Annotated in this window: 53 protein-coding genes and 1 pseudogene (2 of these 54 only partly in view); 26 read left to right on the top strand and 28 right to left on the bottom strand. The window is 69.2% G+C overall.

The window, feature by feature from the left end; all coding sequences use genetic code 11:
* The 3 genes in view from GSE44_RS05285 to GSE44_RS05275 are tightly spaced (each overlapping or abutting the next) and all read left to right on the top strand, a layout consistent with a single transcriptional unit that may run on beyond the window.
* A protein-coding gene (locus GSE44_RS05285) for a flavin-containing monooxygenase (protein WP_235924568.1) crosses the window boundary here: on the top strand, positions 1–1,350 show its 3' portion. Its footprint begins 72 nt before the window's first position; 1,350 of the gene's 1,422 nt are visible here — the last part of the coding sequence; the start codon falls outside the window, past its left edge; the stop codon is at positions 1,348–1,350.
* A complete protein-coding gene (locus tag GSE44_RS05280) occupies positions 1,347–1,847 on the top strand; it encodes a CMD domain-containing protein (protein WP_159347742.1) in 501 nt (166 codons plus the stop codon). The genes GSE44_RS05285 and GSE44_RS05280 overlap by 4 nt, the downstream gene beginning before the upstream one ends.
* Positions 1,844–2,413 carry a peroxidase-related enzyme gene (locus GSE44_RS05275; RefSeq protein WP_159347741.1) on the top strand — a complete coding sequence of 190 codons (570 nt, stop codon included), beginning with the start codon at positions 1,844–1,846 and terminating at the stop codon, positions 2,411–2,413. Before GSE44_RS05280 ends, GSE44_RS05275 begins: the two co-directional genes overlap by 4 nt.
* Positions 2,414–2,464: 51 nt before the next feature.
* Here the strand turns inward: GSE44_RS05275 and GSE44_RS05270 are convergent, their stop codons facing one another.
* The gene (locus tag GSE44_RS05270) at positions 2,465–3,466 is read right to left on the bottom strand and encodes a Bug family tripartite tricarboxylate transporter substrate binding protein (RefSeq protein ID WP_159347740.1); all 1,002 of its coding nucleotides are present in this window, start codon (positions 3,464–3,466) and stop codon (positions 2,465–2,467) included.
* 128 nt (positions 3,467–3,594) lie between these two features.
* Between GSE44_RS05270 and GSE44_RS05265 the strand changes: the two genes are divergently transcribed.
* On the top strand, positions 3,595–4,662 hold the full coding sequence (locus GSE44_RS05265) for an NAD/NADP octopine/nopaline dehydrogenase family protein (RefSeq protein ID WP_159347739.1): 1,068 nt from the start codon (positions 3,595–3,597) through the stop codon (positions 4,660–4,662).
* 107 nt (positions 4,663–4,769) lie between these two features.
* Complete coding sequence (locus GSE44_RS05260; protein ID WP_159347738.1) at positions 4,770–5,075, top strand: hypothetical protein; 306 nt, start codon at positions 4,770–4,772, stop codon at positions 5,073–5,075.
* Positions 5,076–5,099: 24 nt separating this feature from the next.
* Here GSE44_RS05260 and GSE44_RS05255 read toward each other — a convergent pair whose 3' ends face one another.
* Complete coding sequence (locus GSE44_RS05255; protein ID WP_159347737.1) at positions 5,100–6,062, bottom strand: Bug family tripartite tricarboxylate transporter substrate binding protein; 963 nt, start codon at positions 6,060–6,062, stop codon at positions 5,100–5,102.
* A gap of 610 nt (positions 6,063–6,672) precedes the next feature.
* On the opposite strand from GSE44_RS05255, the pseudogene GSE44_RS26375 reads away from it, so the two are divergent.
* Positions 6,673–6,879, top strand: a pseudogene (locus GSE44_RS26375) (CatB-related O-acetyltransferase); the annotation flags it as partial.
* 143 nt (positions 6,880–7,022) lie between these two features.
* Here the strand turns inward: GSE44_RS26375 and GSE44_RS05245 are convergent.
* The 5 genes from GSE44_RS05245 to GSE44_RS05225 are packed head-to-tail and all read right to left on the bottom strand — an operon-like array spanning position 7,023 to position 11,350.
* A complete protein-coding gene (locus GSE44_RS05245; RefSeq protein WP_159347735.1) occupies positions 7,023–8,384 on the bottom strand; it encodes a formimidoylglutamate deiminase in 1,362 nt (453 codons plus the stop codon).
* On the bottom strand, positions 8,381–9,211 hold the full coding sequence (locus GSE44_RS05240) for an amino acid ABC transporter ATP-binding protein (RefSeq protein ID WP_159347734.1): 831 nt from the start codon (positions 9,209–9,211) through the stop codon (positions 8,381–8,383). Before GSE44_RS05240 ends, GSE44_RS05245 begins: the two co-directional genes overlap by 4 nt.
* 10 nt (positions 9,212–9,221) lie before the next feature.
* Positions 9,222–9,878, bottom strand: coding sequence for an amino acid ABC transporter permease (locus tag GSE44_RS05235; RefSeq protein ID WP_159347733.1), 657 nt, complete (start codon positions 9,876–9,878; stop codon positions 9,222–9,224).
* Positions 9,875–10,510: an amino acid ABC transporter permease gene (locus tag GSE44_RS05230; RefSeq protein ID WP_159347732.1), complete on the bottom strand. Its 636-nt coding sequence runs from the start codon at positions 10,508–10,510 to the stop codon at positions 9,875–9,877. Before GSE44_RS05230 ends, GSE44_RS05235 begins: the two co-directional genes overlap by 4 nt.
* Positions 10,511–10,516: 6 nt before the next feature.
* A complete protein-coding gene (locus GSE44_RS05225; RefSeq protein WP_159347731.1) occupies positions 10,517–11,350 on the bottom strand; it encodes a transporter substrate-binding domain-containing protein in 834 nt (277 codons plus the stop codon).
* 189 nt (positions 11,351–11,539) lie between these two features.
* Here GSE44_RS05225 and GSE44_RS05220 point away from each other — a divergent pair, with 189 nt between their 5' ends.
* From GSE44_RS05220 to GSE44_RS05160, 13 genes are all read left to right on the top strand, one after another.
* Complete coding sequence (locus GSE44_RS05220) at positions 11,540–12,514, top strand: isopenicillin N synthase family dioxygenase (RefSeq protein WP_159347730.1); 975 nt, start codon at positions 11,540–11,542, stop codon at positions 12,512–12,514.
* A gap of 5 nt (positions 12,515–12,519) precedes the next feature.
* Positions 12,520–13,290 (top strand): UTRA domain-containing protein, encoded by a 771-nt coding sequence (locus tag GSE44_RS05215; protein ID WP_159347729.1) that lies wholly within the window; start codon positions 12,520–12,522, stop codon positions 13,288–13,290.
* A gap of 7 nt (positions 13,291–13,297) precedes the next feature.
* A complete protein-coding gene (gene hutU / locus GSE44_RS05210; RefSeq protein WP_159347728.1) occupies positions 13,298–14,974 on the top strand; it encodes a urocanate hydratase in 1,677 nt (558 codons plus the stop codon).
* Positions 14,971–16,467, top strand: coding sequence for a histidine ammonia-lyase (hutH, locus tag GSE44_RS05205; RefSeq protein WP_268893624.1), 1,497 nt, complete (start codon positions 14,971–14,973; stop codon positions 16,465–16,467). Before hutU ends, hutH begins: the two co-directional genes overlap by 4 nt.
* Positions 16,460–17,671, top strand: coding sequence for an imidazolonepropionase (gene hutI / locus GSE44_RS05200; protein ID WP_159347727.1), 1,212 nt, complete (start codon positions 16,460–16,462; stop codon positions 17,669–17,671). The genes hutH and hutI overlap by 8 nt, the downstream gene beginning before the upstream one ends.
* 43 nt (positions 17,672–17,714) lie before the next feature.
* On the top strand, positions 17,715–19,292 hold the full coding sequence (locus GSE44_RS05195; protein ID WP_159347726.1) for an ABC transporter substrate-binding protein: 1,578 nt from the start codon (positions 17,715–17,717) through the stop codon (positions 19,290–19,292).
* Between the two features lie 64 nt (positions 19,293–19,356).
* Positions 19,357–20,253 carry a LysR family transcriptional regulator gene (locus tag GSE44_RS05190; RefSeq protein WP_159347725.1) on the top strand — a complete coding sequence of 299 codons (897 nt, stop codon included), beginning with the start codon at positions 19,357–19,359 and terminating at the stop codon, positions 20,251–20,253.
* A gap of 101 nt (positions 20,254–20,354) precedes the next feature.
* On the top strand, positions 20,355–20,858 hold the full coding sequence (locus GSE44_RS05185; RefSeq protein ID WP_159347724.1) for a formate dehydrogenase subunit gamma: 504 nt from the start codon (positions 20,355–20,357) through the stop codon (positions 20,856–20,858).
* The gene (locus GSE44_RS05180) at positions 20,855–22,402 is read left to right on the top strand and encodes a formate dehydrogenase beta subunit (protein ID WP_159347723.1); all 1,548 of its coding nucleotides are present in this window, start codon (positions 20,855–20,857) and stop codon (positions 22,400–22,402) included. The genes GSE44_RS05185 and GSE44_RS05180 overlap by 4 nt, the downstream gene beginning before the upstream one ends.
* A gap of 13 nt (positions 22,403–22,415) precedes the next feature.
* Positions 22,416–25,265, top strand: coding sequence for a formate dehydrogenase subunit alpha (fdhF, locus tag GSE44_RS05175; protein ID WP_159347722.1), 2,850 nt, complete (start codon positions 22,416–22,418; stop codon positions 25,263–25,265).
* Positions 25,246–26,064 (top strand): formate dehydrogenase accessory sulfurtransferase FdhD, encoded by an 819-nt coding sequence (fdhD, locus tag GSE44_RS05170; RefSeq protein WP_159347721.1) that lies wholly within the window; start codon positions 25,246–25,248, stop codon positions 26,062–26,064. The genes fdhF and fdhD overlap by 20 nt, the downstream gene beginning before the upstream one ends.
* Positions 26,061–26,342: a formate dehydrogenase subunit delta gene (locus GSE44_RS05165; RefSeq protein ID WP_159347720.1), complete on the top strand. Its 282-nt coding sequence runs from the start codon at positions 26,061–26,063 to the stop codon at positions 26,340–26,342. Before fdhD ends, GSE44_RS05165 begins: the two co-directional genes overlap by 4 nt.
* Positions 26,343–26,431: 89 nt before the next feature.
* Positions 26,432–27,142 carry a metal-dependent hydrolase gene (locus GSE44_RS05160; protein WP_159347719.1) on the top strand — a complete coding sequence of 237 codons (711 nt, stop codon included), beginning with the start codon at positions 26,432–26,434 and terminating at the stop codon, positions 27,140–27,142.
* Between the two features lie 30 nt (positions 27,143–27,172).
* On the opposite strand, the gene GSE44_RS05155 is transcribed toward GSE44_RS05160, so the two are convergent.
* The 19 genes from GSE44_RS05155 to GSE44_RS05065 all read right to left on the bottom strand — a co-directional run bounded on the left by GSE44_RS05155 (position 27,173) and on the right by GSE44_RS05065 (position 47,107).
* Positions 27,173–28,240 carry an ABC transporter ATP-binding protein gene (locus tag GSE44_RS05155; protein WP_159347718.1) on the bottom strand — a complete coding sequence of 356 codons (1,068 nt, stop codon included), beginning with the start codon at positions 28,238–28,240 and terminating at the stop codon, positions 27,173–27,175.
* Positions 28,237–29,025 (bottom strand): ABC transporter permease, encoded by a 789-nt coding sequence (locus tag GSE44_RS05150; RefSeq protein WP_159347717.1) that lies wholly within the window; start codon positions 29,023–29,025, stop codon positions 28,237–28,239. Before GSE44_RS05150 ends, GSE44_RS05155 begins: the two co-directional genes overlap by 4 nt.
* Positions 29,026–29,029: 4 nt before the next feature.
* Positions 29,030–29,887: an ABC transporter permease gene (locus GSE44_RS05145; protein WP_201305936.1), complete on the bottom strand. Its 858-nt coding sequence runs from the start codon at positions 29,885–29,887 to the stop codon at positions 29,030–29,032.
* Positions 29,884–30,936 (bottom strand): ABC transporter substrate-binding protein, encoded by a 1,053-nt coding sequence (locus tag GSE44_RS05140; RefSeq protein ID WP_159347716.1) that lies wholly within the window; start codon positions 30,934–30,936, stop codon positions 29,884–29,886. The genes GSE44_RS05145 and GSE44_RS05140 overlap by 4 nt, the downstream gene beginning before the upstream one ends.
* 10 nt (positions 30,937–30,946) lie before the next feature.
* Positions 30,947–31,969 (bottom strand): dipeptidase, encoded by a 1,023-nt coding sequence (locus GSE44_RS05135; RefSeq protein WP_235924567.1) that lies wholly within the window; start codon positions 31,967–31,969, stop codon positions 30,947–30,949.
* Complete coding sequence (locus GSE44_RS05130) at positions 31,959–32,720, bottom strand: hypothetical protein (RefSeq protein WP_159347715.1); 762 nt, start codon at positions 32,718–32,720, stop codon at positions 31,959–31,961. Before GSE44_RS05130 ends, GSE44_RS05135 begins: the two co-directional genes overlap by 11 nt.
* On the bottom strand, positions 32,717–34,420 hold the full coding sequence (locus GSE44_RS05125; protein WP_201305935.1) for a hypothetical protein: 1,704 nt from the start codon (positions 34,418–34,420) through the stop codon (positions 32,717–32,719). The genes GSE44_RS05130 and GSE44_RS05125 overlap by 4 nt, the downstream gene beginning before the upstream one ends.
* Entirely contained in the window at positions 34,417–35,172 is a 756-nt protein-coding gene (locus GSE44_RS05120) for an IclR family transcriptional regulator (protein WP_159347714.1), read from the bottom strand. The genes GSE44_RS05125 and GSE44_RS05120 overlap by 4 nt, the downstream gene beginning before the upstream one ends.
* A gap of 194 nt (positions 35,173–35,366) precedes the next feature.
* Positions 35,367–36,248 (bottom strand): ABC transporter permease, encoded by an 882-nt coding sequence (locus GSE44_RS05115; protein ID WP_159347713.1) that lies wholly within the window; start codon positions 36,246–36,248, stop codon positions 35,367–35,369.
* The gene (locus GSE44_RS05110; protein ID WP_159347712.1) at positions 36,245–37,192 is read right to left on the bottom strand and encodes an ABC transporter permease; all 948 of its coding nucleotides are present in this window, start codon (positions 37,190–37,192) and stop codon (positions 36,245–36,247) included. The genes GSE44_RS05115 and GSE44_RS05110 overlap by 4 nt, the downstream gene beginning before the upstream one ends.
* Before the next feature lie 4 nt (positions 37,193–37,196).
* Positions 37,197–38,726, bottom strand: coding sequence for an ABC transporter substrate-binding protein (locus GSE44_RS05105; protein WP_159347711.1), 1,530 nt, complete (start codon positions 38,724–38,726; stop codon positions 37,197–37,199).
* On the bottom strand, positions 38,723–39,793 hold the full coding sequence (locus GSE44_RS05100) for an ABC transporter ATP-binding protein (RefSeq protein ID WP_159347710.1): 1,071 nt from the start codon (positions 39,791–39,793) through the stop codon (positions 38,723–38,725). The genes GSE44_RS05105 and GSE44_RS05100 overlap by 4 nt, the downstream gene beginning before the upstream one ends.
* On the bottom strand, positions 39,790–40,776 hold the full coding sequence (locus tag GSE44_RS05095; RefSeq protein WP_235924566.1) for an ABC transporter ATP-binding protein: 987 nt from the start codon (positions 40,774–40,776) through the stop codon (positions 39,790–39,792). Before GSE44_RS05095 ends, GSE44_RS05100 begins: the two co-directional genes overlap by 4 nt.
* 112 nt (positions 40,777–40,888) lie before the next feature.
* Positions 40,889–42,436, bottom strand: a complete 1,548-nt coding sequence (locus GSE44_RS05090) for an ABC transporter substrate-binding protein (protein WP_159347708.1) — start codon at positions 42,434–42,436, stop codon at positions 40,889–40,891.
* 84 nt (positions 42,437–42,520) lie between these two features.
* Positions 42,521–43,210: a GntR family transcriptional regulator gene (locus GSE44_RS05085; RefSeq protein WP_159347707.1), complete on the bottom strand. Its 690-nt coding sequence runs from the start codon at positions 43,208–43,210 to the stop codon at positions 42,521–42,523.
* A 1-nt stretch (position 43,211) separates the two neighbouring features.
* Entirely contained in the window at positions 43,212–44,066 is an 855-nt protein-coding gene (locus GSE44_RS05080) for an ABC transporter permease (protein ID WP_159347706.1), read from the bottom strand.
* Positions 44,063–45,115, bottom strand: coding sequence for an ABC transporter substrate-binding protein (locus GSE44_RS05075; RefSeq protein WP_159347705.1), 1,053 nt, complete (start codon positions 45,113–45,115; stop codon positions 44,063–44,065). The genes GSE44_RS05080 and GSE44_RS05075 overlap by 4 nt, the downstream gene beginning before the upstream one ends.
* Positions 45,116–45,134: 19 nt before the next feature.
* Positions 45,135–46,235, bottom strand: a complete 1,101-nt coding sequence (locus GSE44_RS05070) for an ABC transporter ATP-binding protein (RefSeq protein WP_159347704.1) — start codon at positions 46,233–46,235, stop codon at positions 45,135–45,137.
* Positions 46,235–47,107 carry an ABC transporter permease gene (locus GSE44_RS05065; RefSeq protein ID WP_235924565.1) on the bottom strand — a complete coding sequence of 291 codons (873 nt, stop codon included), beginning with the start codon at positions 47,105–47,107 and terminating at the stop codon, positions 46,235–46,237. The genes GSE44_RS05070 and GSE44_RS05065 overlap by 1 nt, the downstream gene beginning before the upstream one ends.
* A 121-nt stretch (positions 47,108–47,228) precedes the next feature.
* Here GSE44_RS05065 and GSE44_RS05060 point away from each other — a divergent pair, with 121 nt between their 5' ends.
* Genes GSE44_RS05060 through GSE44_RS05045 form a run of 4 tightly spaced genes read left to right on the top strand, consistent with a single transcriptional unit; the run spans position 47,229 to position 52,621 of the window.
* Positions 47,229–48,254, top strand: coding sequence for a 4-hydroxyproline epimerase (locus tag GSE44_RS05060; RefSeq protein ID WP_159347703.1), 1,026 nt, complete (start codon positions 47,229–47,231; stop codon positions 48,252–48,254).
* 11 nt (positions 48,255–48,265) lie between these two features.
* Positions 48,266–49,522 (top strand): NAD(P)/FAD-dependent oxidoreductase, encoded by a 1,257-nt coding sequence (locus GSE44_RS05055; protein ID WP_159347702.1) that lies wholly within the window; start codon positions 48,266–48,268, stop codon positions 49,520–49,522.
* Positions 49,523–49,535: 13 nt separating this feature from the next.
* Positions 49,536–51,374 carry a gamma-glutamyltransferase family protein gene (locus tag GSE44_RS05050; RefSeq protein ID WP_159347701.1) on the top strand — a complete coding sequence of 613 codons (1,839 nt, stop codon included), beginning with the start codon at positions 49,536–49,538 and terminating at the stop codon, positions 51,372–51,374.
* A gap of 14 nt (positions 51,375–51,388) precedes the next feature.
* On the top strand, positions 51,389–52,621 hold the full coding sequence (locus tag GSE44_RS05045; protein WP_159347700.1) for a metal-dependent hydrolase family protein: 1,233 nt from the start codon (positions 51,389–51,391) through the stop codon (positions 52,619–52,621).
* A gap of 112 nt (positions 52,622–52,733) precedes the next feature.
* Here the strand turns inward: GSE44_RS05045 and GSE44_RS05040 are convergent, their stop codons facing one another.
* Positions 52,734–53,063, bottom strand: a complete 330-nt coding sequence (locus tag GSE44_RS05040; RefSeq protein ID WP_159347699.1) for a YnfA family protein — start codon at positions 53,061–53,063, stop codon at positions 52,734–52,736.
* 46 nt (positions 53,064–53,109) lie between these two features.
* Here GSE44_RS05040 and GSE44_RS05035 point away from each other — a divergent pair, with 46 nt between their 5' ends.
* Positions 53,110–53,811, top strand: coding sequence for an ATP12 family chaperone protein (locus tag GSE44_RS05035; protein ID WP_159347698.1), 702 nt, complete (start codon positions 53,110–53,112; stop codon positions 53,809–53,811).
* The gene (locus GSE44_RS05030) at positions 53,808–54,083 is read left to right on the top strand and encodes an acylphosphatase (protein WP_159347697.1); all 276 of its coding nucleotides are present in this window, start codon (positions 53,808–53,810) and stop codon (positions 54,081–54,083) included. The genes GSE44_RS05035 and GSE44_RS05030 overlap by 4 nt, the downstream gene beginning before the upstream one ends.
* Here GSE44_RS05030 and mtgA read toward each other — a convergent pair.
* Positions 54,080–54,760 (bottom strand): monofunctional biosynthetic peptidoglycan transglycosylase, encoded by a 681-nt coding sequence (gene mtgA, locus GSE44_RS05025; protein WP_235924564.1) that lies wholly within the window; start codon positions 54,758–54,760, stop codon positions 54,080–54,082. The two genes, GSE44_RS05030 and mtgA, sit on opposite strands and share 4 nt — an antisense overlap.
* Positions 54,761–55,054: 294 nt before the next feature.
* Between mtgA and GSE44_RS05020 the strand changes: the two genes are divergently transcribed.
* Positions 55,055–55,881, top strand: the 5' portion of a protein-coding gene (locus GSE44_RS05020; protein ID WP_201305934.1) for a DEAD/DEAH box helicase. 538 nt of this gene lie beyond the right edge of the window; 827 of the gene's 1,365 nt are visible here — the first part of the coding sequence; its start codon is at positions 55,055–55,057; its stop codon lies beyond the right edge, outside the window.

The raw sequence follows: 55,881 nt of genomic DNA, 5'->3' as shown, positions 1-55,881 counted from the left end.
TGGGTGCCGGAACGTGCCGCGCCTGACGGGCGGCCGGTGGCGGATGTGGCGATCGTGGGCGCGGGGATGGCCGGGCTGGCGGCCGCGGCGGCGCTGCGGCTCGACGGGGTGGACCGGCTGCGCGTGCTGGACCGCGCGGCGGAGGGGCAGGAAGGCCCCTGGGTGAGCTATGCGCGGATGGAGACGCTGCGCTCGCCGAAGGGGCTGGCGGGGCCTGCGCTGGGGCTGCCCGCCCTCACCTTCCGCGCCTTCTTCGAGGCGCAGCATGGCGCCGCGGCCTGGGAGGCGCTGGGCAAAATTCCGCGCGGCATGTGGATGGACTACCTCAACTGGTATCGCCGCGTGATGGCGGTGCCGGTGGAGAATGGCGCCGATGTCGCGCTGATCCGCCCGCGCGAGGGTGGGTTGATCGTGCTGGAGATGTGCACGGGGCCTGAGGTGCTGTGCCGCCGGCTGGTGCTGGCGAGCGGGCGCGATGGATTGGGCGGGCATTTCGTGCCGGAAATGGCGCGGCGGGTGGACCGCCGCTTCTGGGCGCATTCCCGGGAGGAGATCGACTTCGCGGCGCTGCGCGGGAAGCGCGTCGGTGTGGTGGGCGCGGGCGCTTCCGCCATGGACAATGCGGCCACGGCGCTGGAGGCGGGGGCGGCTTCGCTCGACCTGTTCGTGCGGCGCGCGGAGCTTCCGCGGATCAACAAGTTCACCGGCATCGGCAGCCAGGGCGTGGTGCATGGCTTCGCCGGGCTGCCCGATGAGTGGAAGTGGCGCTTCCTGCATTACGCGGGCTCGGCGCAGACGCCGCCGCCGCGCGACAGCACGATGCGCGTCTCGCGGCATCCGCATGCGCGGCTGCATCTCTCCTCCCCGGTGACAGGGGTGCGGGAGGTGGATGGCGCGTTGCGCGTGGAGACGCCGCGCGGGGCCTTCACGGTGGACTTCCTCATCTTCGCCACGGGGTTCAAGGTGGCGCTCGACGAGCGGCCGGAGCTCGCGCTGATCGCGCCGCATATCCGGCTTTGGCGGGACCGCTTCACGCCCGCGGCCGGGCAGGAAAGCGAGGAGCTGGCCTTCTCGCCGGATTTGGCGCCGGATTTCTCCTTCCAGGAGAAGGTGCCGGGGGAATGCCCGGCGCTGGCCCGTATCCATGCCTTCAACTATCCGGCCACGCTGAGCCATGGGAAGCTGACGGGCGATATTCCGGCGATCTCCGCGGGGGCGAAGCGGTTGTCGCGCGGCATCGCGCGTTCCCTCTTCGTCGAGGACCGGGAAACGCATTTCGAACGTCTGGTGGCCTTCGATACGCCCGAGCTGCTGGGCGACGAATGGCCTGCGAGGGGAGTGAGCGCATGAGTGGCGACGACCTCATCGAGGATATCCTGGGCATCGCGCCCGGCTCGCCTCTGGCGGAGCTGCGGCGCCGCCGGCCGGAGGCGCTGCGCCACGCGCAGGGGGCCTATCGCGAGCTGCTGATGCCGGAGGATCCCGGCAACGTCTCGCATGTGGATCGCGCGGCGCTGGCGCTGCGAGCCGCGTTGCGGGAGGGGGACGAGGCATTGGCGGCGCGGTTCCGCGCATTGCTTGAGGCCGCTTCCGCGCAGGAGGCGATCATGCTGGCGGAGGATCTGTCGGACGCACCGATGGAGGGGCGGCTGGCTGCCTTGCTGCGCTATGCCGATGTGGTGGCGGCGCGGCCGGAGGATGTGACGCAGGACACGATTGACGCGCTGACGGCCATGGGGTTGACGCCGCGCGACATCGTGGCGGTGACGCAGCTGGTTTCCTTCGTGCCCTATCAGGTGCGGGTGATCGCAGGCTTGCGCGCGATGCAGGAGGAGGCCGCATCATGAGCCGCTTCACGATGGAAGAGGTGGGCTGGACGCCGCGCATTCCGCCGGTGGAGGCCGAGACCGCCACGCCCGCGCAGCTGGCCGCGCTGGAGGCCTGCCCGCCGGCACAGCGGCGCTCGACCTATTTCCTGACGCTGGCACAGGACCCGGCCTCGCTAGGCGAGCGCGGGGCGTTGTTCAATACGGTGATGTATGCGCCGCGCGGGTTGCCGCGGGCGGACCGGGAGTTCTCCACCGCCATCGTCTCCATGACGAATGGCTGCGTGTACTGCACCTCCGTCCACGCGCGGCGCTTCGCCGATCTGTCGAAGCAGCCGGAGGCGATGCAGCGTGTGCTCGATGAAGGCCATGCGGTGGAGAGCGATCCCCGCCGCCGTGCGATCGCGGATTTCTCAGAGAAGTTGACGCGGACGCCGGACGCCGTGACGGCCGCCGACCTGGCGCCGCTGCGGGCCGTGGGAATGGACGATCTGCAGGTGCTGGACCTGATCCATTCCATCGCGATGTTCGCCAATGCGAACCGCCTGATGCAGTCGCTCGGCGAATCCACCCCGCCCGCCGCTTAGCCCGAAGAAAAAAAGACGGGGGTCCGGGGGAATTCCTTCCCCCGGCCTCCCCTATTCGTTCCGCGCCCCCGAAGCCCGCACGAGCGCCGCATGGCGCCCGATCTCCTCATGCAGGAAGGTCGCGAGGCGCTGCGGCGGGCCGCCCAGCGTCGCCATGCCGGATTGCTCGAACCGCGCCTTCGCCTCGGGATCGTTGAGGATCTCGTTGGCGAGGGTGTTCAGGCGCTGCACGAAGGCGGGGTCGGAGCCCTTCGGCAGGAAAAGGCCGAACCATGTGCCGAAGACGAGGCCGGGCATGCCGAGCTCCGCCGTGGTGGGCACGTCGGGCAATTGCGGTGAGCGGCGGTCGTCCAGTACCGCGATGGGCGTCACCGCCCCGGCCTTCACCTGCCCGACGACGCCGGTGATGAGGTTGAACATCGCCTGGATGCGGCCGGAGAGCAGGTCCGTCACGCCCGCGGCCGGCGCGGTGTAGGGCACATGCGTCATCTGCGTGCCGGTGAGCGACTTGTAGAGCTCCCCGGCCAGATGCATCGACGAGCCGTTGCCGGTGGAACCGAAATTGATGGCGCCAGGATTGGCGCGGGCATAGGCGCCGAACTGCTCCAGCGTGCGGATGCCGAGTTCCTTGTTGACGACCAGCACATTGGGGACGTTGCCGATGAGCACGACCGGCTCGAAGTCCTTCTCGGGGTCGAAGGGCAGGTCCTTGTAGAGGGCGGGACCAGTGGCGAGGGTGCCGGCCCAGGACCAGAGGATGGTGTAGCCGTCCGGCGCCGCGCGGGCGCCGGCGAGTGCACCGATATTGCCGTTGGCGCCGCCGCGGTTGTCGATGAGGACGCGCTGGTTGACGCGCTTCTCCATCTCCTGCGCGAAGATGCGGGCGAGGGTGTCGGCGGTGCCGCCGCCGCCCGGCGCGGGGACGATGATGCGCACCGGCTGGGTGGGCCAGCGGCCGGCGGGGCCGGTCTGGTTCTGGGTTTGGGCCTGGGCCGCGCCGGCCATGCCGAGTGCGACGGGAAGGAGGAGGGCGCTGCGGCGCGGGATCGTCATCGTCGGGGCTCCCGGAGGGTTTGGGGCAGACTAGGCGCGAAACGGGTGGGGCGGAAATCGGCTGCGCCGGACTTGCCGCACGGGATTCGGCGGTGATGATCGGGCCCGTCTGCGGAAAGGATCGCGCGATGCGTCTGGCTGTGTTGGGAGCGGGCGCGATCGGGCCGGCGGCGGCGGTGTTGGCGGCCTCGCGTGGGCATTCCGTGGCGATCTGGTCGCCATCTGGTGCCGGAACGGCGGGGATCGAGGGATCGATCGAGGCAGAAGGCGCCATGACCGGGCACTTTCCGCTGCGCGTGGCGCGTGACCTGGGTGAGGCTTTCGCGGAAGCCGATGCGGCGTTTCTTGCCGTGCCGGCCTATGCCTTCTCGGCGCTGCTGCCACGCATCGCGGCCGCGCTGCCGCCGGGCCTTCCCCTGCTGATCGCACCCGCTGCCTCGCTTGCGCCGCTGGCGCTGGATGCGCTCGTCGCGGCGCGCGGGGGTCCGGCGAGGCGTGCGCCGATCGGGGCCATGGGGACCACGCCTGTCACGGCGCGGCGGCTGGCGCCGGGGCGCGTGCGCGTTGCGGCGGTGAGGGCCGCGGTGGACATGGCGGCCGTGCCGGCGGGTTCGGCGACGGAGATGGGGGCGCTGGCGACAGCGCTGTTCGGTCATGCCTGCCCGCTGGCGCCCAATGTGCTGCAGGCCGGGCTGGCCAACGCGAATCCGATCATCCACGCCGTCCTGGCGCTGACCAATGTCACGCGGATCGAGCGCGCGGAGGATTGGCCGCAATACGGGCTGATGACCCCGGCAGCCTGCCGGATGATGGATGCGCTGGCGACGGAGCGCGCGAGCCTGGCCGCGGCCTTCGGCGTGACAGTGCTCGGGCTGGGCGAATCGCTGCACCGCGCGAATGGCGTGCCGATCGGGCCGCTGGCGGAGATGGCCGCCGCCATTGCCACGACCCGGGGCGCGGTGCTGGGGCCCGCGGAGATGGAGACGCGCTATGTCACGGAGGACGTGCCCTATGGGCTCGCCTTCTATCTTTGGCTCGCGCGCGGGCGCGGGGTTGCCATGCCGGTGACGGAGGCGGTGGTGACGTCGCTGGAGGCGCTGTGGGGGCGTGGGCTGCGGGACAATCCGCTGCTGGACGGGCTGGATCCGGCGGCGCTGGAAGCCTCGTTGGCGCGCGGCATCGGGCGGGAGCCATAGGCGGCGCCGATCACAAGGATTGGCACGTCCCGGGTGTTGGCGTCTCCGGGTGACGCGCATGGTCCGGCCGCGCCGCGCCGTCGGGAGCGCGGCGGCGGGGATGGATGATGCCGAACGAGACGAGGCTGTTGTGGGCGCCGGCGGCGTGCGGAGAGCGGCAGAGGCGGGACAGCACCGAGCGGGATGATTTGCTGCGGCGTCTCCTCGCCGATGCAGCGCGCCGGATGCTGGAGGAAGGGCTGCGCGAGGCGCCCGATCGCGTCGCTTATCTGCGCGCCGCGGCCGAGGAAGTCGGGCAGGTGCTGGCGCTGCTCGCGGAGGCACGCCCGACGGCGGGCGCCGAGCTGCGTGCGATCCTGGCGGAGCAGGTCGTCGCGGTCGCTCGGGAGCTGATGCAGGGGCTACAGAACTGACGCGCGCCGCATGGACATGCGGCTTCAGTCCAGCTTGATGTCGAGGGGCGTGGCGACGCGGGTCCACCGCCCCAGATCCTCGCGCAGCATAGCGGCGAAGGCGGCGGCGTCGCCACCATTGGGAGTGACGCCCAGGCCGTCCAGCCGTGTGCGGACGAGATCGGTGCGCATGGCCTCGCTGAAGGCTTCGGCAAGCCGCGCGATGATCGGCGCAGGGGTGCGCGCGGGCGCTTCGATGCCGGTCCAGATGCTCGCTTCGAAATCGGGGACACCGGCTTCGATAAGGGTGGGGACATCGGGCGTCGCGGGGAAGCGCGTGCGGGATGTGACGGCCAGCACCTTGAACTGTGCCCCGCTGGCGGCGAGGACCGAGGGCACCGAGACGAACATGAGCGCGATCCGCCCGGCCGCGAGATCGTTGAAGGCGGCCGCGGCGCCGCGATAGGGCACATGCTCGATGTTCAGGCGCTCGCGTGCCTTCAGGTCCTCCATGATAAGATGCGTGTTCGTGCCGATGCCGGTGGAGGCGTAGGGCAAAGGCTGTGGGGCGGTGCGCGCGCGGCGCAGCAGATCCTGCACATCCGCGACATCGAGCTGCGGCGCGGCAAGGAGGGCGACCGGGCTGTCGCTGAGATGCAGGATGGGGGCGAAGTCGGCAATCGCGTCATAGGGCAGGCGGCGGCCGATGGCCTTGGCGATGGTGAGCTGGCCGGCGGTGGCGAGGAGGATGGTCAGCCCGTCCGGCGCGGCGCGGGCAACGGCCTCGGCCCCCAGCACGCCGCCGGCGCCGGCGCGGTTCTCGATGACGACAGTCCGGCCGAGGATGGGGCCGGCGGCCTGGGCGAGAAGGCGCCCGAGGACGTCCTGCGAACCACCTGGCGCGAAGGGGACAATGAGGCGCACTGGCGCATCCGGCGACCAGCGGGGCTGAGCCTGCGCTGCCTGGGGAACGAGGGCTGCGAGGGAGAGAAGGGCACGGCGCTGCATCGGCGGTGATCCTTGGAATGCAGCAAGTCTAAGGCGGTGCGGCGTCGATGGACTACCCGTTTTGGTGGGTTCTTACATGAATAGACGGTGGGTACGCACCGAACCCGGCTGTATGTGCCGCGCTGACGCGAAGAGGAAATTCGATGTTACCGGTCATGCACAATGGTGGCATGGTAAGTCCCGGCTCCACATGAGGAATTATCGTCGCGTGGCCACGGACCGGAACGAGTTATCTATCGTCTGGAGTGCTCGGACTGAAGAGTACTTCCGGTCCAGGCGGATTTTTCTGCGGCACCCCTGGCAGGTCTCCAATGTGTTCAAGATTGGCGAGGTGGTCCGCATTCCGCGTGGTGTCGCGCCCGAGCCTTATGCGACAATGCCACGACGGTCCTTCAGCAGCATCGGGGCGTTCTCCTACACGCACAGCGCCCATCTTTCGCTCGGACGATACTGCAGCGTGGCGCGCGATGTGAGCATCAGCGCCGATGAGCACCCGCTCGATCGGGTGAGCACTCATCTGTTCACCTATCGCCGCCATGTGCAGTCCTTTGGCCTCGAGGAATTCGGGGTCGAGTATCCGGTGCGTCCGTTCAAGGTGCTGAAGGCGGCGCCGGTGATCGGGAATGATGTCTGGATTGGCGCCGGTGCGCTGCTGAAGCGCGGCATTACCGTGGGGCACGGGGCGGTGATCGGGGCGCGGGCGCTCGTGACGCGGGACGTGCCGCCCTATGCGATCGTTGCTGGCTCCCCGGCGAAGATCATCCGCTACAGGTTTGACGAGGAGACGATCGCGCGCCTTCTGTCGCTGGCCTGGTGGCGCTTCAAGTTCACGGATCTGCACGACCTCGACCCGACGGACATGCAGGCCTTCATGGATGGGCTCGAGGCCAAGATCGACAGCGGGTTGATCTCGCCGCGGAGCTGGAAGCGCTGCTGAGCGACGCCTGACGACGCGCCGCGTCAGGCCGTCAGGCGCGGCATTACCTGGCGGAAGCGCGCCGAGATGGCGTCCCGCGCGCGGTGCTGACCGTCGCGCACCAGTACTTCGCCGGCAACGACGGTGGTGCGCACGGGGTTAGACTGTCCCGAGAAGATCCAGGCATCGAGCAGCGCGTCGCCCTCATGCGCGGTAAGGGTGGGGTGGGTGTCGTCCAGTTCCACCAGATCGCAGCGTGCGCCTGGAGAAAGGCTTCCAAGCGGGGCACCTGCGGCGCGGGCACCGCCCGCCAGCACGGCATCGAGCAGCGCGCGGCCGGGATGCGGCGAGGATGCGTTGGTCGCGACGGAGCGGCCGAGGGAACGCAGGCGCTGCGATGTCTCGAGCTGGCGCAATTCCTCACGCGGGGCGGTACCGACATGAGAGTCGGTGCCGATCGCGATCTGGCCGCCGGCCTCGTCATAGGTCGGCAGGTCGAAGATGCCATCGCCGAGCGAGGCTTCGGTGGTGGGGCAGAGGCCGGCGGTGGCACCGCTGCGGGCGAGGCCCAGGCTCTCCGCCTTGGTCAGGTGGGTGCAGTGGATGAGGCACCAGCGCGGGTCGATGGCCGCGTTGTGCAGTAGCCATTCCACGGGTCGCGCGCCGGTGGCGGCGATGCATTCCTCCACCTCCCTCACCTGCTCGGCGGCGTGGATGTGGATGGGGCCGGGATGGTCCGCCAGCGCCGAAAGCATGGCTGGGGTGACGGCGCGCAGCGAATGCGGGGCGATGCCGAGGCGAGTGCGGGGCATGTCGCGCATGGCCGAGGCGCTGCGTTCGAGAATGGCATGGAAGCCGTCCAGGTCATTCAGGAACGGGCGTTGGCCCGGATTGGGATCGGCGCCGAAGATGCCGCCATGCCGGTAGAGGCTGGGCAGCAGCGTCAGGCCGATGCCGGACTGCTGCGCGGCGGCGAGGTGTCGGAGGGACATTTCGGCACGGTCGGCATAGGGCGTGCCGTCGGGCTGATGGTGCAGGTAGTGGAACTCGGCGAGTTGGGTGAAGCCGTGCTCCAGGCATTCGGCATGGAGTTGTGCGGCGACCGCCTCCATGTCGTCAGGCGTGAAGCGGGCGACGAAGCGGTACATGGTTTCGCGCCAGGTCCAGAAGCTGTCGCGGCCGGCAGGGGAGCGGCGCTCGGCGGCGCCGGCCATGGCGCGCTGGAAGGCGTGGGAATGGATGTTCGGGAGGCCGGGGATCACATGCCCAGGCAGGCATTCGGCCCCGGGCGGTGGCGCGGTGCCGGGCGTGGCGGCGGTGATGGTTCCCGCAGCGTCGGCGATGATGGTGACATCCTGTGCCCAGCCGCCGGGGAGAAGGGCGTGGGCAGCGTGGAAGGTGGTCATGCGCCGGCCTCCGGGCTGGTGAGCGGCATCCCCTCCCCTGGCGGGTTCGCGACGGTTTCCAGCAGCACGGGGCTCCCGGTTGCGGGTTCCGGCTCAGGTGCCCAGGCGACACGCTGGAGATAGGTGGCGAGGAAGCGGCGCAGGCGTGGTTCCTCGGCGTCGCGGAAGACTGCCTTTGCGGGGCCGTCCACCAGCACGCGGCCATGATCGAGGAACACCGCGCGGGAGGCGACGGAGGCGACGAAGCCCATTTCATGTGAGACGACGAGCATGGTCATGCCGGTTTCCGCCAGGCCGCGGATGACGTCCAGCACTTCCGTCGTCAGCTCGGGGTCGAGGCTGGCGGTGGGCTCGTCGAAGAGGATGAGGCGGGGTTCCATCGCCAGGGTGCGGGCGATCGCAACGCGCTGCTGCTGGCCGCCCGAGAGCTGGGCGGGGCGGCGATCGGCGAATTTCAGCAGGCCGACACGGTCCAGCATGGTGCGGGCGCTGTCGGCGGCCCCTGCGCGGCTCAGCTTGCGGACCAGGCGGAGCGCGAGGGCCACGTTCTCCTGCGCGGTCAGGTGCGGCCAGAGGTTGAACTGCTGGAAGACCATGCCGACTGTGCCGTCGCCCGGGCTGGGCGTGCGGCCTTCCACCAGCACGCGGCCGCCGGTGAGCGGATCGAGCCCGGCGATGCAGCGAAGCAGGGATGACTTGCCCGATCCGCTGGGGCCGATCAGCCCGACCACCTCGCCCTTTTGCACGGAGAGATCGATACCAGCGAGGATCTGGGTATCGCCGACGCGGCGTTCCAGCTTCTCGGCCAGGAGGAAGGGTGCGGTCATGGCTCGTCCCTCAGGCCGTGCCGAGCGTGGCACGGGCGATGCCGCGTTCCAGGCGACGCGCGGCATAGGCGGTGAGTTCCACCAGCAGCCAGTAGCTCAATGCCAGCGCGGCCACGGTCTGCGCGAAGGCAAAGGTGGCGCTGCCGACGCCGGAGACGGTGAAGGTCAGTTCCGGCACGGTGATGATGGAGAGGATGGCGGTTTCCTTGATAAGGATGACCGCGAGATTGGCCAGGGCGGGCAGCACGGAGAGCGCCATTTCCGGCAGCAGGATGCGGGTGATGGTTTGGTTGGTGCGCAGGCCGAGCAGCCGCGCGGCTTCGGTGTGGCCCGGAGGGATGGCGAGGAAGCCGGCGCGGAAAACCTCGCTGAAATAGGCGGTGGCGTAGATGGAAAGGGCGAGCCAGCCGGCGAGGATGGGCGTCAGGTCCAGGCCGATGAAGGGGCCGCCGTAATAGAGGAGAAAGGCCTGCACGACGAAGGGCACGCCGCGCACGATCTCGACCAGCATCGCGAGGACGGCGTTCACCAGCCACGGGCCGAAATGCCGCGCGCAGGCGACAAGCACGCCGGCGAGCAGGCCGGTGGCGACGGAGGCGAGCCATATGCCGACGGTGAGCGGCAGGCCGCGCGCCACGGCCCCGAGGGTTTCGGTGACCACGTTCATGCCTGGCGCCTCTGCCATGCGACGGCCATCAGCACGAAGTTGATGACGAGGTAGATCACGCCGCAGAGCGCGTAGGATTGCAGCGGCATGAAGGTGGACGAGGCGAGCGCCTGGGAGGCGCGCGTCAGCTCCAGGATGCCGACCATGGAGACGAGGGAGGAGGCCTTCATGATCATGATCGCCTCCCCCACGATCGCCGGACGCATGGCGCGGGCGGCGATGGGCAGCCGGATGCGGAGAAAGGATTGCGCGCGTGTCAGCCCCAGCAGGCGCGCGGCTTCCACCGCACCGGATGGGACGGTGGCGAGGCCGCCCCGCAGGATCTCGGCCATATAGGCGGCGCAGCATAGGCCGAGCGTGCCCACGGCTGCGACGATGGCCGGAATGTCGATGCCGAGGAAGGGCAGCGCATAATAGGCGAGGAGGAGTTGCACCAGCAGCGGCACGCCACGGAAGAAGCTTATATAGACCATGGCGAAGGCGCGCAGCCCGCGCGCGCCGGAGGTGGCGGCGGCGGCGATGGCCGCCCCCGCCACGAATCCCAGCGCGATGCCGGCGAGCGACACCGCCACCGTGGCGACCGCCCCGCGCAGCAGCGCGGGCAGTGCCTCCTGGATGAAGGCCCAGTCCAATGCCGGTCAGACCGTCGGCTCGACGGCCTTATCGGGCGTTTCGAAGGCCTGGCCGAACCACTTGGTTTGCAGCGCGGCCAGGCGGCCATCGTTGCGCATCTTCACAATGGTGGCGTCGAGCGCATCCATCAGCGGGGCGGAATCCGCATCCTTGCGGCTGATGTAGCCGAAGTAGGACTTTGCGCCGAAGGGGGGCTGCACGACCGTGAAGACGTTCGGGCGTTGCTTCGCGACATAAGCGATATTGGGCAACGAGTTGGCAACGGCGGCGACGCGGCCGGCGGCGAGATCCGCATAGGCCTCGGAGAAGGACTGGTATTCGCGGATCGGCGGGGTGGTGCCGGGAAGCGTCGCGACAAAGGCCTGGAACTGGGCGAGCTGCGCCGTGGCGGTGGCGCCGCCAAGCTGCTTGCCGGCGATGTCCTGCGGCTTGGTGATGCTGCTGTCATTCGTGCGCTTCAGCAGGGCGACCGTGGCCTCCGCCACCGGAACGGAGAAGCGGTAGCGCTCGGCGCGGGCCTTGGTGATGGTGGCGGGGCCGCCGACCAGATCGTAGCGGCTTGCTTCCAGGCCGGGCAGCACGGCGGGCCAGGGCAGGTCCTGGAAGATGATCTTCACGCCGATCTCCTTGCCGAATTCGGCGAAGAGCTCGGCGTTCAGCCCGGTCTGGCGGCCGCCTTCGGTGAAGTCGAAGGGGGCGAAGTGCATTTCGGTGGCGATGGTCAGCTCGCCGGCGCGCTTGGCTTTCTCGAGGTTGTTAGCGGCGGCGCGCTGCACGAAGGCGGCGGCGAGGCCGGTGCCAAGGGTGGCGGCGCCGAGGTGGCGTCGGGTGATGCTCATCCTGGTTCTCCTGCGGAGGCGGTGCCCGGACCACCTGGTCCTGGGGCGCCCGATGATGGGACGTCGACCATTCCGAAGCGCCCGCGCCGATGCGGTTCAACTTGACATGACAGGCTATGACCGTAAGCATCGGCGGGCCGGTCGATCAAGGGGCATCCCGTTTCCCGGGCCGGGCTGAAGGCGAAGCGGATGACTGGCACGACCTCTCTTCCCGTGATCGATGTGTCGGGGCTCAACCAGGGATCAGCAAATGCCGTGCCGCAGGTGGCGGCGGCGATCCGGGCAGCCTGCATGGGGCCGGGCTTTTTCTACGTGTCCGGGCACGGCGTGCCGGAGACGGTGATCGACGCGGCCGTGGCGGCTTCGCGGGACTTCTTCCACCTTCCCGCCGAGCTGAAGGCGCTGGTGCGCGCGAACAAGCGGCACCGGGGCTGGCATGCCATGGGCGGCGCGCTGATGGAGGGGGCGAAGAACACCGACCGGAAGGAGTTCTTCTCCATGGGGCTGGAGCTGCCGGAGGATGACCCTTCCGTGCTCGCCGGAGAGGCATTGCGCGGACCGAACCAGTGGCCGGATTTCGTCCCTGCCCTGCAGCCGGCCATGTCCGCCTATTACGAGGCCATGATGGCGCTGGGCGCGCGGCTGACGCGGGCGGTGGCGGTGAGCCTCGGGCTCGATGAGGAGTTCTTCGTCTCGCGCTACCGGAAGCCCCTGCAGAGGACGCAGGCGATCTTCTACCCGCCGCAGCATGTGGGGGCGGAGGAGGAGGTGTTCGGCGTGGCGCCGCACACCGATTTCGGTTGCATCACGCTGCTCTGGCAGGATGGCAATGGCGGGCTGCAGGTGCGGGAGCGGCAGAGCGGCGGCTGGATCGACGCCCCTCCCCTGCCCGGCACGCTGGTGGTGAATGTCGGCGACCTACTGGGGCGCTGGAGCAACGACCGCTTCGCCTCCACGCCGCATCGGGTGGTGAACCGCAGCGGGCGGGAGCGCATGTCGATCGCGACCTTCCACGACCCGGATTTCGGCGCGATGATTGATCCGCGCGAGCTGGGCACGCCAGCGGGCGAGGCCCGCTACGAGCCGATCACGGCTGGGCAGCATATTCTCAACCGCTTCGACCAAGCCTTCGGCTATCGCAAGACGCTGTCGGCGGCGGGCTGATCCCAATGCCGGATGGTGGAGGGCGCAAGCCAAAGGGGGCCGAGGCGCCCAAGCCGCGCTACGAGGTGGTGAAGGACTTCGTCCTGTCGCGCATCGCCTCGGGCGAATGGAGCGTGCATGCGCGCATCCCGAGCGAGAACGAGCTGGGGCCGATGCTGGGGGTTTCCCGCATCACGGTGAACCGCGCCTTTGCCGAGCTGGCGCGGGAGGGGCGGCTGCGGAAGGTGCCGGGCGTCGGCACCTTCGTGGCGGAAGGCAAGCCGCGCACCGGCCTGTCCAGCATCGAGAGCATCGTCGAGCAAATTCGCGCGCGCGGGATGGAATGGTCCTGCGAGGTGCTGTCGCTCGGTTCCGTGGCTCTGACGGATGAGGCGGCGGATGCGCTGGGCCTGCCGCGCGGCGGACGCCTCCCAGGCTCGGCGATCCTGCACAAGGGAGACGCGCTGCCGATCCAGCTGGAGGAGCGCTTCATCCGGCCCGGCTATGCGGCGGGTTATACGGAGCAGGATTTCTCCGCCCGCGCGACCTATGAGTTCCTTCGCGAGACGGGCGAGGTGACGGAGATGGAGCAGGCCGTCACCGCAATCCTGCCGGGCGCGCGGCTCTCGCGGCTGCTGGCGGTGGGGTCGCGCGATCCCTGCCTGGTGATCCGGCGCCGCACCTTCCGCCGCGGCGAGGCCACGACCTTTTCCCGCCTGACCCAGCCCGCCAGCCGCTTCGAGCTTTCCGGCCGCTACCGGATGCAGGACGGCCCCGGCGGGCATTTCAGCCACTGAGGATCGCATGAGCGACACATCCCGCTTCCGCAACGCGCCGGCGATCCGCGCCCCCAGGGGCAGCGAGCGTTCCGCCCGGCACTGGGTGACGGAGGCACCGCTGCGGATGCTGATGAACAACCTGGATGACGAGGTGGCGGAGAATCCGGGCGCTCTAGTGGTTTATGGCGGCATCGGGCGGGCGGCGCGGGACTGGCGCAGCTATGAGATGATCTGCGACGTCCTGCGGCGGCTGGAGGATACGCAGACCTTGCTGGTGCAGTCCGGCAAGCCGGTCGGGGTGTTCGAGACGCATGCGGATGCGCCGCGCGTGCTGATCGCCAATTCCAACCTGGTGCCCGCCTGGGCAAATTGGGAACAGTTCAACGCGCTCGATCGCGCGGGGCTGATGATGTACGGGCAGATGACCGCGGGGTCCTGGATCTATATCGGTTCGCAGGGGATCGTGCAGGGGACCTACGAAACCTTCGCGGAGGCCGGGCGGCAGCATTTCGGCGGGGATCTTTCCGGGCGTTGGCTCCTGACGGGCGGGCTGGGTGGCATGGGCGGGGCGCAGCCGCTGGCGGGGGTTTTCGCGGGTGCCTGCGTGCTGGCGGTGGAGTGCCAGCCAAGCCGGATCGAGAAGCGGCTGGAGACGCGGTATCTCGATTATCGGGCGGATGACCTCGACACGGCGCTGGAGATGATCCGGCGCGCGACGGCGGAGAAGCGGGCGATCAGCGTCGGGCTTCTGGGCAATGCGGCGGAAGTGTTTCCCGAGCTGGTGCGACGCGGGGTGGTGCCGGATATCGTGACGGACCAGACCAGCGCGCATGATCCCTCCAACGGCTATTTGCCGGCGGGATGGACGCTGGAGGAATGGCACGCCAAGCGCGAGACGGACCCGAAGGCGGTGGCCTCTGCCGCAAAGCGCAGCATGGTGGCGCATGTGCAGGCGATGCTGGACCTGAAGCGAATGGGATCGGTCGTCATGGATTACGGCAACAACATCCGGCAGATGGCGAAGGATGAGGGGCTGCAGGACGCCTTCGGCTTCCCGGGCTTCGTGCCGGCCTACATCCGGCCGCTGTTCTGCAAGGGGATCGGCCCCTTCCGCTGGGCGGCGCTGAGCGGCGATCCGGAGGATATTCGCAAGACGGATGCAAAGGTGCGGGAGGTGATTCCCGACGATCCGCATCTGCACCGCTGGCTGGACATGGCGCAGGCGCGCATCGCCTTCCAGGGGCTGCCGGCGCGGATCTGCTGGGTGGGGCTCGGGCAGCGGCACAAGCTTGGGCTCGCCTTCAACGAGATGGTGGCGAAGGGCGAGCTTTCGGCTCCTGTCGTGATCGGGCGGGATCATCTGGATAGCGGCTCCGTCGCCTCGCCGAACCGGGAGACGGAGGCGATGCTGGACGGGTCCGATGCCGTCTCCGACTGGCCCCTGCTGAACGCGCTGCTGAACACGGCGTCGGGCGCCACCTGGGTTTCGCTGCATCACGGCGGCGGCGTGGGCATGGGGTATTCGCAACATGCGGGGATGGTGATTGTCTGCGATGGCACGGCGGATGCCGCGCGGCGGTTGAAGCGGGTGCTGTGGAACGATCCCGCTACCGGCGTGATGCGGCATGCGGATGCGGGCTATGACATCGCGAAGGACTGGGCGCGGCAGATGGGACTGGACCTGCCGATGGTGACGCCGTGACCGCGGCGGGCGGGGCGACTCTCGCGGAACTGCGGAGCGTGATGGAGGCCGGGGCCCTTCGCCTGGACGAGGGCTGGCGCGAGGCGGTGCGGCGGAGCCATTCGGCACTGGCCGCGCGGCTGGCGGCGGGCGAGGTGATGTATGGCGTCAATACCGGCTTCGGGAAGCTGGCGGGCACGCGGATACCACCGGATGCGCTACTGCTATTGCAGCTGAATCTGGTGCGGAGCCACGCCTCGGGCGTGGGCGAGCCCCTGCCCCGTCCGGTGGTGCGGCTGGTTCTGGCGCTGAAGGCGCTGTCGCTCGCGCGCGGGGCTTCGGCGGTGCGCGAGGAAACGGTGGATGCGCTGTTGCGGTTGCTGGAGGCCGATGTGCTGCCGGTGATCCCGGCGCGGGGTTCGGTGGGGGCCTCAGGCGATCTGGCGCCGCTGGCGCATCTGTCCATGGTGCTGATCGGCGAGGGCGAGGCGCTGGTGGATGGCACCGTGGTGCCGGGGGCGGAGGCGCTGGCGCGGGTGGGGCTTTCGGCCCTGCCGCTGGGGCCGAAGGAGGGGCTGGCCCTGCTGAACGGCACGCAGGTTTCCACGGCCATTGCCCTGGTCGCGCTGTTCCGGGCGCAAGACCTGTTCCAGACCGCGCTGGTGGCGGGGGCGATGAGCACGGAGGGGGTCCGGGGGTCGGACACCCCCTTTGATCCGCGCATCCATGCGCTGCGCGGGCAGCCGGGACAGATCCGGGCGGCAGAGGCGCTGCGCGGGCTGATGGGGGGAAGCGCGATCCGCGAGAGCCATCGAACGGGCGATCCGCGCGTGCAGGATCCCTATTCCATCCGCTGCCAGCCGCAGGTGATGGGGGCGTGCCTGGACGCGCTCGACCATGCGGCCTCCGTGCTGCAGCGGGAGGCGAATGCGGTGACCGACAATCCGCTGGTGACGGCGGAGGGTGAGGTCCTGTCCGGCGGGAACTTCCATGCGGAGCCGGTGGCCTTCGCGGCCGACCATATCGCATTGGCGCTGGCGGAGATCGGGGCGCTTTCGGAGCGGCGGATCGCGTTGCTGACCGATCCGGCGCTTTCGGGACTTCCGGCCTTCCTGGTGCGGGAAGGCGGGCTCAATTCCGGCTTCATGATCGCGCAGGTGACGGCAGCGTCGCTGGCGAGCGAGCAGAAGGCGCTGGCGCATCCGCGCAGCGTGGACAGCCTGCCCACCTCGGCGAACCAGGAGGACCATGTGAGCATGGCCACCGGGGCGGCGCTGCGGCTGCTGCCGATGGCGGCGAACCTGCGCGACATCCTGGCGATCGAGTTGCTGGCGGCTGCCCAGGCCATCGAGTTCCACCGGCCGCTGCGCTCCTCGGACGCGCTGGAGGCGGCGCATGGGATGGTGCGCGGTGTGGCGGCGGCCTGGGATGCGGACCGGTTCATGGCGCCGGATATCGCGGCGGTGGCCGGGTTGATCGACGGGGGGCGGTTCGCCGCGCTGGTCGATGGCTGAGTTCGACCGTGTCTGGGTGAATGCCGCGCTCTGCACCATGGCCTCGGGCATGGGGTCCGACGGACTCGGCGTGGTGCCGGACGGGGCGGTGGCGGCGAAGGATGGGCGGATCGCCTGGGTAGGGCCGCGCGCCGTGTTGCCGGCGCATGATGCGCCGGTGGTGGATTGCGGCGGGTCCTGGGTGCTGCCGGGGCTGGTGGATTGCCACACGCATCTCGTCTTCGGCGGCAACCGGGCGGAGGAGTTCCAGCGCCGCCTCTCGGGCGTGACCTATGAGCAGATCGCGCGGGAGGGGGGCGGCATCCTCTCGACCGTGCGGGCCACGCGGGGGGCGGATGAGGATGCCCTGCTGGCTGCCGCGCTTCCGCGGCTGGATGCGTTGCTGGCGGAGGGCGTGACCACCATCGAGGTGAAGTCCGGCTATGGGCTGGAGTTGGAGACGGAGCGGCGGATGCTGCGCGTCGCTCGCGCCCTGCCCCGGGAGCGCGTGGCGACGGTGGTGACCTCCCTCCTCGGGGCGCATGCGGTGCCGCCGGAATACAAGGGACGGCAGGGGGAGTATGCCGAGCTGGCGGCGGGGATGATCGCGCCGCTGGCGGCCGAAGGGCTGGTGGATGCAGTGGATGCCTTCTGCGACCGGATCGGCTTTACCCCAGAGGAAACCTCGGCGGTGTTCGAGGCGGCACGGCACGCGGGGCTGCCGGTGAAGCTGCATGCGGACCAGCTGTCCGATCTCGGCGGCGCGGCGCTGGCGGCGCGCTTCGGAGCGCTGTCGGCCGATCATCTGGAACATGCCTCGCCCGAGGGGTTGGCGGCGATGGCGGCGGCCGGGACGGTGGCGGTTCTGCTGCCGGGCGCGACCTATTTCATCCGGGAGGAACGGCGTCCGGACATCGCGGCGATGCGGAGAGCAGGAGTGCGGATGGCGGTGGCGACCGACATGAATCCCGGCTCCTCCCCGGCGCGGTCCCTGCTGCTGATGCTGAATATGGCCTGCACCCTCTACCGGCTCACGGTGGAGGAGGCGCTGCTGGGTGTCACGCGCCATGCGGCGGCGGCGCTGGGGCTGAAGGATCGTGGCATGCTGGCGCCGGGGATGCGCTGTGACCTCGCGCTCTACCGGATCGGCGCACCGGCCGAGCTGTGTTACTGGCTCGGCGGCAATCCCTGCGCCGGGCGCGTGGTGGCGGGGCGGGACGCGTAGCGGCACGGGGTTCGATGGCCGCACGCCGGCGGGAGTGATGGCGATGGCGGGATGGGCAGTTCTGGCGGCGCGGCGGGTGGTGCTGGGTGCGGCGCTGCTGCTGGCGCCGGGTCTGGCGGGGGCACAGTCGCTCACGATCTCTCTGCAGACCGACCTGACCTCCCTCGATCCGCATGTGGCGCCGACCTTCACCAGCGCGGCGATGCAGCAGCATGTCTATGGCAGCCTCGTCGTGATGGATGCGGCGCTGAACATCGTGCCGGATCTCGCCACTGCCTGGCGAACCATCGACGACACGACCTGGGAGTTCGACCTGCGGGAGGGGGTGACCTTTTCCGATGGCCGCGCCTTCACGGCGGAGGACGTGGCTTATTCGCTGCGGCGGGCCATGGCGATCCGCAACCCGGCGGGCACGGTGGCGCCGTATGTGCGCGCCGTGAAGGATGTGACCGTTGTCGGGCTCCATCGGGTGCGGCTGCGGACGGAGACGTCCTATCCGCTGCTGATCGCCGATCTCGCGCGGGTGCGGATCGTCTCCGCGGCCCTGGGGGATGATGCTGCGACGGAGCGGTTCAACCGCGGCGATGCGGCGATCGGCACCGGGCCGTATCGCGCGATCCGCTGGATTCCCGGCGACCGCCTCGAGCTGCAGCGGAACCCTACCTATTATGGGACGGCGCCGGAATGGGAGAGCGTGACCTTCCGGCCCATCCCGAGCGATGCGTCGCGGCTGGCGGCGCTGCTATCTGGCAGCGCGGATGTGATCGACAAGGTCGCCACGGCGGATGTGGCGAAGCTGCGCCAGGATGCGCGGGCCTCCGTGTTCCAGCATGACGGCAACCGGACGATGTTCCTCGTGCCGGACCTGTCGCGCGAAACTTCGCCCTTCGTCACGGGGGCGGATGGCGCGCCGCTGACGCCCAATCCGCTGCGGCGGATCGAGGTGCGGCGTGCCATCTCGGCCGCCATCAACCGGCCGGCGCTGGTGGAGCGGGTGATGGAGGGCATGGCGAGCCCGGCCAACCAGGCGGCGCCGGCGGGAATGTTCGGCTATTCGGAACGCATCCCGCCCGCCGCGTTCGATCCGGCGGGGGCACGGCGGATGCTGGCGGAGGCGGGGTATCCAAATGGGTTCCGGCTCACCATGCATTGCTCCAGCGGGCGCTATGTGAATGACCGGCAGACCTGCCAGGCGGTGGCGCAGATGCTGAACCGCATCGGCATCCAGACCGGGGTGGAGGCGGAGCCGCCTTCCGTCTTCTACGCGCGCATGACGCGCTTCGACGCCAGCCTGTTGCTGAATGGCTGGGGCAGCATCGGGGACAATCTGGTGGTGATGCGCCAGGCGCTGCATTCGGTGGACGAGGCGCGGGGCTATGGCGGGTTCAACCGCGGGCGCTATGCCAATGCGGGGGTGGACCGGCTAATCGAGACGGCAGCGGCAACGATCGACCCTGATCGCCGGCGGGAGGCGCAGCAGAAGGCGATGGAGGGGGCGATGGCGGATCTCGGCGTCATCCCCCTCTATACGGCGGGCTGGGCCTGGGCGGCGCGCAAGGGCCTGCGCTACGAGGCGGGCTTCGACGAGGGCACGCTGGCGACGCGGGTGACGGCGCGCTGAAGCCGCGCGGGGGCTTGCCGGCGGCGCCTCTCCTTCCCTCTCATGGCAGGTTGCGGGAGGGGGCATGATCGACAAGCTGGGCTATCTGGTCGCCGTCGCGCGGGAGCGGAACTTTCGCCGCGCGGCGGAGGCCTGCGGCGTGGCGCAGCCGACCCTTTCCGCCGGGATCAAGCAGCTGGAGACGGAGTTGGGCGTGCTGCTGGTGCACCGCTCCTCCCGCTTCCAGGGGCTGACGCCGGAGGGGGAGAAGGTCGTCGAATGGGGCAAGCGTCTGCTTGGCGATGTGCGGACCATGCGGCAGGAGCTGCGGGTGGCGCGGGGCGGGCTGGCGGGGCATTTGCGGCTGGCGGTGATCCCGACGGCGCTGGCCATGGTGCCGGCGCTGACCCTGGCCTGCCGGAGGCGACATCCGGGGATCCGCTTTACCATCCTCTCCTCCACCTCGGTGGCGGTGACGGAGATGCTCGGCAATTTCGAGGCGGATGCAGGCATCACCTATATCGGCAACGAGCCGATCGGGCGGGTGCGGAGCGTGCCGCTCTATACGGAGCGCTACCGGCTGGTGGTGCCGGCAGGCTCAGCCTGGAGCAACCGGGGCTCGGTGGCCTGGGCAGAGCTGGCAGGACAGCCGCTCTGCCTGCTGACGCCGGACATGCAGAACCGGCGGATCATGGACCAGCTGATGCAGCAGGCGGGGGTAACGGTGGAGGCGACGGTGGAATCCAATTCTATCGTCACGCTGATCGCGCATGTGCGTACCGGGGCTTGGATGACGGTGCTGCCGGAGAGCGTGGCGAGCACCCTTGGCGCGGCTGGCGGGCTGCAGGCGATCCCGCTGGTTTCGCCCGAGGCGCAGTACCGGATCGGGCTGGTGGTGCCGCAGCATGATCCGATGCCACCGCTGACCGCGGCCCTGCTGGCCGAGGCGCGCCGGATATCGGAGGAGCGGGGAGAGGCTTGATAGGTTTTTTCGATCACAGCACGGGAAAGCCTTCTTGATCTAAACGGCTTCCGGTGACGCATTGTAGCGCGAGACGACAAAATCCGGATCGTGGGGAACGCATGTCCGCGCCGAGTGCCGAGTTACGCCCCTTGCCTACCCCCCATTGGGATGAAGCCCTGGCCGTGGAGATCATTGCCGCCCATGCCGGGCTGGAGGGTGCCTGCCTGCCGGTGCTGCATGCGTTGCAGGAAGAGTTCGGCTGCGTTCCGCATGAGGCGGTGCCAATGGTGGCGGAGGCGCTGAACCTCTCTCGCGCTGAAGTGCATGGGGTTGTGAGTTTCTACCATGACTTCCGGGCGGCCCCGCCGGGACGGCATGTGCTCAAGCTGTGCCGGGCCGAGGCATGCCAGGCGATGGGGGCGGATGCGCTGTCCGCCGGGCTGCTTGGGCGGCTGACGGTGGAGTGGGGCGGCACCACGGCGGATGGCAGGCTGACGGTGGAGCCGGCCTTCTGCCTGGGCCTCTGCGCCTGCGCGCCGGCGGCCCTGATGGATGGGGAGCCTGTCGGGCGGCTGGATGCTGCGGCCCTGGATAATATGGTGCTGGAGGCGCGGCGGGCATGATGCGGATCTATCTGCCGCAGGATGCCGCCGCCCTGGCGCTGGGCGCCGAAGCCGTGCTGCGGGCGCTGCAGGCCGAGGCGTCGCGTCGTGGCGTGGTGCTGGATGTGGTGCGGACGGGCACGCGCGGCGCGGTCTGGCTGGAGCCGCTGCTGGAGGTGGAGACACCCGAGGGGCGGATCGGCTACGGGCCGGTGAAGGCGGGCGATGTGGCCGGGCTGTTCGATGCGGGGTTGCCGGAGGGCGGCGCGCATGCGCTGCGGGTCGGCCGGCCGGAGGAGCATCCCTGGTTCGCCGGGCAGACGCGGCTGACCTTTGCGCGCTGTGGCGTCGTCGATCCTGTGTCGGTGGCGGATTACCGGGCGCATGGCGGCTTCGTGGGGCTGGAGAAGGCGCTCGCCATGTCGGGCGAGGCGATCGTCGATACGGTGAAGCTCTCCGGCCTGCGCGGGCGCGGCGGGGCAGGTTTCCCGACGGGGATCAAGTGGAACACCGTGCGGCTGGCGTCGGCCGACCGGAAATATGTGGTCTGCAACGCCGATGAGGGTGACAGCGGGACCTTCGCGGACCGGATGCTGATGGAAGGCGATCCGTTCTGCCTGATCGAGGGCATGGCGATCGCCGCCATTGCCGTAGGGGCGACGAAGGGATTCATCTACACGCGTTCCGAATATCCCCACGCGGTGCGAGCGATGCGCGCGGCCATTGTGGCGGCGCGGCGCGCCGGGTGGCTGGGCGATAATGTGGGCGGCTCCGGCCGGGCCTTCGACATGGAGGTCCGCGTCGGCGCGGGGGCCTATATCTGCGGCGAGGAGACCTCGCTGCTGAACTCCCTGGAGGGCAAGCGCGGCGTGGTGCGCGCCAAACCGCCGTTGCCGGCGGTCGAAGGCTTGTTCGGCAAGCCGACCGTTGTGAATAACGTGCTCTCCTTCGCCGCCGTGCCCTGGATCATGGCCCACGGGGCGGAGGCTTATGCGGGGTTCGGCACCGGGCGGTCTCTGGGCACGCTGGCGGTGCAGATTGCAGGGAATGTGCGGCGTGGCGGGTTGGTGGAGCTGCCCTTCGGGCTGCCGCTGCGCGCGGTGATCGAGGATTGGGGCGGCGGCACTGCAAGCGGGCGCCCTTTCCGTGCGGTGCAGGTGGGCGGGCCGCTAGGCGCTTATTTCCCCGAAGCGCTGCTCGACACGCCGATGGATTACGAGGCCTTCGCGCGGGCCGGAGGGCTGCTCGGCCATGGCGGGGTGACGGTGTTCGACGACAGCGTGGACTTGGCCCGGCAGGCGCGCTTCGCCTTTGAGTTCTGCGCGGGCGAGAGCTGCGGGAAGTGCACGCCCTGCCGCATCGGCGCCGTGCGCGGCATGGAAGTGATGGACCGCATCAAGGCGGGGGTGCAGCCGGAGAAGAACCTGGCCGTTCTGGATGATCTGCTGGAGTTGATGACCGATGCTTCGCTCTGCGCCATGGGCGGGCTGACGCCCATTCCCGTCGGCAGCGCGCTCAAGCATTTCCCCGAGGATTTCGACGTCGCCGCCCGGGCGGCGGCGTGAAGGAGCCGGACCGATGGCCCTGATCCAGGAAACCGATTACGGCACGCCGATCCGGCTGGCGGCGGACACCGTCACGCTCTCCATCGATGGGCATGCGGTGGCGGTGCCGCGCGGGACCTCCGTGATGGCGGCGGCGATGACGCTGGGGACAAAGATCCCCAAACTCTGCGCGACGGACAGCCTGGAGCCCTTTGGATCCTGCCGGCTCTGCCTGGTGCAGATCGAGGGACGGCGGGGCTTCCCGGCCTCCTGCACCACCCCCGCCGAGGATGGGATGGTGGTTCACACCCAGAATGACGCCATTGCCAAGCGGCGGCGCGGGGTGATGGAGCTGTATATCTCCGACCATCCGCTCGATTGCCTGACCTGCTCGGCCAATGGCGATTGCGAGTTGCAGGACATGGCGGGCGCCGTGGGGCTGCGCGAGGTGCGCTACGGGTATGAGGGCGCGAACCACCTGCGCGAGCCCAAGGACGAGAGCAATCCGTATTTCACCTTCGAGGCGTCCAAATGCATCGCCTGCTCGCGCTGCATCCGGGCCTGCGAGGAGGTGCAGGGCACTTTCGCGCTGACCATGGAGGGGCGTGGGTTCGACTCCAAGGTGTCGCCGGGGGGGACGGATTTCATGTCCTCGGAATGCGTCTCCTGCGGTGCCTGCGTGCAGGCCTGCCCGACGGCGACTCTGAACGAGAAGTCGGTGATTGCGCTCGGCACGCCCGAGCATTCGGTGGTGACCACCTGCGCTTATTGCGGCGTGGGTTGCTCCTTCAAGGCGGAAATGAAGGGCGACCAACTTGTCCGGATGGTGCCGTACAAGGACGGGAAGGCGAATGAGGGCCATTCCTGCGTGAAGGGGCGCTTCGCCTTCGGCTATGCCACGCATAAGGACCGCAAGACAAAGCCGATGATCCGGGCGCGGATCACCGATCCCTGGCGGGAGGTTTCCTGGGAGCAGGCGATCAGCCACGCGGCCTCCGAGCTGCGGCGCATCCAGGCGAAGTACGGGCAGGAGGCGATCGGGGGGATCACCTCCTCGCGCTGCACCAATGAGGAGACCTTCCTCGTTCAGAAGATGATCCGTGGGGCCTTCGGCAACAACAATGTCGATACCTGCGCGCGGGTCTGCCACTCGCCCACCGGCTACGGCTTGAAGACGACGCTGGGGACCTCCGCCGGGACTCAGGACTTCGCCTCGGTGGACCATGCGGATGTGATCCTGGTGATCGGCGCCAATCCGACGGATGCGCATCCGGTCTTCGCATCCCGGATGAAGCGGCGGCTACGGGCGGGGGCGCGGCTGATCGTGGCTGATCCGCGGCGGATCGACCTGGTGAAGTCGCCGCACATCCAGGCGGAGCATCACCTTCCGCTGCTGCCGGGCACCAATGTGGCGTTGCTGAATGCGATGGCGCATGTGGTGGTGACGGAGGGGCTGGTCGCGGAGGATTACGTCCGCGAGCGCTGCGACCTGGCGGAATTCGAGAGCTGGGCTCGCTTCATCGCGCAGGAGCGGAATTCGCCGGAGGCGGTGGAGCCGGTGACCGGCGTGCCGGCGCAGCGCGTGCGGGAGGCCGCGCGGCTCTATGCCACGGGCGGGGCGGCGGCGATCTATTACGGGTTGGGGGTGACGGAACACAGCCAGGGCTCGACCACGGTGATGGCCATGGCGAACCTGGCGATGGCGACCGGCAATATCGGGAAGCTCGGCGCGGGGGTGAACCCCCTGCGCGGGCAGAACAACGTGCAGGGGGCCTGCGACATGGGCTCCTTCCCGCATGAGTTCTCGGGCTATCGCCATGTGTCGGACGATGCGACGCGGGAGATGTTCAAGGCGATCTGGGGCGTGCCGCTTTCGGCCGAGCCGGGGCTGCGCATCCCGAATATGCTGGATGAAGCCGTGGGTGGGCGCTTCAAGGGCCTCTATGTGCAGGGCGAGGATATCGCGCAGTCGGATCCGGACACGAAACATGTCACCGCAGGGCTGATGGCGATGGAATGCGTCATCGTGCAGGACCTGTTCCTGAACGAGACGGCGAAATACGCCCATGTCTTCCTGCCCGGCTCCTCCTTTCTGGAGAAGGACGGGACCTTCACCAATGCGGAGCGGCGCATCAACCGCGTGCGGCGGGTGATGGCGCCGCTGGGTGGGCTGGCGGATTGGGAGGCGGTGATGGCGCTTTCCAATGCGCTGGGCTTTCCGATGGAATACCGCCATCCCTCCGAGATCATGGACGAGATCGCGCGGCTCACCCCGAGCTTCGCCGGCGTGTCTTATGCGAAGCTGGAGGCGGTGGGTTCAGTGCAGTGGCCCTGCAACGAGGCTGCGCCGCTGGGCACGCCGATGATGCATGTGGACCGCTTCGTGCGTGGCAAGGGCCGCTTCATGATCACGGACTTCGTGCCGACGGATGAGCGCACGGGGGTGAACTTCCCACTGATCCTGACCACCGGGCGCATCCTGTCCCAGTACAACGTGGGCGCCCAGACGCGGCGGACGGAGAATAGCCGCTGGCACGGGGAGGATGTGCTGGAGATCCATCCCTTCGATGCCGAGCATCGCGGCATCCGGGATGGGGAGCTGGTGGCGCTGGAAAGCCGCTCAGGCGAGATCGCTCTCCGCGCTGTTGTCAGCGAGCGGATGCAGCCGGGGGTCGTCTACACCACCTTCCACCATGCGGCGACGGGCGCGAATGTGGTGACCACCGACTACTCGGACTGGGCGACGAATTGCCCGGAATACAAGGTGACGGCGGTGCAGGTGCGGCGGACGAACCAGCCCTCGGCCTGGCAGGAGGAGTTTGCGGCGGGCGAGAGCACTTTGAAGCGGATCGAGGTGAGGTTTGATGTTCCTGCCGCCGAGTAGCCGGCCGACGGATGCGCTGGTGGTGGGAGCGGATGGTGACATCCGGCCCGTGCAGCGCGCGGTGCCGGAGGAAGTCCCGGTCAGCCTCGTCTATTCCTCGGTTCCCTTCGCCGTGATGATGCTGACGCCCTCGGATCTCGATGATTTTGCCTATGGCTTCAGCCTGACGGAAGGGATCATCACGGATGCGGCGGGCATCCGGGAGGTTGCGGTGGAGGAGGAGGCGCGCGGGCTTCGGCTGGCTATCCGCCTCGCCCCTGGTGCGTTGACCCTGCATCTGGCGAGGCGGCGGTCGATCGCGGGGCGGACGGGATGCGGGCTCTGCGGCATCGAGGAACTGGACCAGATGCCGCAGGCCTTGCGCCCCGAGGGCGCGGCGCCGGCCATCGACGTGCCGGCCATTCGCAGGGCCCTGGCGGCGCTGGAGGAAGCGCAGCCGCTGAATGACGAGACGCGGGCGGTTCATGCGGCCGCCTTCGCACGGGCAGATGGCTCGCTGGTTGTGGTGCGCGAGGATGTCGGGCGGCACAATGCGCTGGACAAGCTGGCGGGGGCGCTGATGCGCGGCGGCGTGCAGGCCGCGGATGGCTTCGTCATCGTCACCAGCCGCTGCTCCTTCGAGCTGGTGGAGAAGGCGGCATCGATCGGCGCGCGGACCCTGATCGCGATCTCGGCGCCGACGGCGCTGGCGCTGGATCGGGCCCGGGCGCTGGACATGAACCTGGTAGCGGTGGCGCGGCGGGACACGGTTTCGGTGTTTCATGGCATGGACCGCGTGCGGCAGGCGGTCGGGACATGAGCGGCGACGAGAAGCTGGTCCGCATGGCCAACCAGATGGCGGATTTCTTCCGCTCCTACCCGCCGGAAGAGGCGCGGGCGGGAATCGCCGATCACATCCGGTCCTTCTGGAGCCGGGTTATGCGGGAGGGGCTGCAGGCCCGCATCGCGGCGGGTGGGCAAGGGCTCGATCCGCTGGTGCTGGAGGCCTTCGGTGCCGAAGCCAGAGGTGAGAGCCCGATCCAGAAGGAAACAGCCGGCCCGGAACAGGTGGGCCAGCTGGGCAGCGATGCCGGCTGAACGGCCGGCCCACGGGCTTTTGCGCGGGGGCTTCTGGCGGAGCCCCCCTCCCCTCGCTACACCTTCTGCCTCTTGGCGAGGAGGACCGCATGAAGATCACTTGGTTCGGGCACTCGGCTTTCCGGCTGGAATTCGGCAGCTCGGTGGTGCTGATCGATCCCTTCCTGACGGGCAACGGCAGCTTCAAGGGCACGGTCGAGGAAGCATCGAAGGGCGCCACCCATGTCGTGCTGACCCATGGGCATGGAGACCACACGGGCGACACGGCCGCCATTGCGAACGCGACGGGCGCGAAGGTCGTGGCGAATGCGGAGCTGTGCCAGTATTTCGGCCGGAAGGACCTGAAGAAGCTCGACCCGATGAACACGGGCGGCACCACGGACCAGGGCGAGTTCACCGTCTCGCTGACCATCGCCTTCCACTCTTCGGCGGCGATGGATGAAAACGGCGTGCTCCAGGACCTGGGCCTGCCGAACGGGGTGGTGATCACGCCGAAGGACCAGGGCCAGCCGACCGTCTACCACATGGGCGACACCGACGTGTTCTCCGACATGGCGCTGATTGGCGAGATGTACCGGCCGAAGGTGGCGATGGTGCCGATGGGTGATCGCTTCACCATGGGCGCCCGTGGCGCGGCGCTGGCCATGCGCCGCTTCCTGCCGGATGTGCCGGTGGTGGTGCCCTGCCACTACGCCACCTTCCCGATCCTCGCCCAGTCGGCGGATGACTTCGTTCGCGAGATGGGAGACCAGGGCCAGCGGGTGCGCGTGGTGAAGCCGGGCGAGGCTTTCGAGGTTTGAGCTTGCGGGGCGCCGGAGGCGCCCCGCCTTTCACGCGGCCGGGATGAGGTGCCCGGCCGTGGGGTTCCAGGAAAGGGCGATCTCACTGTCCTCGGCGATGCCCTGGGCAGCGAGGCCGGGCAGGCGAGCACGCAGCGGCGTCTCTCCGGCACGGCCGATGATCAGCGCGCTGTCGCCGAAATGCACGACGGTTTCAACCTGCATGCGGCAGGTGTTGGCGGCGCCCTCCGCCGCCAGGCCCAGCACCTCGGGGCGGAGCAGCAGGGTGGCGGCCTCGCCCGCGCGCCGGCCGGGCTGCGCTGGAAGGCGCACGGGGCCAATGCCGGGGATCTCGCCGGTGCCGGCGGCAGGGTCGGTGAGGCGCAGGGGCAGCAGGTTGCTATCGCCAACGAAGCGGGCAACGAAGTCGTTCACCGGGCGGTCATAGACATCAAGCGGTGTGCCGGCCTGCTGCAAGCGGCCGCCCTCGAAGACCACGATGCGGTCTGACATGGCCATGGCCTCGGACTGATCATGCGTCACGAAGATGGTGGTGACGCCGAGGCTGCGCTGGATGCGCTTGATCTCGATCTGGAGGTTCTCGCGCAGGTTCTTGTCCAACGCGCCGAGCGGCTCGTCGAGCAGGAGCAGCGCCGGGTCGAAGACCAGGGCGCGGGCCAGGGCCACGCGCTGCTGCTGGCCGCCCGACATTTCACGCGGGTGGCGCTCGGCGAAATGCTCTAGCCCGACCAGGGCGAGCATGGCGCGCGCCTTTTCCGTCGCCTGGGCCTTGGGCAACTTCCGCATCTGCAGCGGGAACATCACGTTCTGCAGCGCCGTGCGATGGGGGAAGAGGGCGTAGTTCTGGAAGACGATACCGATGCCGCGCTTGTGCGGTGGGACACGGCCGATGGAGACGCCATCGACCAGGATCTCGCCCTCGCTCGCCGCCTCGAAGCCAGCGATGAGCATCAGCGTGGTGGTCTTCCCCGAGCCGCTGGGGCCAAGGAAGGTGATGAACTCCCCCTTCCCCGCTGTCAGGTTCACGCTGTCCAGCGCACGGCTGCGCCCGTCATAGCTCTTGGAAAGGTTTTTCAGCTCCAGATAGGGCTTGGTCACGGGCGGGATTCCGATCGGCGGCGCGACAGGGTGCGCCAGAGGACGGGCACGATCACCAGCGCGGCGACGGCCAGGAAAAGCAGGGTGGAGACAACGGCGATCACCGGGTCCGCCGTGGTGCGGATGCTGTCGAACATCTTGCGCGGCAGGGTCTCGGTGTCGCGCCCGGAGATGAAGAGGGCGACCACTGTCTCGTCGAAGCTCTGCACGAAAGCGAAGAGGGCGGCGGCGGCGAAGCCGGGCCAGAGCACGGGCAGGGTGACATGGCGGAAGGTGGCGGCCGGGCTCGCGCCGAGCGACATGGCCGCGCGCTCCAGGCTGCGGTCGAAGCCCTTGAGGTTGGCCGAGAGCACCAGGAAGGCCATGGGCACCGAAAGGGCAGTGTGGGCCAGGATGATACCCGGGAAGGTCTGCAACAGGCGGATATCGGCCAGGAAGGCGTAGTAGCCGATGGCCATGACGATATGCGGCACGGCCAGCGGCAGCATCAGCATCACGTTCACCAGCCCCTTACCCGCGAAACGGTGGCGGACCAGGGCGAAGGTGGCGGGGGTGACGAGCAGCACCGTCAGGATGGAGACGGCCGCGGCGATACCGAGGCTGTTCAGCGTCGGGCGCGTCCAGCGGGCATCGCTGAAATAGGCGCTGTAATAGCCCGTCCACCAGCCGGGAGGCGGGAACTCCAGTGACACGGCCGTGCTGAAGGACATCGGCACGACAATGAAGAGCGGGGTCGCGACGAAGGCGAGCACGAGCGCGCCGAGAAGGATGAGTGCCAGGCGCATCGCGTCAGCCCCAGAGCCGGTCGAGGCCGAAGCGGCGGTGATAGAGGCCCAGCACGACGAGCGTGCTGGCCAGCAGCACCATCGCCATGGCGGAGGCTTCGCCGAAGGCCAGGAACTCCTCCACCTGCTGGCCGATCACACCCGCCACCATTTGCTCCCGCGGGGAGCCGAGCAGGATGGGCGTGACGTAGAAGCCGAGGCAGAGGACGAAGACGAGAGTGAGGCCGTTCGCGATGCCGGGCGCCGCCAGCGGCAGCACGACATGGCGGATGACCGAGAGCGGCGTGGCGCCGAGGCTTGCCGCGGAGCGCGGCAGCGAGGGCTCGATGCGCTTCAGCACGCCGTAGAGGCTGAGGACCATGTAGGGCAGCAGGATATGCGTCATCGCCACGGTGGAGCTGAAGCGGGTGAAGAGCAGTTCCGGCGCCTCGAAGCCTAGCCATTGGACGAATTGCGCGATGGGGCCACGGTTGCCGAGCAGCACCATCCACGCATAGGTGCGGACGAGGAAGCTGGTCCAGAAGCTCATCGTCACCACCACCATCATGGCGGCCGCCATGCCGCCCGGCGCGGCGGCCATGGCATAGGCCAGCGGGAAGCCGAGCAGCAGGCAGCAGAGCGAGACGACCAGCGCGGTGAGGAAGGTGTCGAGCAGCACGCGCAGATGGAAGCCATCCGTCGCGATGTCCACGTAATGGCCGAAGCCGAACTCGGGATCGGTCACGCTCATCACCGCCACCTGGGCAAGCGGAACGAGGAAAAAGGCCGCCAGGAAGACCATCAGCGGCGCGAGGAGCAGCCAGGACTTCAGGCTGCTCCCTCCTGCCTGCTTCTCCGGGCTGGCGGTGACGGCGGCGCTCAAGTGCCGATCCAGCGCTCGAAGCGCTGGGTCGCGGCGTTCACGTCACCGCCGAAGTTCAGGATGTCTTGCTCGAACACCTTGTCCTTGTAGGCGGGGGCCGTCGGCATGCGCGCTGCCTCGGCGGCGCTGACATGGTTGAAGGCCGCGGGGTTCAGCGGGCCGTTCAGCGAATCCCGGCAGAAGCCGGCAACACGCTCCGGACGGATTGCGGCCTCGAGAAAGCGCAAGGCATTGTCGCGGTTGGGCGTGCCGCGGGCGACAACCCAATAGGCGCGCTCGATCTGCGCCTGGTTCCAGACGATCTCGACCGGCTGGCCCTGGTCGATCAGCTCCAGCGTGCGGGCGTGCCAGAGGGCGATGCAGTCGATCTCGCCGTCCCGCAGGAGCTGCTGCGACTGCTGGCCCTGGGTCCACCACACGCGCACCGCGGGCTTGATCTTGTCCAGGCTGCGGAAGGCGCGGTTGAGGTCCAGCGGGTAGAGCTTCTCTGTCGGCACGCCATCGGCAGCCAGGGCGATCGGCAGGATGCGCGAGGCATAGCGCTGCATGCAGCGGGAGCCGGCGAATTTCTGCGTGTCCCAGAACTCGGCCCAGTTCTGCGGACCGCCATTCGGATATTTGGACTTCTGGTAGGCGATCACCGTCGCGAAGGCGTGGCTGCTGGCGCCATTCTGGAAGGCGGCGCCGGCAAAGGGCGGGCTCTTCACCAGATCCGTGTTGTCCAGCTTCTCCACGAGGTTCGCCTGGTTGGCGCGGATGATCTCGCCGGCGCCCAGGGTGGTGACGTCGAACTCATAGGCGCCGCTGCGGACCTGCTGGGCCAGCTTGGCGAAGGAGACCGGGGATACCGGGCGGATTTCGATGCCCGTATCCCTGGTGAAGGGCTCGAACAGGTTCTTGATCGCGGCGCGTTCCCAGATGCCGCCCCAGGTGTTGACATGCAGCACCTCGGCCGCGCGGACGCGCCGGAAATACGGCGTGGCGAGACCCGCCACGGTGCCGGCACCCAGGGTCAGGGTCGCGCGGCGGGTGAAGCCCTTCTGTGCCATCCTTGCCTCCTCAGTTCGTGCGGAACGTGGCGGCGTAGAGCCGCATCCAGTTGCCCCGGATGATCTGCTCGATCTCCTGCGGCTGGAAACCCACCTGGCGCAGGCCGTCAGGGATCTGACCAAGGCCCGAAACGCCTTCGGCGAGCCATTCGGCTTTGGGCGTGCGGATCGGCTTGCCGGCGGATGAGGCACCATGATCGATGCCGCGCGTCCAGCGGCCCATGCGCATCCAGGCATAGTCGGCAGGCGTGTTGTCATGGCCGTAATCGGTACCGATGGCGACCGTGTCGAGGCCTGCGATGTCCACCGTCCGCGCCACCATCTCGCACCAGTTCTTCACCGAGGCGCAATAATAGTCACCGGTGATGTTGCGGTAGACGGCGCAGCCCATCACCCCGCCGCTGTCGCGCAGGGCGTGCAGGATGGCATCGCCCTTGTTGCGGCTGTGCGGAACGAGGCTGGTGGCATTGGCATGGGTGACGGCAATCGGCTTCTCGGAATGCGCGATGGCCTCCAGTGTCGTCCGCTCGCCGACATGGGAGCAGTCGATGAGCATGCCGGCGCGGTTCATCTCGCGCACCACTTCCCGCCCGTAGCGGGCGAGGCCGCTGTCGCTCGGCTCGTAGCAGCTGCCGCCGACGGCGTTCTGGTTGTTATAGGTGAGCTGGACGACGCGCACGCCGAGTTCCGCGAACATCTCCACCAGGCGGATGCGGCCGCCGAACAGGTCCGTGTTCTGGAAACCGAGGATGATGGCGGTGCGGCCGGAGGCGTTCACCGCCTCGACCTCGGCGGGGGTGCAGGCGACGGCGCAGGTTTCCGCATTCTCCGCGATCAGGTCGCGCCAGCGGCCGAGGGCGTCGAAGGACTCCATCGGGTCCTCCCAGAAGCCGCAGGTCACGGTCACGGCGCCGATCTTCCCACGGCGTAGGGCAGCGAAGACCTCCGGCGTGAAGTGGCCGCATTGCAGGCCGTCGATGAGCATCGGCCGCAGGCCGCCATTGGACATCGGCTGAGGGCCTTCAGTGGGCATCGGCGGATTCCGGCTTGGTGCTGATGAGGAGGGAGATATCGGTGTCGTCGTCATGGTCGCTGCGGCCAATGATGCGGCCATCGGGCTGGACGATCACCGGGCCGGCATGGCGGCGGGATTCCGGCGTGTCGGTGGACAGGGCCGTGTTGGATAGGTGGTGCAGCGCCCACCAGAGTTCGGGCTCCACCGTCACGCCCTGGCGCAGGGCACGGTCCAGCACGGCGTCCCGCGCATCGGGCGCGGGGATGGCGAGCAGCGTGGTGCCGGGCGCGTCCGTGCGGCGCAGCGCGGCCTCCCGCCCCGTGGCCGGGCCGGTGCAGGCGCCTTCCGCCGCGAAGACGGAAAGGCCGTGGCGCGGGCCGAGGGCGCAGGCGGCGCGCAGTTCCTCGGGGTCGAGCAGGTTGGTCACGCTGGCCATGGCTGAGCCTTCGCGCGCGGCAGCCTCACCCAGCGCATCGAGGATCATGGGCAGGACGGTCCAGGTGTGCTGGCCGCCGGCATCCGCGGCCAGCACGCCGGGCGCGGCTTCGGTGATGCGCAGCGCGGCGGGATCGGCGGCGCGCAGATCCTCGAAGCGCTGGCGCAGCAGCGGCAAGCCGCCGAGGCCGGCGGCGGCGGCGTAGAGCACCACGTCGCGCACCGCCGGGATGGAGCCGGCCGGCAGGGCGGTCAGGAGGAGGATGCGCTCCACCACCAACCTCACCTCGCGCGGCAGAAGCGTAACGGGGCCTTCGGAACAGGCGGCGCTCATGCTTCCGGCTCCGGCGGATAGAACCAGTCGGGATCGGCGCCGGCCGCGAGATCGGCGGCGGTGGGAGCCCCGTGGAAGAGCACACCGCGCAGGTTGCGGGCGAGGTAGTCGCGCGTCTTGTCGACGCCGTGGATTGCCACGTTCATCAGGCGCACGAGATGCGCGGGGACGAAGTCATCGCCCATGATGTTCGTCTGCGGCTGGTGGTAGCGCAGCCCGGCGAGGCTCTGCACCCGGGCGGTGATTTGGCGCAGGTCCGGACGGGCGAGGAGAAGGCGTGCGACGGGCTCGGACGGACCGCGCGTCGCGAGTGCGGCATCCAGCGCCTGCACCAGGCCCGGCACGTCGAGGCCAAGATTGAAGGTGCCGGGCGGCACCTCGTCCTTCGGGCCGCGGCGGGGCTCCTCGGCGGTGGCGGACTTGTACCAGACATGGGCGTAGGCGGCGGGGGCCGTCAGGTCCAACGCCAGGGCCCAGGCGTATTCGCGCCGGAGGATGTCGCGCAGGGCGGACACCGTCATGGCCGGGCGAACCTCCATCTCCTCGCTGACGGTGGTCGATCGGGCGAGGCGGTCGGCTTCCTCCGGCACCAGCTCGATCATCAGGGACAGCAGGGTTTCCTGCGTTTCGGGATGGAAGCGGGCGCCGACCTGCTGTGCCAGCTCGTCGAGCGGATAGGTGGCACTGCTCCCCTGCTCGCGCAGGGTGGCGACGAGACCGGCCACCTCCTCCAGCTGCTCCGCGATCAGCGCGCTGGGTGCAAAGGCGTCATAGACCATGCGGTCCTCGCGCCGGAACCGGGCGGCGCGGCGCAGGAGGGATTCGAGGCGGGCCAATCGCTCGTCGCCCGCGCGCAGGGGCAGGGCGCGGGCGGCGGCGATGCTGTCCTCGCGCGCGCCGATCCAGGCGTCGATCAGGCGTGGATGGTTGTTGATGAAGAGGATCAGGCCCAGGGCGGAACCGTTACCGATGCCGAGGAAACGGCGGATCTCCGGTGAGAGCGAGACAGCCTGCGACGATTGCAGCGCGGCCAGGCGGTTCGCGAGATCGGCGGCGAATTCGCGCATCATATAGGCAGCGAGCATCTGCGCGGCGAGCGGGCGGCGCAGCGCGTGATTTTTCTCCAGCGCGAGGAAGGAGCGCGTGCCGAAGGTGCCGTTGCCGTCCAGCCCCGTGTTGCGCATCAGGTAGCAGGATTGCGCGACCAGGGCGGGTTCGGGTTGCCGGCCGGAGGCGAGCGCCTCCACCGTCGCGTCGAAGACGCGCATGCTGCGGTTGGAGCGGCACCAGATGAGCGTGCCGGGGGTGGCGCGGCCGGCATAGAGCTTGGGCAGCTCGCGCCGCGTCGCCTCGATCACCGCCTCATCCGCCACGCCCTCGACCAGCGCGCCGGTCATGTCCCAGGTGCGGCCGATGATCCGGCCCGTGCGGCCGGCGCGCTTCGGCGTGTTGGAGAAGGCGAGAAAACTGAAGGTGCCGCCGGGCGTCTCGATCTCATAGATGGCGGTGCCGGCGGAATCGGCGCCGATGTCGAAGCGGCGCGTCATGATCTTCCAGCGCTCGCGGATTGCCTGCACCATCAGCGCACGGGAGGCGCTGACGCGGCTGGGCTGGAGGGCGGCGAGGCGCTCGGGGCGCATCAGGACTTCGGGATCGCGCGGTGCGGGCACCGCGGCAGTGATCGGAAGCGCGGCGCTCACGCGGGGCGGCCCTCCATGATGGCGCGCAGGGCTTCGGCTGCCGCACGCAGGGGTTGGATCCAGCCATCCGGCGCGAAACGCTGCACCGGGGCAACGAGGGAAAGGGCGGCGACGCAGCTGCCGTCATGGCCGAAGACAGGCACGGCCGCCGCACGGATGCCTTCCATGGTCTTGCCGCTGGAGATGGAATGGCCGCTCTCGCGCACCGCCTCCAGGATTGCGGGGTCGAGCTCCGGCGCCAGCCTTTGGGCCTTGGCGGGATCGACATAGGCGAGGAGCACGCGGCCGGAGGCGCTGCCGCCCAGCGACATGGTGGCGCCCACGCGCATCTCCACGCGCAGCAGGCCCTGCGGCTCCACGCGCTGCACGATGCAGGGCTCGTCATCCTCCAGCACGGCGAGGGACGCGGCTTCACCGGTTTCGGCCGTCAGCGCCTCGAGGATCGGCAGGGTACGGGCGCCAAGGCCGGCCTGCTCGGTCGCCGCCTGTGCCACGCGGGCGGCACGGAGAGTGAGGCGAAAATGGCCTTCGGAGGTCTGCTCGACCCAGCCGCCGGCGATGAGGGTGACAAGGCGCTGGTAGATCGTGGCGCGGCCGATCCCAAGCTCGCGCGAAAGGGTGGCGAGGCGAACCGCCTGACGGCTGCGACCGAGATGGTCGAGCAGCGCCAGCGTCTTGAGCGCAGAGGAGAGCGGGCGGACGCCGGAAGCCGGCGAGTCCTCATCCTCCTGCGTCTCAGTGCCACGCGGCATGTATTCCATCCAAAGACGTTGTATTCGATCCAGAGCGATAGTCGAACTGTCATCGATCCACGTCAAATCCTTTTCACAATCCTGCGCATTTTCCGCGCGAGGCGGTGCGGCCCCGACGGGTGGCATCGGGACCGGCCATGAGCTCGGATCGGACGGGACTGGCTAGCGGGCTGGGCGTGCTGCCGGAATCGGTCTCAGCGGCCGCGGGCGCGCGGGTCCAGGGCGTCGCGCAGGCCGTCGCCGAAAAGATTAAAAGCGAGGACGACGAGGAAGATCGCGAGGCCCGGATAGATTGCCATCCAGGGTGCCTGGGTGAGGAATCGCTGCGCGGCGTTCAGCATCGAGCCCCAGGAGGGGTTGGGCGGCTGCTGCCCAAGACCGAGGAAGGAAAGTGAGGCCTCGGCGATGATGGCCTCCGCGATGGCGAGCGTTGCCTGCACCAGCAGCGGCGGCACGATATTCGGCAGCACATGGACCATGGCGATCCGCCAGGGCGGGTTGCCGAGGGAGCGTGCGGCTTCCACCCACTCGGTCGCCTTTGCCTCCATCGCCATGCCGCGCGCGAGGCGCACGAAGATGGGGCTGGCGGAGATGGCGATGGCGAGCATCGCATTCTCCAGCGCCGGACCGAGGAAGGCCGCGAGGGCAATGGCGAGAATGAGGAAGGGCACCGACAGCATGGCGTCAGTGACGCGGGAGATGATCGTGTCCACCCATCCGCCGGTGAGGCCTGCCAGCAGGCCAAAGGGCACGCCGAGCAGCAAGGCGGCAGTGACCGAAAGGGCGCCCGCCAACAGCGAGGCCCGCGCGCCCCAGAGGACGCGGGAGAGCACGTCCCGTCCGTTCTCATCCGTGCCGAACCAGTGGAGTTCCGAGGGCGGCTTGCGGATGCGCGACCAGGAGGTGGCGACAGGGTCATAAGGCGCAATCCAGGGAGCAAGGACCGCGGCCAGCACGAAGACGATGACAATGATGAGGCCTAGCACCGCAAGGCGGTGGCGCAGGAAGCGGCGCAGAGCGCGGCGGCCCGGGCTGTCCGCCTTCGCCACGGCCGGTGCGGCGGTGGTCGCGCTCATGCCGCGCGCAGCCGCGGGTTGATCGCCATGTAGAGCATGTCCCCGATCAGGGAGAGGCTAACGAAGATAACCGCGGTGGTGACGACGACACCCTGCACCACCGGATAATCCCGATTGAACACGGCATCCACGATCAGCTTGCCGAAGCCGGGAATGGAGAAGATTTGCTCCGTCAGCACGGCCCCGGCCAGCAGGCGGCCGAGTTCAATGGTGCCAAGGGTGACGACGGGGATCAGCGCGTTGCGCAGGGCGTGGCGCCCGATGACGGTGCGCTCCGGCAGGCCCTTGGCGCGGGCGGTGCGGACATAATCCTGGCCCAGTGCGCCGATCATGGCGGCGCGGGTGTGGCGCATGAACACGCCGGCGATGCCGCCGCCCAGCACGAAGGCCGGCATGATGGTGGTGGCCAGGGACTGCCGCCAGTCCTCCGACAGCGGCACATAGCCGGAGGGCGGCAGCCAGCCGAGCTGCACGCTGAAGAGCAGGATCATCATGATCCCTAGCCAGAAGTTCGGCGTGGAGATGCCGGCAAGCGCGATGCCGTTCGCTGCCCAGTCCGCCGGGCGATCCCGATAGGCGGCGGAGATGACCCCCGCAGGCACACCGATAGCGACCGCAATGACGAAGGCCATGGTGCCGAGCTGCAGCGTGACCGGCAGCTTCTCCAGGATCAGCGATCCGACAGGTTGCCGGATGCGCCAGGAAAAGCCGAGATCGCCATGCAGCAGGCGCCAGAGCCAGGCGGCGTATTGCTCCCACACCGGGCGGTCGAGCATCAGCTCGGCGCGGATCTCAGCCAGCACCTGCGGGTCGCCCCGCTCCTCCCCTGCCATGATGATGGCAGGGTCGCCGGGCATGAGCTGCTGCAGGGCGAAGATCATGACGGAAAGGATCAGCAGGGTGGGGATGATCTGCCCCAGCCTGCGCAGCAGCCAGCCCCACATGGCGCTACTGCAGCCGCATGCCCTGGACGCGGATGAGGCCATCCGGCACCAGGGTGAAGCCTTGCAGCCGCGCCGTATGCGCCATGATGATCTTTGGGTGCCACAGATAGGCGCGGGCGCGGTCCTGCGTCAGCGCGAGGCGAAAGGCCTGGGAGTAGAAGCTGGTGCGCTTGGCGGGATCGCTCTCGGTTCGGGCCTGGTCAAGTAGCGAGTCCACTTCGGGGTTGGCGTATTTGCCGTCGTTCTGCGCGCCCCGGCTGTGCATGAAGGTCCAGACATTGCCATCGGGATCGGGGCGGCCGGACCAGCCGTTGAGATAGGCCTGATAGTCGCCGCGCACCGCGGCCTGAAGGGCGGAGGCGAATTCGGTGGCAACCACGCGAACATCGAAGCCGGCCTCCGCGGCCATGGACTGGATGACCTCGCCGGCCTGGCGCATCTCGGGGCTGTTGGCCAGCATCAGATCGATGGTGACGGGCGTGCGGACGCCGGCCTCGCGCAGCAGGGCCTTGGCGCGTTCGAGGTTGCGCGCGGTGACGGCCAGATCGCGCACATGCATGGCCGATGCGGGCGGGATCGGCTGGGAGGCGGGGGTGTGAAGGCCCTCATACACCACCTGGATCAGCGCTTCGCGGTCGATGGCGAGGTCGAAGGCCTGGCGCACGCGGGCGTCCTGGCCAAGCGGCGTCTGGCTGCGGGCTCCGTTGCCGATGTTGAAGATAATGTTCCAGTAGCCCAGCCCGTCCACGGTGGAGAGGCGCAGGCGCCGGTCGCCGCGGATGCCGGGCACGTCGCTCGGGCTCGTGACCTCAATCAGGTCCAGCGTGCCGGATTGCAGGTTGGCCAGCCGCGCGGTGCTGTCGGTGATGGGCTGGAAGGTGACGCGATTGAAGTGGATATTCGCGGCGTTCCAATAGCCCGCGAAGCGTTCCAGCACGATGCGGTCCTGCGCCACACGCTCGACGAAGCGGAAGGGGCCGGCGCAGACGGGTTTCGCCCCGAAGTCGCGGCCGGCGGCTTCAGCGGCCTTGGGGCTGACGATCATCCCGGCACGGTCGGTGAGCTGGCTCAGGAAGGGCGAGGAGGGCTGCTTCAGCCGCAGGCGCAAGGTGGTGGGGCTCACCACCTCCACGCTCTCCAGATCGGTGATTTCGCCGCGGCGGAAGCTGCCCTGCATGGAGAGATGGCGCATGAGGGAGTAGCGGACGGCCTCGGCGTCCATCTTCTCGCCATCATGGAAGCTGACGCCTTCGCGCAGGGTGATGAGAAGGGTCTTCGGATCCTCCCAGCGATGGCTGGTGGCGAGCTGGGGGATGATCTCCAGCTTGTCGTTGATGTCGAAGAGCTTGTCGCAAAGGCTGGCGAAGACGATGCGCCCGACGAAGGAACGCGCCAGCGTGGGGTCCAAGATGTCCGGATCCTCGCGCAGGCCGATGCGGAGGTTCGGCAGGTTCGATGCTGGGGCCTGGGCTTGGGCGGTCCCGGCGAGGACCGTCGCCGCAATGGCGAGCGGCGCGAGGATGCGGGCGGTCATGCGGCGTTTCCCATGTCTGGCTTGGGGGCGAAGAAGGCTTGCAGGCGGGCCAGCCGGTCGCCGGCAGGGTGCTCGGTGGCGGGCGGCGCTGCCGGCAGCACGTCCTGGAAATGGCAGGCGGCGCGGTGCGTGGGCGTGGCAGCGGTGGCGCCGGCAACCAGGGGCGGATCCTGCTCGCGGCAGATCGCCTGCACATGCGGGCAGCGTGTGTGGAAGCGGCAGGCGGCGGGGGGCGAGATGGGGCTGGGGAGGTCGCCCTGCAGCGGGGCCCCCTTCCCGCCTGCGCCGGGGACGGAGGCCAGGAGCGCACGAGTGTAGGGATGGCGCGGCGTGGCGAAAACATGCTCCGCCGGCCCCTCCTCCACGATCCGGCCGAGATACATCACCACCACGCGGTCCGCGACATGGCGCACCACGGCAAGGTCATGGCTGATGAGCATGAAGGCAAGGCGGAACTCGCGGATCAGGTCCTGCAGCAGGTTGATGACCTGGGCCTGCACGGAGACATCGAGCGCGCTGACGGGCTCGTCGCCCACGATCAGGCGAGGTCCGCTGGCCAGGGCACGTGCGATCGCAATGCGCTGGCGCTGCCCGCCAGAGAATTCATGCGGCCAGCGATCCGCGTGCTCGGGGCGCAGGCCGACGCGGGAGAGAAGTTCCTGCACCCGCGCCCGCTCGCCGGCGCGGGGCACGATGCCGTGCAGGCGCAGCGGCTCGGCGACCGCCTGCCCCACCGTCATGCGTGGATCCAGGCTGGCATAGGGATCCTGGAAGATCATCTGCATGTGCCGCCGCTGCTGGCGCAGCGCGGCGGGAGGCATGGCGCGCAGATCTGTGCCGGCGAAGCGGACGCTCCCTGCGTCAGGCTCGTCCAGGCGCAGGGCGAGGCGGCCGAGGGTGGACTTGCCGCAGCCGCTTTCGCCAACCACGGCCAGCACCTCTCCCTCACCGACCGTGAGGGAGACGCCATCCACCGCGCGCACGGCGCCGCGCCGACGCCCGAGGCTGTCGCGCACGGGGAAGTGGCGGACGACGCCATCCAGCTGCAGGAGGGGCGCGGCGCTCACGCAGCCTCCAGGATCTGCTCGAGGGGCGCACGGTGGCAGGCCGCACGATGGCCGGGGCCGACGTCGTAGAGCGGCGGCTTTGTGTCGCAGACGGCTATGCGGAAGGGACAGCGGGACTTGAAGCGGCAGCCCTCGGGCGGATTGGCGAGATCAGGCACCGTTCCCTCCACCGTCGCGAGACGCGTGCCGCGCGGGCCGTCCAGCCGCGGCGCGGCGCCGAGCAGGCCAACGGTGTAGGGATGCTGTGGCGTTGCCAGCACCTGCGCGGCAGGGCCGATCTCGGCGACGCGGCCGGCATACATCACCACCACCTCATCCGCGTGATCCGCGACCACGCCGAGGTCATGGGTGATGAGCAGGACAGAGGTGCCGGTGCCGGCGCGCAGCTCGTCCAGCAGGGCGAGGATCTGCGCCTGCACGGTGACGTCGAGCGCAGTGGTGGGCTCGTCGGCGATAAGCACGCGCGGGCGGCAGGCGAGCGCCATGGCGATCATCACACGCTGCCGCATCCCGCCGGAAAGCTGGTGCGGATACTGGCGGGCGCGGCGCGCGGCTTCGGGAATGCGGACGGCCTCCAGCATCGCCACGGCCGCCTCATGCGCCTTCGCGCGATCCAGGCCCTGGTGCAGCCGCAGCGCCTCGGCCACCTGATCGCCCGCGGTGAAGGCGGGGTTCAGGCTCGTCATTGGCTCCTGGAAGATCATGGCTAGATCGGCGCCGCGCAGCTTCCGGCGTTCCTCGGGTGGCAACTCCGCGATCTCGCGGCCTTCCAGGCGGATCGTGCCCTCCACCGTTGCGCTGGGCGGCAGCAGGCCCATCACGGCCAAGGAGGCGACCGACTTGCCGCAGCCACTTTCTCCCACCAGCGCGACGGTCCGGCCGGCGGGGATGGAGAAGGAAATGCCGTCCAGCACGCGCAGTGGGCCGCGTTCCGTGCCGAAGGTGACGGCGAGGTCGCGGACCTCCAGGGCGAGGTGCGTCACTGGCCCCTTCCCTTCCGGCGCGGGAGCGCAGCATTCCCGCACAGGCTGCAGAACCCCATCGACCTCACCATCCCGTTTCCCACCATCCCGGACGCCCCGATGCGGCGCGCCACTATGGCGCAGGCCGAACATCCTGCAAGCGGATCAAGCCATCGGCCAGCAGGCGGAAGCCGGCCACCTTGCGCGACACGCCTGCCACGTTCCGCGTCTGCCAGAGGTAGATCAGCGGCAGATCCGCCCCGATCTGCTTCCATGCCTCCTCATAGGCCGCGCGACGCGTTGCGACATCCGTGGACTCCCGTGCGCGGTCCAGCGCGGCGTCCACCACGGGGTTGGAGTAGCGCGCCATGTTCAGCGCGCCGCCAGTGTGCAGGAAGCTCCAGGAATTGCTGTCCGTGTCCAGCAGACCCGACCAGCCGCCGAGCGTCATGGCGAGTTCGCCGTTGTTCACGGCGGTGAGTGCGGCGCCGAATTCGAAGGCCTTCACCTCCACCTCGAAGCCGGCCTCCGCCGCCATCGCCTGGATCACCTCGCCGGACTGCACGGCCTGCGGCGTGTTGTAGACCAGCAGCGAGACCTTCAGCGGCGTGGCGACGCCGGCCTCGCGCAGCAGGGCGCGGGCGCGGGGAATATCACGGGCGGACGGGGTGACCGAGGGGACGTGCAGTGGACTGGCAGGGGCCGTGGGCTGGGCGGCCGGCTCGTAGAGGCCGGCGACGACCACCTCGGTCAGCGCCTTCCGATCGAGCGACAGCTCGAAGGCACGTCGCACCCGCGCATCCTGCGCCAGCGGCGTGCGGGCCTGGGGGTGGTCGCCGAGGTTGATGGTGATTGAGCCATAACCGAGGCTGGGCGTGGAGACGAGGGCAAGGCGGCGGTCCTTCGTCACCGTCTCCGCGTCCAGCGGGGCGACCTCGGTCAGGTCCAGCGTACCGGATTGCAGGTTGGCGAGGCGCGCGGTGCTGTTCGGCATGATGCTGTAATGCACGCGGTCATAATGGATGCGGCCAGCATCCCAGTAGCCCGGGTAGCGCTGCACCACCACGCGGTCCTGCGCCACACGCTCGACGAAGCGGAAGGGTCCCGCGCAGACGGGCGCGCGGCCGAAGTCGCGCCCCGCGGCCTCCGCGGCCCTGGGGCTGACCATCATGCCGGCGCGGTCGGTCAGCACAGCAACGAAGGGCGCGAAGGGGCGCTTCATCACCACGCGGACGGTGAGCGGATCGACCACCTCCGCATGGCCCATCGCGCCGATCTCGCTGCGGCGGTAGCTGCCCTGCATGGAGAGATGCCGTTCCAGCGTGTACTTCACCGCCGCCGCGTCGAATGGCGTGCCGTCATGGAAGGTGACGCCCGACCGCAGGCGGATGATCAGGTTCTTCTCGTCTGTCCATTCGTAGCCCGTGGCGAGCATGGGCACGATGTTCAGCTTCTCATCGAAGTCGAACAACTTGTTGCAGAGCGCGGTCATGACGACCGTGCCGACATAGGTGCGGGACAGCGTAGGATCGAGGATGTCCGGATCGTCGCGCATGCCGATCCGCAGTGTTTGTGCCTCGGCGGCACCCAGGCCGGCAAGGAGCGGGAGCGCTCCCAGGAGAATGCGCAGGGCGCGGCCTGGTGAGCGGGAGGGCCGCGCCGTCTGGAAGCTGGTGGTCATATCGCCCTCCGGCCTGGAACTGCGCCGGAAAATCACGCAATCCCTGTGCCAGAGAGGAGGCTTGCAGCCCCCGATCTCCTGCTTTTAATCCGCCGCTTCTAGGGAGGCTTCCGGCGAAGTGGCAACGATCAGCCGCAGCAGGTCCCGCTTCACCTCCATCACATGCCGTCTCGTGAAGCGCGCCGCCTCCTCCGAGGCACCGCGACGGCAGATTTCGAGCAGCTCCGCATGCTCGGCCTTTGCCCGGTCCGTGCCCCCGGCGACGGCAAGCTGCAGGCGGGTATAGCGATCCGTGTTGGCGAGCAGGGTGCGCACGAGCGCCAGGGTCTGCACCCGCGCGGCCGGGCGGTAGAGCGCCAGGTGGTACTCCGTGTTCAACTCGCCCCAGGCATTGAGATCGGACCGGTCGATGGCGGCGCTGTATTCCGACAGGATGCGGGCGGCTTCGGCGAAGTCGGCCTCCGCCATGCGCGGGACGGCGCGGCGGATGAGGTCGGGCTCCAGCAGCGCCCGCAGGTCGAACAGCTCAGCAATCTCTTCTGGGGAGAGGGTGCTGACGACGGCGCCGCGATGCGCGTGGATGGTCACCAGCCCTTCGGCAGCCAGCTGGCGGAAGGCCTCCCGCACGGGAATGCGGCTAATGCCGAATTCTTCGGCCAACGCATCCTGGCGCAGCGCCTCGCCGGCGCGGAACTCGCCGGCCAGGATGCGGCGGCGCAACTCCTCCGCCGCGGATTCCACCACCGTCTGGCGTTGCAGCTTGCGGCCGGCCATCTCAGGCCGCCTTGTAGCGGCGCTGGACGAAGGCGCTGGAGGCGGCGGTCAGCGTCAGCGTCGTCACCATCAGGATGAATGCGATCGCCGCGGCGAAGGGCCAATTGTTGTTCACGGCATATTCCCGGAAGAGCATCGGCGCCATCATCTGGAAGCGCGCGCCCCCGAGAAGCAGCGGCGTGGCATAGGCGTTCATTGCCAGGATGAAGACGAGCACGGCCCCCGTAGCGAGTCCCGGCAGGGCCAGCGGCAGCACCACCAGCAGGAAGCGGCGCGAGGGTTCGGCGCCGAGGCTTTCCGCAGCTTCCTCGACGCGGGCATCAATGCCCTCGATCACGCTCTGCAGCGTCAGCACCATATAGGGCAGGTTGATCGAGAGGATGCCAAGCACGACGGCGAAGGGGGTATAGAGCAGCGCCACGCTCGAGCCAGGGTTCATGGCGGCCGCCGCGCTGTCCAGCAGCCCGCCGCGCCCGAGCACGCCCATCCAGCCCAGCGCCCGCACCGTGCTGCCGATGAAGAGGGGCAGGATGACCAGGAGCACCCCCGCCGACTTCCAGCGGCTCTGCGATCGTGCAAGGCGATAGGCGATGGGAAAGCCGAGCACCAGGCAGAGGGTCGTGGTGACCAGCGCGATCCACAGGGTCGTCCAGAGCACGCCGGTGTAGAAAGGATCATAGAGGAAGCGCAGGTAATTCTCGGGCGTCAGAGCCTCGACCATGAAGTTCGTGCGGTCATAGCGGTTCAGACTGTAGCGTGCGAGCAGCACCAGGGGCGCGACGAGTGCCCCCAGCACCACGAGCGTGGCCGGCCCAATGAGCAGGCCGGCCGTCAATCCTTGCGGACGGCGGCTCATCGCCCGTCCAGCAGGCGGCGCCACCAGTCGTTCAGGCCGTCCCGCGCGGCGGCCAGCTTGGCGTAGTCGGGCGCGATCAGCTTGGGACGCCGCTCCGGCAGGGCCAGACGCTGGGCGACCTCGCCCTCCAGTGTCGCCTGACTGCTGGTGGGGAGATAACCCATGCTGTCGGCAAAGCCGCGCTGAGCGGAGGGCTCCAGCATCGCGTTGAGATAGGCGAAGGCGGCCGCCTTGTTCGGTGCGTTCTTCGGCACGCCCATGGACGAGACATAGATGATGCTGCCTTCCTTCGGAAAGGCGCTCTGCACCGCAACGCCGGCCTTCCGCCAGAAGATCGTGCGAGCCTGCCAGACGGGCCCGACATCGATCTCGCCCGAGCGCAGGGCGGGGGCGAAGGCATCGGTGACGGTGTAGGTCCTGTTGCCGTCCTTCACGAGTTTTTCTAGATCAGGCTTGGCAGCATCGAAGTTCATGGCGTCGCCGGTCTTCTGCAGGGCCGCGGCCATGACGATGTAGATGAAGCTGTTGTCGAGCAGTCCGACCTTGCCCTTGAACCGGTCGGACATGAGGTCGGAGAAGGTGGTTGGCGGCGCCGAGACGCGCTCCGTGTTGTAGATGATGATCTGCGGGCTGAAGATATGCGGCAGGGCGTAGCTGTTGCGCATCTCGGGCAGGAGATGACGCATGTTCGGCACCTTGCTCTCGTCCAGCGGCTCGAGCAGCCCCGCCTCGTTCAGGTCATAGGCCTGAGGCGCCTGGGTGCAGAGGATATCCACATTGCCGCGTGGCAGCCGGCGCTGCGCGATCAGCTTCGCGACACGCGCGGGCTCTGTTCCGACATCCTGCGTCACCTCGATGTTCTTCGGCGCCAGCAGGGGTTGGTCGATGTTGCTGCCCAGCAACTTCGCATAGTCGCCGCCCCAGGTGCTGACGACAACGCGGCCGGAGGCCTGCGCCCGCGCCACATGCGGCATGAAGGGCAGCAGGCCGGCTGCGGCGCCGAGGCCGAGGAGCTGTCGCCGCGAGGCGCCGGATGGACGTTCGGTCATGGGAAGCTCCTCTCGGGGGTCAGGCGGGAATGGCGGCGCGTGCCGTAAGCGGCACGCCTGCGGCGTCAAACAGGCGTTCGCTAGCGGGGTCCCAGGTGAGCCCTGCCCGGTCGCCAGGCGCGTGGCGGCGCGTGCCGCCGCCATCGGTGGGGTCATGCAGGATCAGCCGCGTTCCATCCGGCAGGGCGAGCAGGTACTCGACATGGGCGCCGACATAGGTGGCGTCCTCCACCACGACCGTCACGCGTGCGGCGGCATCGCCCGGCGCGCAGAGCCGTGCCCGCTCGGGCCGGATGGCAAGGGTGACGGGACCTGTGGCGGCGTAGTGCCCGGCGAGCCCGATTACGGTGCCATCCGGCAGGGAAAGGCGCGTGCCGCCGGAAAGCTCCCCGGCGACGAGGTTGCTGTGGCCGATGAAGCGGGCGACGAAGGGGTTCGCCGGGCGCTCGTACAACTCCTCCTGGGTACCGACCTGCTGCACGGCGCCCTTGTCCATGACGACCAGCCGGTCGGCCATCATCATGGCCTCGTCCTGGTCATGCGTGACCATCAGTGCGGTGAGGCCGGCGGCCCGTTGCAACTGCCGGATCTCGCGCGCCACCTGCTGGCGGAGATTCGCATCCAGGTTGGAAAGCGGCTCATCCAGCAGCAGGACCTTGGGGCGGATGGCCAGGGCACGGGCCAGAGCCACGCGCTGCTGCTGGCCACCGGAAAGCTGGCGCGGGTAGCGCTCCGCCATGGAGGAAAGCTCCACCATCTCCAGCGTGGCGGCCAGGCGCTGTTCGATCTCGGGCTTCGGCAGGCGGCGCATGCGCAGGCCGAAGGTGACGTTCTGCGCCACCGTCATGTGCGGGAACAGCGCGTAGCTCTGGAACACCATGCCCATTTCGCGCCGGTATGGCGGCAGATCGGCATAATCCTGGCCTTCCAGCAGGATGCGTCCCGCGGTCGCCTCCACGAAGCCCGCGATCAGGCGCAGCGTGGTCGTCTTGCCGCAGCCGGATGGGCCAAGCAGCACCACCATTTCGCCCTGGCGCACATCGAGGTTCACGTCCTGCACGGCGGCACTGGCGCCGAAGCGCTTCGTCAGGCCTTCGATGCGGAGATATGAGGCGCTCATCAGACGATGCGGCTCAGCTTGACGTAGCGGTCCAGCAGCAGGAGCAGCCCGGCAATGACCAGGGTTTGCACCATCACCACGGCCGCCACGAGCGGGTCGATGCGGTATTCGAGATATTGCAGGACGGAGATCGGCAGCGTCATCACCCCCGGGCTGATGAGGAAGAGCGTCATCTCGATGTTCTCGAAGGAGACGATGAAGGCAAAGAGGGCGGCGGCCACGATGCCCTGGCGCATCATCGGCAGCGTCACGCGCCACAGCACGGACCAGGGGCGGGCGCCGAGATTGGCGGCGGCCTCCTCCACCGAGCGGTCGAGCCCGATCAGGTTGGCGACGCAGAGGCGAACGACCCAGGGCGTGGTGATGAGCAGATGCGCAGCGGCGAGAACAAGGTCGGAGCCGATCAGCGGCGCCTCGGTCGCGATCTCCACCTCCACCACCAGTACATAGATGGACAGGCCGATGACCACGCCCGGCACGGTCAGTGGTGAGAGCAGCAGCACGTTCAGCACGCCGCGGCCGAGAAAGCTGTAGCGCACCAGGGCGAGGCTGGCGGGGATGCCGATGGCGAGACTGCCGATGGTGGCAAGGGCCGCGATGCGCAGGCTGGTGCCGAGGGATTCGCCGAAGCGCGGAAATTCCCCGATCCGCATGTACCAGGCGGTGCTGTAGCCGGACGGCGGGAAAACCACGACCGCGTCGCGGAAGAGGCTGATATAGGCCGTCATCACCAGCGGGACGGCCATCACCAGCACGCCCGCCGTGATCAGCACCCAGACGAACACGCCCGCCGCCGTCAGGCGCGATGCCTTGATCCTTGCCGGAGCCTGCGCCGGTGTGGCCGGCGCCATGGGGGCCGCGATACCTGCCAATCCGCCTCTCCGTCATACCCCGCCGGGGCCGGGAACGTCATGCAAACGGCAAGCCACCCGGGCTGTCAATTGGATATAATGTCCTTTATAGCTTTCACTGCTTCGAGGAGGAGCCTGGCCAATGCAAGGGATCGAGACACCGGTGCCGCCGGGCAACCACACCTTCTCCTGTATCGATGGCCATACATGCGGCAATCCGGTGCGGCTGGTCACCGGCGGCGGGCCCATGCTGCGCGGCGCCACGATGAGCGAGAAGCGGCAGGATTTCCTCACGCATCACGACTGGGTCCGCCGCTCCCTCATGTTCGAGCCGCGCGGGCACAGCGTGATGTCCGGCTCCATCCTTTATCCGCCGACGCGGGAGGATTGCGACATCGCCATCCTGTTCATCGAGGTCTCGGGCTGTCTGCCCATGTGCGGGCATGGCACCATCGGCACGGTGACCATGGCGATCGAGAACGGGCTTGCCCGGCCCGAGAAGGAAGGCGAGTTGCGGCTGGACGCCCCGGCGGGCCGTATCGTGGCGACCTATGAGCGGCGTGGCGAGCATGTGGACAGCGTGCGCATCCGCAACATCGCCTCCTTCCTCGCTCTGCCGGAGGTGGAGGTGCAGATGCCGGGGATGGGGCGGCTGCGCGTGGATATCGCCTATGGCGGCAATTTCTACGCGATCGTCGAGCCGCAGCCGGGCTTCGCCGGGCTGGAGGAGTTCTCCGCCGACGACGTGCTGCGCCACAGCCCCGAATTGCGCCGCCGGCTGAACGAGATCGTCGAGGTGGTGCACCCGGATGACGACACCATCCGCGGCGTCAGCCATGTGATGTGGACCGGCAAGGCGCGCGACGGCCGTGCCCATGCACGCAACGCGGTGTTCTACGGCGACCGCGCGGTGGATCGCTCTCCCTGTGGCACCGGCACCTCGGCGCGCATGGCGCAGCTGGCAGCGCGCGGGAAGCTCTCGGTGGGCGACGAATTCATCCATGAGAGCATCATCGGCACGCATTTCGACGGGCGGGTGGAAGGCAAGGCGGTGGTGGGGAACCACGCGGCCATCATCCCCAGCATCGCCGGCTGGGCGCGCACCCATGGCATCAACACGATCTTCGTGAACGAGCGCGACCCGTTGCGCGCCGGCTTCCTCGTCTGACCGGGCGCGGCATGGGGGACAAGCCGGTCGCGGTCATCGGGGCGGGGGTGGTGGGCGTTTCCTGCGCCCTGGCGCTGCTGCGTGCCGGCAAGCGCGTGCTGCTGCTCGATCCCACGCCGCCGGGCTCGCTCTGCTCCGCGGGCAATGCGGGGCATATCGCGATCGAGCAGGTGCGGCCCCTGGCGCGGCCTGACCTGCTGGCGGGGGTGCCGCGGATGCTGGCCGATCCGCAGGGGCCGCTGACCCTGCGCTGGCGTGGCCTTCCGCGCATGCTGCCCTGGCTGCTGCGCTTTGCCGCCGCCGCGCGCCCGGAACGGGTGACGGCCGGCACGGCGGCGCTGGCGGGGCTGCTGGCTACGGCGGTGGCAGATTGGCGCGCGGCGCTCAAGGGGCCGGAGCTCGCGGGCCTGTTGCGGTACGAGGGCTCGTTTTCCGTGGCGGAAACGCCGGCCGGGCTGCGAGCGGCCAGGCAGGAGGCCGTGATCATGGCCGCCCATGGCGTGCGGCTGAAAGCGCTCAGCGCGGCTGACTTGGCGGAACGGATTCCCGGCCTCGCCGTACCGGTGGCAGGTGGGCATTTTTTTCCCAACACGGCCCATGCGGTGGAACCGTACCGGCTGGTGCGCGAGATGGCCACGCGCTTCGCGGCCGACGGCGGCGCACTGATCCGCCAGGCCGCCACCGGCTTCCGGCGCGAGGGAGACCGCATCACGGTCCTCTGCACCGAACTTGGCGAGCATCCCGTAGAGGGCGTGGTGCTGGCGGCAGGGCTGGCCAGCGCCTCCTTGGCGCCCATGCTCGGGCTCCGCCTGCCGATCACGGCGGAACGCGGCTATCACGCCATGCTGCCGCCCAATGCGGCCGCCTTGCCCTGCCCCGTGTCCTTCGCCGAGCGCGGCTTCATCGCCACGCCCATGGAGCATGGAATCCGCTTGGCCGGCACGGTCGAGCTCGGCGCCGCATGGCGCGACCCCGACTGGTCGCGTGCCGATATCCTGGTCCGGCACGCTGCCAGCCTGTTCGGCAGGCCCGCCGAGGCCTCCTCGCGCTGGCAGGGTGACCGGCCGACGCTGCCCGATTACCTGCCGGCCCTCGGCCGCGCGCCCGGCATCGCCAATGCGGTGGTAGCGACGGGGCACCAGCATCTGGGGCTGACCCTGGCCGCCACCTCGGGGCGCATCGTCGGCGCGCTGCTGGCTAGCGGCGAGCCCGGAATCGACCTGCGGCCCTTCGACCCGGCCCGCTTCGGCCGCGTGCCAATCGGATGAGGAACTGATCGCCATGCCCGGCTTCACCACGCGCCCCGAATTGCGCGGCAGCTTCGGCGCCGTCGCCTCGACGCATTGGATCGCCTCCTCCGTGGGCATGGGCGTATTGGAGCGCGGAGGGAATGCCTTCGATGCCGCCGTGGCTTCGGCGTTTGCCTTGCAGGTGCTGGAGCCGCATCTGAACGGGCCCGGCGGCGACGCGCCGATCATCGCCTGTCCGGTGGGCGCGGAGGAGCCGGTCGTGATCTGCGGCCAGGGCCCCTCCCCCGCCGCCGCGACGATGGAGCGGATGCGCGGGCTGGGGTTGGACCTCATCCCCGGCTCGGGCCTTCTGCCGGCCTGCGTCCCGGGGGCCTTCGGCGCCTGGCTGACGCTGCTGCGGGACTGGGGCACGGTTCCGCTGCGGGAAGTGCTGGAGCCTGCGATCTTCTACGCGCGGGAGGGGCATCCGCTGGTGCCGCGCATCCCCGCTGCCATCGCCTCGGTGCGGGAGTTGTTCGAGACGCATTGGCCCAGCTCGGCGGAGATCTACCTGCCGGGCGGCGCTGTGCCCGAGGCGGGGCGGCTGTTCCGCAACCCGGCGCTCGCCGCCACCTATGAGCGCATCCTCGCGGATGCCGAGACGGTGGGCGGGCGCGAGGCGCAGATCGGGCGTGCGCTGGATTACTGGTATCGCGGGCCGGTGGCCGAGGCGGTGGACCGCTTCTACCGCGAGGAGGACATCTGGGACGTCTCCGGCCGCCATCACCGCGGGCTTCTGACCGGACAGGACATGGCGGAATGGCGCGTGCCGGTGGAGCGGCCGGTCTTCGCCGATTACGGGCGCTTCCGCGTGTTCAAGGGCGGCGCTTGGTGCCAGGGGCCATCGCTCCTGCAGGCGCTGGGCATCCTCTCGGGCTTCGACCTGGATAGGATGGACCCGCTCGGCCCGGACTTCGTGCATGTGACGGCGGAGGCGATCAAGCTGGCCTTTGCGGATCGCGATTGCTGGTACGGCGACAGTGCGCCGGTTCCGCTCGGCACGCTGCTCTCGCCGGAATACGCAGCGCAACGCCGCGCACTGATCGGCGATGCGGCCTCGCATGAGTTCCGCCCCGGCAGCCCGGATGGGCGCGAGCCGGTGCTGCCGCCGCTGCACCCCGCCGGCACGCGCAAGGAGCCCCGCATCGGCACGGGCGAGCCGACGGTGGCGCGCGAGGATGCGGGTGGCGGGCTGGATCGTGCAGGCGAGCCGGTGACGACGGCGGCGGGCACACATCGCGGTGACACCTGCCATGTCGATGTGGTGGACCGCTGGGGCAACATGGTCTCGGCAACGCCCTCTGGCGGGTGGCTGCAGTCGAGCCCGGTGGTGCCGCCGCTGGGCTTCAGCATCACGGTGCGCGGGCAAATGTTCTGGCTGAAGGAGGGGCTCGCCTCCTCCATGGCGCCGCGCGTGCGGCCTCGCACGACATTGACGCCGAGCTTCGCCTATCGCGACGGCAAGCCCTATCTCGCCTTCGGCACGCCGGGCGGCGACCAGCAGGAGCAATGGTCCCTGCTGCTCTTCCTGCACCATGCGCATCACGGCATGAACCTGCAGGAATCCATCGACGCGCCGGCCTTCCACACGGACCACGCGCCCGCCTCCTTCTGGCCGCGCGAGACGTCCTACGGCACGCTGACGCTGGAGAACCGCTTCCCCGCCGCCACGGTGGAGGAGCTGCGCCGGCGTGGGCACCGGGTGACGGTCGGGGATTCCTGGTCCGAAGGCCGCCTTTCCGCCTGCGCGCGGGAGGCGGATGGGAACGGGCATATCGTGAAGGCAGCCGCCAATCCGCGCGGCATGCAGGGCTACGCGGTCGCGCGCTGAACGGGGGATCGAGCATGACGTCCTATATCTTCACCAACGGCCAGTTCCTGGAACCCGGCGCTAAGGAACTGCGCGGCGGGATGGAGGTTCTGGTCGAGGGCGACCGGATCCGCGAGGTCTCGGACAAGCCGATCACCTCTGCCTCCGCCACGCGCATCAACCTGCGCGGCAAGACGATCATGCCGGGGTTGGTGGATGCGCATGTGCATGTCATCGCCGCGATGGTGAACCTGGCGGAGAATGCGGCGCAGCCTTCTTCGCTCGCCACACTGCGGGCGGCGAAGGTGATGCATGGGATGCTCATGCGCGGCTTCACCACCGTGCGGGACCTGGGCGGCGCGGAGCCCGGCATCGCGGTTGCGGTCGATGAGGGACTGATCGACGCGCCGCGCGTGATCTGCTGCGGCAAGGCGCTGGGGCAGACCGGTGGCCATTCGGACTTCCGCAGCCGCTCGGATGATCGGGAGGGCGTTTTCGCCAATCGTGTCGGCTCACTCGGGCGCATCTGCGACGGCGTGGATGCGGTGCGCCGCGCGGCGCGCGAGGAGATCAAGAGCGGCGCGAAGTTCATCAAGATCATGGCGAATGGCGGCGTCGCCTCGCCCAATGATCCGATCCACGCCCTCGGCTTCTCGCGCGACGAGATCAAGGCCGCGGTGGAGGAGGCGGAGAATGCGGGCACCTATGTCGCCGCCCATCTCTATACGGACCAGGCGATCCGCCGTGCCGTGGAATGCGGCGTCCATTCGCTGGAGCATTGCAACCTGATCCGCTCCGAAACCGCCGAGATGGCGGTGAAGGCTGGTGCCGTCGCGATCCCGACCCTCGTCGCCTATGAGGGGCTGGCGATGGAGGGCGCGGCGCTGGGCCTCGGGCCGGATTCGGTGGCGAAGATTGAGACGGTGCGGACGGCCGGGCTGGAATCGCTTGACATCATGCGCCGCGCAGGGCTGCCCATGGCCTTCGGCTCCGACCTGCTGGGCGGGCTGCACAAGTACCAATCCATGGAGTTCGAGATCCGCGCCCGCGTGCTGCCGGTGCATGAGATCCTGGAATCAGCCACCACCCTGGCCGCGAAGCTCTGCATGATGGAGGGCGAAATCGGCATCCTTGCCCCCGGCGCGCGGGCGGACCTGCTGGTGGTGGATGGCGACCCGCTGAAGGACCTTGCCTGTCTGCAGAACCAGGGGGCAGCGCTGCTCGCAATCATGCGCGACGGCCGCCTCGTGAAGAACCAACTGAACTAGTAGCGCATCTTGTACGCCTGGCATCCATTGGCTTGATGGGGCTAACGGGCAGGCATCCTTTCTCCTGCCGGACCCCTTCTCTGGCGGCATCGCTCAGTGCTGCCGGGGCGAGCTACCGGCCTGCCCCGCCACCCCAGAGGATCACCCCGGCGCCGATCAGGCACAGTGCCGTCCCGCTCAGGTCCCAGGCATCCGGTGCCCGCCCCTCCACCGCCCAGAGCCAGGCGAGGGAGGCGGCGACATAGACCCCGCCATAGGCCGCATAAGCCCGGCCGGCGGCCGAGGCCTCCACCAGCGTCAGCAGCCAAGCGAAAAGCGCGAGCGAGGCCATGCCCGGCAGCAGCGCCCAGGCGGACCAGCCCAGCCTTCGCCATCCCCAAAAAGCAAAGCAGCCGCCGATCTCGGCGAGCGCCGCCGCGCCATAGACGATCACGGATCCCATTCCGGCAACTTGCCATGGTGCCCCCCGAGACCCCAATTGCGGCGCCATGAAGCGATTTTGGGAAGAGGCTGCCGTCCAGCCCGTCGAAGCCGGTTGGGGCATCGCCCTCGACGGCCGTCCGCTGCGCCTGCCGGGCGGCACCACCCTGCATCTGCCGAGTCGGCCCCTCGCGGAGGCCGTGGCCGCCGAATGGCACGCGGCCGGTGGTGGCAAGGGGAACGAGATGTCCATGGTGGAGGTACCCCTCACCCGGCTGGTGGGCACCGCCGTGGACCGGATCGCCCCGGACCCGGCGCCGAGCGTTGCCGCCATCGCCGAATACGGCCAGAGCGACCTGCTCTGTTACCGCGCCGAGGACCGGCGGCTGGCCGCGCTCCAGGCTGAGAACTGGCAGCCGCTGCTCGATTGGGCGGCCCTGCACCACGACGCGCCGCTGCGGGTGACCACCGGCATCACCCATGTCGCCCAGTCGCCCGATTCGCTGCGGTCCCTGCATGCGGCGGTGGCGGCCCATTCGGCCTTCGGGCTTTCGGCGCTGGGCATCGCGGTGCCGGCGATGGGAAGCCTGGTGCTGGGCCTCGCCCTTTCGGCCGGGCGGCTGGATGCGGCCGAGGCCCATCGGCTGGCGATGCTGGACGAAACCTACCAAGAATCCTTCTGGGGTGCGGATGCCGAGGCGGTGGAGCGCCGGACCCGAATCGCCGCCGATATCGCCCTGGCAGCGCGGCTGCTGGAGCTGTCCCGTTGAAGGCCCGGCTGCTGCGGATCCAGGGCCGCGTCCAGGGCGTCGGCTACCGCGACTGGCTGGTGGCGGAAGCCACCGCCGCCGGGCTGAGCGGCTGGGTACGCAACCGCGCGGACGGTTCGGTGGAGGCGCTGCTGGCCGGGGAGGAAGCCGCGGTCGGCGCCGTGCTTTTGGCCGCCCGGCGCGGGCCGCCGGCTGCGCGGGTGGACCGGATCGAGGAACGCTTCGCCGAGCCGCCTGAGGAACCGGGCTTCCTGCGCCGCCCGACGCTTTAGCGCGCGCAGTCCAGCAATGGGCCAAGTTGGCCCATGCGGCGCTCGATCGTGGCGGCCCGCCGCAGCACGAAGTCCGAGGGGCGTGCCGCCGACCAGTTCAGCGGGCTGGGCAGCACCGCCGCCAGTCGCGCTGCCTCCCGCCGCGTGAGGCCGGAGGCCGGCTTGCCGAAGAAGGCGCGGGCGGCCGCTTCGGCGCCATAGGTGCCGGGGCCGAACTCCACGATATTGAGATAAACCTCCAGCACCCGGCGCTTGGGCCAGAGCAAGGCGACCTGCGGCGTCAGCCAGGCCTCGATGACCTTCCGCAGCGGGTCACGGCCCGGCCAGAGGAGGAGGTTCTTCGCGGTCTGCATGGTGATGGTGCTGGCGCCGCGCGGGCGCTCCCCCTCAAGCCAGGCCTCGGCCTCGCCGCGCAGGGCGCGAAAGTCGAAGCCAAGGGCCTGCGCGCAGAACAGGTTGTCCTCGGCGGCGATCACCGCATGGCCCAGGACGGGCGCGATGGAGTCGAGCGGAACCCAATCCTTCCGCAGCCCCTCCCCCTGGACGGCGCGGATCAGCATCAGCGGGGTCACCGGCGGGGGCAGGACGCGGAAGACGAGGATCAGCGCCAGCGGCCCCGCCAGCAGGGCGATGGCAATCCAGGCCAGCCAGCGGCGCCAGCGCGGCTTCCCGCTCAAAATGTCCTGCCCGAGAAGCGGTGCCGACCCATGCCCCTTGGTTGCCGCCGGGCCGGTCTGCGTCAAGCGCGGCACATCTCATCTTGCGCTGCAGCACGATCTACCCCATCTTCCGCCTGTGCCCAGCGATCCGTTTGGGCCACGCTCCGGCCGCGTGAGACGGCCGCCTCGCGCAATGATGCGCGCGGCCCTGACCGGGGCGTCAGACCTTCCGATACCCTGGGATGCGACCGGACACGCGGGGCGCCTCCTTCCGCCTCGGCAGCCCCGGATGGGCTGCCCCGATTGGATTCCATGACACAGTTCAACGAGCTCGGCCTCGCGGCGCCCCTTCTGCGCGCGCTGGAGGAAGAGGGCTACACCACCCCCACGCCGATCCAAGCCCAGGCCATTCCGGCCGCCCTTTCGGGCCGGGACGTGCTGGGCATCGCCCAGACCGGCACCGGCAAGACGGCCGCCTTCGCGCTGCCCCTGCTGCACCACCTGGCCGAGAACCCGCGCCGCATGCCGGCCGGCACCTGCCGCGTGCTCATCCTCTCCCCGACCCGCGAGCTCGCCTCGCAGATCCATGAGAGCGTGCGCGCCTATGGCCGCCACATCCGGCCGCGCACCGCCATTATCTTCGGCGGCGTGCCGGAGAACCCGCAGAAGCGGGCCATGTCCACGGGCGTCGATATCCTCATCGCCACCCCGGGCCGGCTGATGGACCTGATCAACCAGCGCGCCGTGCGGCTGGACGGGATCGAGTCCTTCGTCCTGGACGAGGCCGACCAGATGCTGGACCGCGGCTTCTGGCCGTCCATCCGCAAGCTGGCGGCGATGCTGCCGAAGCCGCGCCACACGATGTTCTTCTCGGCCACCATGCCGGACGACATCGCGAAGCTGGCCCGCGAGCTGCTGCCTGACCCCGTGCGGATCGAGGTGACCCCGGTCTCCACCACGGCGGAGCGCGTGAACCAGCGCGTGATCCACACCCGTGCCGACGGCAAGCGCGCCATCCTGGCCGATCTGCTGAAGGGCGAGGGCGTGGGCCGCGCTCTGGTGTTCTCCCGCACCAAGCATGGTGCGGACCGCATCGTGAAGCAGCTGGAGCAGGACGGCCTGGCCGCCGGCGCCATCCA

The sequence above is a fragment of the Muricoccus harenae genome (assembly GCF_009848505.1).
GTDB classification, from domain to species: domain Bacteria; phylum Pseudomonadota; class Alphaproteobacteria; order Acetobacterales; family Acetobacteraceae; genus Roseomonas; species Roseomonas harenae.
This window is presented reverse-complemented; position numbering and strand designations above follow the sequence as displayed.

Bases quoted from the DNA above. Each gene is read 5' to 3' on its own strand.
- hutU (WP_159347728.1), top strand. From the start codon at position 13,298: ATGAGCGACACATCCCGCTTCCGCAACGCGCCGGCGATCCGCGCCCCC.
- GSE44_RS05050 (WP_159347701.1), top strand. From the start codon at position 49,536: ATGCCCGGCTTCACCACGCGCCCCGAATTGCGCGGCAGCTTCGGCGCC.
- GSE44_RS05075 (WP_159347705.1), bottom strand. From the start codon at position 45,115: ATGACCGAACGTCCATCCGGCGCCTCGCGGCGACAGCTCCTCGGCCTC.
- GSE44_RS05180 (WP_159347723.1), top strand. From the start codon at position 20,855: ATGATGCGGATCTATCTGCCGCAGGATGCCGCCGCCCTGGCGCTGGGC.
- GSE44_RS05280 (WP_159347742.1), top strand. From the start codon at position 1,347: ATGAGTGGCGACGACCTCATCGAGGATATCCTGGGCATCGCGCCCGGC.
- GSE44_RS05165 (WP_159347720.1), top strand. From the start codon at position 26,061: ATGAGCGGCGACGAGAAGCTGGTCCGCATGGCCAACCAGATGGCGGAT.
- GSE44_RS05055 (WP_159347702.1), top strand. From the start codon at position 48,266: ATGGGGGACAAGCCGGTCGCGGTCATCGGGGCGGGGGTGGTGGGCGTT.
- GSE44_RS05105 (WP_159347711.1), bottom strand. From the start codon at position 38,726: ATGACCGCCCGCATCCTCGCGCCGCTCGCCATTGCGGCGACGGTCCTC.
- hutI (WP_159347727.1), top strand. From the start codon at position 16,460: ATGGCTGAGTTCGACCGTGTCTGGGTGAATGCCGCGCTCTGCACCATG.
- GSE44_RS05275 (WP_159347741.1), top strand. From the start codon at position 1,844: ATGAGCCGCTTCACGATGGAAGAGGTGGGCTGGACGCCGCGCATTCCG.
- GSE44_RS05240 (WP_159347734.1), bottom strand. From the start codon at position 9,211: ATGACCGCACCCTTCCTCCTGGCCGAGAAGCTGGAACGCCGCGTCGGC.
- GSE44_RS05150 (WP_159347717.1), bottom strand. From the start codon at position 29,025: ATGCGCCTGGCACTCATCCTTCTCGGCGCGCTCGTGCTCGCCTTCGTC.
- GSE44_RS05070 (WP_159347704.1), bottom strand. From the start codon at position 46,235: ATGAGCGCCTCATATCTCCGCATCGAAGGCCTGACGAAGCGCTTCGGC.
- GSE44_RS05160 (WP_159347719.1), top strand. From the start codon at position 26,432: ATGAAGATCACTTGGTTCGGGCACTCGGCTTTCCGGCTGGAATTCGGC.
- GSE44_RS05140 (WP_159347716.1), bottom strand. From the start codon at position 30,936: ATGGCACAGAAGGGCTTCACCCGCCGCGCGACCCTGACCCTGGGTGCC.
- GSE44_RS05225 (WP_159347731.1), bottom strand. From the start codon at position 11,350: ATGAGCATCACCCGACGCCACCTCGGCGCCGCCACCCTTGGCACCGGC.
- GSE44_RS05035 (WP_159347698.1), top strand. From the start codon at position 53,110: ATGAAGCGATTTTGGGAAGAGGCTGCCGTCCAGCCCGTCGAAGCCGGT.
- GSE44_RS05220 (WP_159347730.1), top strand. From the start codon at position 11,540: ATGACTGGCACGACCTCTCTTCCCGTGATCGATGTGTCGGGGCTCAAC.
- GSE44_RS05085 (WP_159347707.1), bottom strand. From the start codon at position 43,210: ATGGCCGGCCGCAAGCTGCAACGCCAGACGGTGGTGGAATCCGCGGCG.
- GSE44_RS05265 (WP_159347739.1), top strand. From the start codon at position 3,595: ATGCGTCTGGCTGTGTTGGGAGCGGGCGCGATCGGGCCGGCGGCGGCG.
- GSE44_RS05110 (WP_159347712.1), bottom strand. From the start codon at position 37,192: ATGTGGGGCTGGCTGCTGCGCAGGCTGGGGCAGATCATCCCCACCCTG.
- GSE44_RS05045 (WP_159347700.1), top strand. From the start codon at position 51,389: ATGACGTCCTATATCTTCACCAACGGCCAGTTCCTGGAACCCGGCGCT.
- GSE44_RS05270 (WP_159347740.1), bottom strand. From the start codon at position 3,466: ATGACGATCCCGCGCCGCAGCGCCCTCCTCCTTCCCGTCGCACTCGGC.
- GSE44_RS05120 (WP_159347714.1), bottom strand. From the start codon at position 35,172: ATGCCGCGTGGCACTGAGACGCAGGAGGATGAGGACTCGCCGGCTTCC.
- GSE44_RS05235 (WP_159347733.1), bottom strand. From the start codon at position 9,878: ATGAACGTGGTCACCGAAACCCTCGGGGCCGTGGCGCGCGGCCTGCCG.
- GSE44_RS05255 (WP_159347737.1), bottom strand. From the start codon at position 6,062: ATGCAGCGCCGTGCCCTTCTCTCCCTCGCAGCCCTCGTTCCCCAGGCA.
- GSE44_RS05215 (WP_159347729.1), top strand. From the start codon at position 12,520: ATGCCGGATGGTGGAGGGCGCAAGCCAAAGGGGGCCGAGGCGCCCAAG.
- fdhF (WP_159347722.1), top strand. From the start codon at position 22,416: ATGGCCCTGATCCAGGAAACCGATTACGGCACGCCGATCCGGCTGGCG.
- GSE44_RS05090 (WP_159347708.1), bottom strand. From the start codon at position 42,436: ATGACCACCAGCTTCCAGACGGCGCGGCCCTCCCGCTCACCAGGCCGC.
- GSE44_RS05185 (WP_159347724.1), top strand. From the start codon at position 20,355: ATGTCCGCGCCGAGTGCCGAGTTACGCCCCTTGCCTACCCCCCATTGG.
- GSE44_RS05080 (WP_159347706.1), bottom strand. From the start codon at position 44,066: ATGAGCCGCCGTCCGCAAGGATTGACGGCCGGCCTGCTCATTGGGCCG.
- GSE44_RS05135 (WP_235924567.1), bottom strand. From the start codon at position 31,969: ATGCCCACTGAAGGCCCTCAGCCGATGTCCAATGGCGGCCTGCGGCCG.
- fdhD (WP_159347721.1), top strand. From the start codon at position 25,246: ATGTTCCTGCCGCCGAGTAGCCGGCCGACGGATGCGCTGGTGGTGGGA.
- GSE44_RS05115 (WP_159347713.1), bottom strand. From the start codon at position 36,248: ATGAGCGCGACCACCGCCGCACCGGCCGTGGCGAAGGCGGACAGCCCG.
- GSE44_RS05190 (WP_159347725.1), top strand. From the start codon at position 19,357: ATGATCGACAAGCTGGGCTATCTGGTCGCCGTCGCGCGGGAGCGGAAC.
- GSE44_RS05245 (WP_159347735.1), bottom strand. From the start codon at position 8,384: ATGACCACCTTCCACGCTGCCCACGCCCTTCTCCCCGGCGGCTGGGCA.
- GSE44_RS05260 (WP_159347738.1), top strand. From the start codon at position 4,770: ATGCCGAACGAGACGAGGCTGTTGTGGGCGCCGGCGGCGTGCGGAGAG.
- GSE44_RS05195 (WP_159347726.1), top strand. From the start codon at position 17,715: ATGGCGGGATGGGCAGTTCTGGCGGCGCGGCGGGTGGTGCTGGGTGCG.
- GSE44_RS05040 (WP_159347699.1), bottom strand. From the start codon at position 53,063: ATGGGATCCGTGATCGTCTATGGCGCGGCGGCGCTCGCCGAGATCGGC.
- GSE44_RS05130 (WP_159347715.1), bottom strand. From the start codon at position 32,720: ATGAGCGCCGCCTGTTCCGAAGGCCCCGTTACGCTTCTGCCGCGCGAG.
- GSE44_RS05060 (WP_159347703.1), top strand. From the start codon at position 47,229: ATGCAAGGGATCGAGACACCGGTGCCGCCGGGCAACCACACCTTCTCC.